The following is a 55625-nucleotide window of genomic DNA, read 5'->3' as shown; positions in this document are numbered from 1 at the left end:
GCTGTTGACCATGCTGCTCGCGGGCTTATTGGGTGCCTTCGGCATGAACGGGCCGGTTGTTCTCGCGGCGTTCGCGGACGGAGTGTGGCATAGCGGACCGGCCGGCTTTGGGCTCTTCAACACCGTCAGCGCTCTGGGAGCTCTTGCAGGGGCCTTGGTGGCAACACGGATTAAGCGCTTTGGGCGGAAGGGGATCGTGGCCAGTGCAGGGCTCTTCGGCCTGACGCAAGCGCTCGCTGCCTTGATGCCCACGCAGGAGTGGTTTGTGGTGATGCTCATAATCGTGGGCTTCATGACCCTGGTGTTCCTCACGAGCGCAGCCACTGCGGTACAGCTCGAGGCCGGGGCAAGCGTGCGCGGCAGGGTCCTGGCGCTGTACTTCCCGCTTCTGCTGGGTGGCCATGCCTTGGGTGGCTTGCTGGCCGGGTGGCTCACGGAGGACTTCGGCGTCCGCACGGGGCTTGTGGTCACGGGAGCGTTGGGCATGCTGTCCGCGGCCGTGATTGGCTTCCTGCTCTGGCGCTTTTCGACCCGCCGCCGCGCCTAGCGGGCCGCCGGTAATTGCCGAACACCGTGCCTTCGCGTTGCGGGGCCCGTTCTGCAGGCTATTCATGGCAAATACCATGCAGGGCGGGCCTCACAACGCGTCAGCGAGCACTCATCTGCCTGAAACCAAGCCCTCGATCTCCGCTACATCCAAGATTCCGTCGCTGATCCACACAGTGTTGGTACGGGTGAGGGAATCCCCTGCCGCCAGTTCCACCGCGGCATCCCATGCCAAGGCAGAACCCACCGCCGGGTAGTCGCTGCACCGGACGAACCACGGGTCCGCCGACTCCGAAGGTGCGCCAAACACCAGAGTGGCAGGGCCGCCGTCGAACTTTCCCGCCCAAGCCAGCCACGGCGCTACGGAACCGTGAACAGAAGGCTCGCCCTCGGCTGTGGAGGAGAAGACGCGCGAGGAAGCATTGACTGGAAGACGCCAGAAGAAGCCGCCGTAACCGCTCCCGGCCGCGCCATGGGAGCCGGGACTGCCCAGGGAAACATCCACGACGGCGGTGAGCCGGGTCTCGATCTCGAGTCGCCATGTGCGCGCATCCAGGAGCTTGCGGCTCAGGGAGCGCCGTTCGTTGAGGACGAGGCTGCCGTCGGATGCGAGCCAGTTGAGGTCAAGCGTGGTGGCGTCTTCTTCCCGGGCGACACTCGCTATCTCGATCCTGCCGTGGTCCTTCAAATCCACGTATTTTCCGGCCGTCCTGCGGTAGCTGCGACCGCCCCAGAAGTTGGTCCCGTTGACGTCCTGCAGTGCGAAGCCCGCACCGAGGTGCCACACATGGTCCGAGGGCAGGTGGTCCGTGACCACGATGCCGGCTGGTGTGGACACCGGGTGCAAGTAAGGCCGCGGGGAGAGGCCGGGCTCGAGGTTGCTTCCAGAGCGGAGGACTGCGGTGGGAAGTGCAGCGGCGTCGGTCGGGGTGGCGTCGGGGGAGAAGAGTGCTTCGGCGCCTGCGGTGGTCGGCCGCGCCCAAGGAAGCCCCAGTTCGGAGAAGGTGGCATGGGATCGGGTGGCGCGTTCCAGGATGTCCTCGATGTTCGGGATCACCGCGTGGGCTTGCTCGCCCGTTCCTACCCATTCGACGTATTCCCCGGGAATCAACGCGGGTGCCTCGGCTGTGCGGATAGCTTCCAAAACCCGCATGAACGCGCCGCTGTGATCGAGGGGGCTTAGCAGCGGCGTGCCCTTGGACAGGTGCTGGAGAAGGTTCTCCGTGAGGTCGTCCCGTCCGAAGGTGTGAGAGGTTTCGCCCGCCTCCGTGTGGACTGTTACGCGGTCTTCTGTGTAGTGGAATACCGCCGAACCTTCCGTTCCGTGGAGTGTGACGTAGGGTTCCACGGATTCGGTGGCGCAGAGGGTGAGGGCGCACGTGATGGGCAAACCGCCAATGGTGCGCAAGCGGATCACGGAGGTGTCATCCGCTTCGATATCGTTCGCGCGGTAAAGGTCCGTTTCCACAGTCGCGAGGTCTTTCGCTTCCCGCGCTCCGGCGATGCGGAGCGCCGTGGCGATTGCGTGGGCCAACGGATTGGTGGCGACGCCATCAACCACATCCACGCCGTCGAGGCTGCGTTTGCCTGCCCATCGGGAGCGCTTGTAGTAGGCACGATCCCGGACCCAACGGCCCGTCGCAGAGATGCCCTTCAGGTTGCCGATGCTTGGCAGCGCTTCCGTGGCTTCACCGCCGGCCAACTTTTCCAAGGCCGCGAGGGCGTGGGATCCGAGGCTTTGGAAACCGATTTGGACACTTCGGCCAGCCTGTCCCGCCGCTTCCTGGAGACGGAGGAAGTCGCCCATGGAGGCAACCGGGGGCTTCTCCAGATACAGATCCGCCTGAGAGGCGAGCACAGATAGGGCTAACGGAGCATGTGTCTGAATGGGGGTTGCCACGATGATGACATCCGGACGATGCTCGCCGGCCAGCAGCTCGTCCAGGTTCGTATGGACGGCTGTTGTCGCTGGCAGATCTCCGGGTGCCGGGGGATTGGGGTCGGCCACGGCAACAAGGTCCACCTTGCCCTGGTCGCTGAGCCGTTCGAGGTTCCGTAAATGGTGCGTACCGAAACCGTGAACTCCCACGAGGGCGATCCTGGCAGGGGCGGTCCCGGTGGCAGCGCGAGTCCCGAACGTTGTTGGACTACTGGCGGACTGGGTGTCCATGGCTCTCCTCGGCTGGCGGCAACGATGGCGCGTGACGCCGTCGCCTAGGTCTTCACAAAAGTGTTGGGGCGGGATTAGGCTACACCTCAGCAAGCGCTTTCCCGCGATTGGCTATGTTCAGTTTAGCTCGATCACCCTCAAAATGTAACGATTCAAGCAGCTACAAATTGTTGGATTCAGATGACGTAGGATGTCCTCTAGTGGACGCAACAGCCCCCAGCCTGAATCTGCCCAGTCAGACCCACCTGAACCGGAATGGACCATGCCCCTCTTTGACATTCCCCTAGATCAGCTCCGCACCTACACCTCCACAGCAACGCCACCAGGCGACTTCGAGGAGTTCTGGGACCGCACCATCGCAGATGCCCGCGCACTCCCGCTTGATGCGGTATTTGAGCCGGTGGACAACTACCTCAGTGTGATCAACACGTTTGATGTCACTTTCTCCGGCTTTGGGGGAGACCGCATCAAGGGCTGGCTACACGTACCCGCGCAGCTCGAGCCAGGGGAGCAGCTTCCCGTGGTTGTGGAGTACATCGGCTACTCCGGTGGCAGGGGCCTGGTCAACCAGAACACCCGGTGGGCGCAGGCAGGCTACGTGCACTTCATCATGGACACGCGCGGACAAGGCTACGGTGGCGTTGCCGGCGACACTCCGGATCCGCACCCGTCCGCCGGTGGCATCAACTACGCCGGACTCATGACCCGGGGTGCCGATCACCAGGACAACTACTACTTCCGTCGGGTCTACGTGGACGCCTTCCGCGCGGTAGAAGCGGCACAGAACCATCCCGCCGTCGACCCTTCCAAGGTGGTGCTGACCGGCGTCAGCCAGGGTGGCGGCATCACTGTTGCTGCTGCCGGGCTGACGGCCGGAAGGCTCGACGGCGTTATCGCCGCGCTGCCCGACGTCCCGTTCCTGCAGGACTTCCCCCGCGCGATCGACATCACTCCCCGTGGCCCGTACCCCGAGATCGCGGGATTTTTGGGGCGGCACCGCGAAAAGTACGAGCCCATGCTGGCCGTGCTGAACTACTTCGACGGCGTCCACCTCGGCCGCGCGGCCACGGTCCCGGCGCTGTTCTCCGCTGCGCAGATGGACGATATCTGCCCTCCGTCAACGGTGTTCGCCAGCTTCAACAGCTACGGCACCGGCTCACGAGGACACGGCGGTGCGCCTGAGAAGGACATTGAGGTCTACCGTTTCAACAACCACGAGGGCGGGCAGGAGCACCACTGGATCAAGCAGTTGCAGTTCCTGCGCAAACTGCTGTCATCTTGATGGGCGCGATTTGCCTGCTGTGAAGAACCGCAGTTATGGTGTGGCTATGACTAAGCGTTGGTATGCGTATTTTTCGTTGGCTCTGGAGGGGCCCGCGTCTAACTGACACGCATCCAACTTTCCTTCAGAGCCAACAGGGCAGAGATTATTCTCTGCCCTTCGCCATATCCGGCGGGTTCTGAAAAGGGGCCCGCTCCGCATCCCGGAACAGGACCCAGAAATGACCAGCATCGCCGCAGAACCCACCGCATCGCTCGACTCCGCTGAATCCGGAGCCGCTGCTCAGCCCGCTACCTCCAATCTGCGGGTTGCCCGATTCGAGCCGCTTCCCGCCCCGCAGGACCTCATCGCCGAGTTGCCGCTCGACGGCCGCTCGGCTGCCGTCGTCGACCGTGGCCGCGACCAGGTCCGCGCCATCATGGACGGCGTGGACGATCGCCTCCTGGTGATCGTTGGCCCGTGCTCCATCCACGATCCCAAGGCTGGTCTCGAATACGCCCGCCGGTTGGTCAGCCAGGCCGAGAAGCACAAAGAAGACCTGCTGATCGTCATGCGGACCTACTTCGAAAAGCCGCGCACCACTGTTGGCTGGAAGGGGCTCATCAACGATCCCCACCTGGACGGCAGCCACGACATCGCCGCGGGCCTGCGCGCAGCCCGCGGATTCCTGAAGCAGGTCACCGCATTGGGTTTGCCCACTGCCACCGAATTCCTGGAGCCCATCAGCCCGCAGTACATGGCTGACCTCGTCTCCTGGGGCGCGATCGGCGCCCGCACCACGGAGAGCCAGATCCATCGCCAGCTCGCATCCGGGCTGTCCATGCCTATCGGCTTCAAGAACGGAACCGACGGCGATCTCCAGGTGGCCATTGACGCTTGCGGTGCCTCCGCCGCTGAGCAGGCCTTCCTGGGAATCGACGACGACGGCCGCGCGGCTCTCGTAGCGACCTCAGGCAACCCTGACACCCACGTGATCCTCCGCGGCGGACGCAAGGGTCCCAACTACTCCGCTGCCGATGTGGCAGCTGCGTCATCCAAGCTTGCAGCGAAGGGGCTGAACCCGCGCTTGATCGTGGATGCCAGCCACGCCAACAGTGGCAAGAGCCATCACCGGCAGGCCGAGGTTGCACTGGAAATCGGGGCGCAGCTCGAAGCGGGGGAAACCTCGCCGATTGCCGGCGTCATGCTGGAGAGCTTCCTGATGGGAGGCGCGCAGAACCTGGATGTGGCCAAGCAGCTCGCGGGGGAGCAGGAGCTTGTTTACGGCCAGAGCGTCACGGATGCCTGCATGGAATGGGATGTCACGGCCTCTGTGTTGGAGCAGCTCGCAGCGTCGGCACGGAAGCGTCGTGCGGTGGTTGCGGCGTAGATCCGGGCGCCGGGTGGAGGTTGTCCCCAAGTTACTGGAAGCTCTTTCACATTGGCACCATCAGCCTCTAGAGTATCTAGCACATGGTTGTTTGATGGCTCAGCATCGGCACACCGTTCCACTGGGGGTGTCCTACTGTCTGAGAGCAAAGGAATATGGGAAATGTCCGCGGAGACTAACTTCTCGAATGCGCGTTTCATGACGGTGGCCGAGGTGGCCGATGTCCTGCGTGTTTCCAAAATGACCGTGTATCGCCTGGTCCACTCAGGGGAAATGCCCGCCGTAAGGTTCGGCCGTTCCTTCCGGGTTCCTGAAGAGGCCGTCGCCCAGTACCTTAAAGGTGCCGTAGTGGACGGGCAATCCGAGACCGCCTGAGGGTTTCATGAGTCCGTCCCGCGGACCGTGGTCATAGGGTGCCCCTTTGAAGCGGTACTCTGTTAAGGAACGTTTTACGTCAATGTAAGAATCTGTCAGTTGTACTTGTCTGCTTCCGCGGATCTGTTCCAACAGACAGGAACTTCTAGTTTGTAAGGAACTTTCGTGGGTTCAGTTATTAAGAAGCGCCGCAAGCGTATGGCCAAGAAGAAGCACCGCAAGCTGCTTCGTAAGACTCGCCACCAGCGCCGCAATAAGAAGTAGAGATACTTCATCAAGCGTGAATGCCCGTTGCCTCTCGAGGTGGCGGGCATTTTTGCATCCCAACGCTCTCTCATGTCCTTTGAACTGGTCCCCGATTGTTGGACTGGCTAATTGGGATTTTAGGCTGCGAGGGTCTGGGTCCGGTATTGGACCGGGCTCTGACCGTCGAGTTTGGTGGAGATCCTTTCGTTGTTGTACCAGTGGATGTACTCGTGCAGTGCTGTTGCCAGGGCGTCGGTGCTGAGGAACCGGACGTGGTGGAAGAGTTCTTCTTTGAGGTGTCCGAAGAAGTTCTCCATGACCGCGTTGTCGTAGCAGTTGCCCTTGCGGGACATTGACTGGGTGGCGCCGGCTTCGCTGAGTAGCTGGCGCCAGAACAGGTGCTGGTATTGGAAGCCTTGGTCCGAGTGCACCAACGGTTTTTGACCCGGTTCCAGGCAGGTGATGGCCTGACGCAGCGAGGCGTTGGCCAGTTCCAGGTTCGGGGAGTTACCGATGGAATAGGAGATGATTTGCCGGTCGAAAAGGTCCATGACGGGTGAAAGGTAGAGCTTCCGGTCCCCGACGCGGAACTCGGTGACGTCAGTGACCCACTTCTGGTTCGGGGCATCTGCGTCGAACTCCCGGTTCAGCAGGTTCGGTGCAATCACACCCTGCTCGCCTTGGTAGGAGTTGTAGCGTTTCCGCCGCCGGACCTTGCAGCGCAGGGCCAGGGCGCGCATCAGTTTCAGCACGGTCTTCTTCGCCACCGTCCATCCTTGCTTCACCAGCTCGGTGTGGATGCGGCGATGTCCGTAACGGCCGTGGTTGGTCGTGAAGATCGTTGTGATGGCAGTCTTGAGAGCTTCCTTCGGGTCCGGGGACAGGAGCCGGGCCTGATGATAGAAGAACGTCGAGCGTGCCAGGCCCGCGACCTGCAGCAGAACCGGGAGCGGGTAATCAGCCTTGAGGGCAACGAGGGCTTGAACCTTCACCGTCGTTCCTGAGCCCTCAAGGCCCGCAATTTTCCCAAGTAGGCCACCTCAGCCCGTAACAGCTCATTCTCCCGACGCAGTTGCTCAAGTTCCGAGCTTTCCTCAGCCCGTAACGTGGCCCTGGACTTCACCGGAGGCGCGGTCTCGGACTTCCCTGGCGGCACAGCCTTGGACCTCACCGAAGGCAAGGCCTCGGACCTCGCGGATGGCGTGGTCCCGGACTTCAGGGAAGGCGCACCCTGCCCTTTAGCCGACCTGCCTTTCGATTTAGACCGCAAACCGTCCTCGCCCTCCAATCGATAAGCCCTGACCCATGTCTGCAACAGTTGACGCGAAGACAGGCCCGCTTCAACGGCCAGCTCAGAGCCGGTTTCGCCCGCAAGGAACCGCTGCACCAACGCCAGTTTGACCTCGAAAGAGTATGACTTCGGTGTCTTTGTCACCAGCGCTCCTCGCCCATGAATCCTCCAAAGCCCATACAACGACCTCACCGGCACAGGGGGCGCATCTAGGTACCGTGCAGTCGTCCGATACCCAAGACCCCTCTCAAAACACGCTACAGCCGACACGCGCTGCACCACAGACAAAGAACTACGCGAACTCAAAAAACTGCTCCCCTCAAATCGGAACTGAAAATCTCAGTCCAACTTCAGGGGAGCAGTTCACTTCGGGTTTGGTGGGGATGCTCTCTCACGTCCCTCGGGTTTGGTGGGGATGCTCTTTCATGTCCCTCGGGTTTGGTGGGGATGCTCTTTCATGTCCCTCGGGTTTGGTGGGGATGCTCTTTCACGTCCCTCGGGAAAAGCCCGCACTGACCGCGGGATCCTGCCATGCTGATCGCAGAGCGCTTTTGATCTTCTGCGTGGCTGCCGAAAAGTTGTCTGCCAAGTCGTTCTTGCCAAATTTGAGGACCGTCCAGCCTGCTGCTTCGAATGCTTTGTCGCGCCGCCGATCGCTGAATATTTGTTCCCGCTCGTGGTGATGACCGCCGTCGTACTGGAGGGCCACTCGCCGAGCACGAAAGCCCAGGTCCGCGGACGGGGAGAACGGATCATTCTGTCGGAGCTGCACCTGCAGTTCCGGTTCGGGAATTCCCGCGTCCAACATCGCCAAGCGGAGCAGCGACTCGGGTGCGGAATCGGCGCCCACCCGCATGAGGTCGAGTGCTTCTCTTGCCCGAACAACGCCCTGCAGATTCTTGTGTCGGCCCACCAAATCGCGAAGAGCTTCAAGCGTGGTGAAAGCAGTCTCGCGTTCTTCGAACTCCGGCCTGGGAGTGCGAATGAGCTGGTCGCCCATGCAGACGAGGTCGGGAAGCGGCAGGCGTCGTGCGAGATCCAACCAGGTCCGCGACCGAGTGCTCATCCAGATGCCTTGTACGTACTCGATCTCATCCGCGGAGGCTACTACCGTATGTCCGATCACTCCCTTACGCCGCACTGAGGGGAGATGCCTGGGCTTACTGAGGTGCAATTCGTTGGAATCTGATAACCAGGGTGGGAGAAATGTGCCATGAATCCGGGCAGCGGTTACATGGGAAATCCATGCCCCGGGAGTTGCAGCTGACAGCGATCTTGCAGCCGCCGACAGCTCGAAATCCCAATCGGAAGGCCGATAAACGCCACGGCTGACCCCGTCGATTTTGGCGCGATTCCATAAGCGCGACCGTTTTAGGCCTGCAGCCTCGGCCTCGTCGAGGGTGAAGGGTGCGGCGGTCAGTCGGGGAGGAAGTGGCGCGGCTTTCTGCATACCGGCATTCTTGCCCAGAAACCCTTGAGCCGTCGGAAGTTATCCACAGGCTGATCGAGGTCCACGCAGGATGTGAGAGAGGGACGGGTTTAAGCGCGAGGGATGTGAGAGAGCGTTGGGTTTATGCGCGAGGGATGTGAGAGAGGGACGGGTTTGAGCGCGAGGGATGTGAGAGAGCGTTAAATGCGGGGACCACGGAACTTTGAGAACCCGCGCCACAGCCCATACACAGCTCCGCCGACGGTCGCGGCTTTGAGGCCGAGCGTGGCCGCGCGGCGTCCGGAGCGGAAATCGTAAACGGGCCAATTATTCTCACGAGCGTGCCGCCGAAGCTTCGCATCGGGGTTGATCACCACGGGGTGACCCACCATGGTGAGCAAAGGAATGTCGTTGGCGGAGTCGCTGTAGGCCCAGCAATGGTCCAGATCCAATCCCTCGCGATCGGCAACGAGTTGGACCGCGATCGCCTTGGCAGGTCCGTGGAGGATGTCCCCCACGAGCTTCCCCGTGTACACACCTTCGTCCACCTCACCCACTGTGCCCAAGGCGCCGGTTAGGCCGAGCCGGGTGGAAATGACAGTGGCCACCTCAATGGGCGTAGCCGTCACGAGCCACACCTTCCGGCCGACCCGAAGGTGCTGTTCTGCCAGCGCCTTGGTTCCCGGCCAGATCCGTGACTCGATCATTTCGTCATAGACCTCTTCGCCCAAGGCCTTGATGTCATCAACAGTGATGCCGGCAGCAAGGGTCAGCGCGGAGTCGCGTACAGAGTGGACGTCTTCCATGTTTTCGCCGCGCATGACGAACTTGAACTGCTTCCAAGCGAATCCGGCGGCCTGGGAAAGTGTGAACGCTTTGCGTTCGTACATTTTGCGCGCCACGTGGAAGAGGCTTGCACCCTTCATCAACGTATTGTCGACGTCGAAGAAGGCGGCTTCGCCAGCGTGCTTCCGCACGTGATCCTGTTTTGCCGCGTCCCTCTGCGCGGTGTTTTGCACCAAGGCATCTGCGACCACGGCGGCGTTCTTCTCCTCGGGCATGCCTTGAGTCTAGTCAATCGCCGGGAACTGCGTTGAGGGCGCACAGGCGGAGTCGCCGAAGGGGTTGGGGTGTGAGCGAGCGTTGGCGGGAAGGGGTTGGGGTGTGAGCGAGCGTTGGCGGGAAGGGGGTGGGGTGTGAGCGAGCGTTGGTGGGAAGGGGGTGGGGTGTGAGCGAGCGTTGGGGCGGTTACCTTTGAGACATGGCTATTCCCGACGTCGTACTTCTGACCAAAGCTGACTGCCACCTCTGCACGGAAGCGCGCGCCGCCGTCGAGCGCGTCACGAAAAGCCTTGGCGTGCAGTGGACCGAGCAGAAGATCGACGGCGACCCCCAACTCCAGGAGCGCTTCGCAGAGGAAATTCCTGTGGTGCTGGTTGACGGCATCCAGCGGGATTTTTGGAAGATCGATGAGGAACGGCTCACCCGCACACTGAAGAAAGTCCTGGAAGGCTGAGGTGGGGTTACCCGCAGGTAATGGCTTTTGTTGAGTCCCGCCGAGGGTCATAGAGTGGAACAACAAAGCGACGCAATGGAGAATACCGTGACTGCGCTGGAACCGTCCCCGGACGCAACAACCGGGGAAAACGAACCTGCCACCAAGCAGATCCCGCCCGCGGCTGTGGCCCGGATGACTCTCTATTTGCGCGCGCTCAACTCTCTCTTGGCCGAAGGTGTGGAACGCGTTTCCTCGGAAGCGTTGGCGGAGGCATCAGGCGTCAGTTCATCCACGCTCCGCAAAGACCTCTCCTACGTCGGCTCGTACGGGACCCGGGGCGTTGGCTATGAAGTCCAGTACTTGAGCCGGCACATAGCCGCCGCACTCGGCCTGACCCACGACTGGAAGGTCGCGATTGTGGGTGCCGGTAACCTCGGCAAAGCCCTTGCGCGGTATGGCGGCTTCGAGTCCCGGGGCTTCGACGTTGTGGCCATCTTTGACGCGGACCCCATGGTGATCGGCAACGAAGTGGGCTGGTTGCGGGTGAGTGATTCGGCCGAGCTGGAGCGCGTCCTGGAACGGACCCATACCAACATGGTGGTGCTGGCGTTGCCTGCGACCGTGGCCCAGGCTGTCTGCGACCGCGTCATTGCTGCCGGAATCCGGAGCATCCTGAGCTTCGCCCCGGTGCTCCTGCAGGTCCCCCCGCACGTCAACCTCCGCAAGGTGGATATGGCAACCGAACTCCAGATCTTGGCCTACCACGCACAACGGGCGCAGACACCGGGCCAGGCTGTTTAGCCTTTTCCGGGTCCGCGCCCGCGTTTAATGCTTGGAAACGTGAGGGTTTAGCGACCGTAGGGGTTCTGGTACGGGTTTCCGAAAGGCTGGGCCTTACGGAAGTACGGAGCCGACGCCGGCAGGTACAGCATGACGATCGCTGCAACGCCCAGCAGGATCACGATGAGCTGCATGATGCCGTAGGTTGCGCCGAACTGGAACAGTCCGGTGAGGCCTAGAACAGAGATGGCAGCGAACACGGTGCCCAGGATCCGGGCCCAGTTCTTGCCCTTCCGGACGGGGAAGGCGACCAGCGCGTAAAGTCCCAATGAGAAGATGGCACCGACAATGGCGCCCACTGCGATAGCACCGCGCATCCCCTCAATTGATTCCGCGGGGAACTCAGTGCCCTGCTGTGCGGCCTGCTGGTTCATCACGTTGATGAAGGAATCGGCTCCGGTGGTGGCCAGGAGCAGTGAGCTGATGGCAGACAGGATGCCGGCCGCAATGATCATCCAGAACGCGTAGTTCACCATTGGAGGGATGGTGGTGGGACCGGGCTGCTGGCTCGGCCAGTTGTTTCCCTGGCCATACTGCGGAGCTCCGGGAGCCTGACCATACGGGGAAGACTGCTGCCCGTACTGGGGTGCGGCGGGGGACTGCTGCCCGTACTGGGGTGCGGCGGGGGACTGCTGCCCGTACTGCGGCGCGGCGGGCTGACCGTACTGGGGTGCCGGAGGCTGCGGCGCGGAAGGCTGGGCGCCGTGCTGCTCGGGCTTGTTGTCGTCGCCCGGATTTGAGGGCGGGTACGGAGGGTTGCTCATGGCATTCCTTTGCTTGTTCGACTGCTGGTGCGGCCGCCGGGATCAGCAAAATGACCCTGCCCCCAGCGTGGTTCTGGTACCACCGTACCTCCAGCGTCCGACACTGCAGATGATCACACGCAGGTATTTCAAGCTCAATGGAAAAATCATCATCTCGGCTTACGCCTTCATGATGAAGGCCGCGGGATCCGAAAGGATCTGACCGCGGCCTTCAGTCTCGCTCTACCGCCGATATCGCACGACGACGGCAGTTGAGTCAGTGCTAAGCGTGGCCCTTCACAGTCTTGAACCAGAGCTGCGCATTGGGCAGCCACATCAAGACAACGGCGACTGCGCTCACCAGGAAACCGAACCAGTTGCCGCCCAGGCCCATCCCGGAGCCGCCACCATTTACCGCTCCGAAAATGGCCAGTAGCAAGGAAACGCCGGCCAGGATGGTCAAGGCGAGGCGTGCCCACTCTTTACCTTCCTTCATCTTCATGGCCAGGATCACTTGGGCGGCGGCGACCGCCAAAGTGAGCAGGAGGAGGATCATGGCGATGGCGGCGAATGCCGGAGCGAACGCGAAGGCAGCGATCACGGCAAAGAAAGCGATGAGGCCAAACAGCAGGCCCAGGAGTCCCGAGATCACCCAAATGAAGTAGGAAACTTTCAGCTCCGTCGGCAGGCCCTGGGTTTTGAACATTCCCGAGAAGCCGCCTTGAGGCATGACGTCGTTGAAGCTACGCGGTCCGTCAGTGGGCATTTCGAAGTGGAAACCGGACTGTCCGGGGGCAGGCTGGCCTGGTCCGGGCTGTGAGTATTGCCCCGGTTGCGACGGCGGCTGGTAGCCCTGCGGGGGTTGGTAACCCTGGGGCGGTTGGTAGCCCTGCGGAGGCTGGTGACCCGCAGGAGGAACATTGCCGGGCTGCGGAGGCTGGGAGCCGGGCTGCTGTGGCTGTGGTGTTTCGTCTGGGGTACTCATGGCATCACTTTAGACCGCAGGTTGAAGGATGCATAGGAAATTCGGAGCTAACGCGCAGCTAAATACAGGCTGTTTGCCGAACAATTGCGGGGTGACTTCCCTTTACGCGAAACGGCGCCCCTCACAGCGTGAACTGTGCAGGGCGCCGTTTGCTGAGGCGTGCGGGCTACGCCGCAGCCGGTGCAATGAAGGCGAGCTCGAGGTTGATGACTACCTTGTCGCTGACCAGGACGCCGCCGGCTTCGAGGACGGCGTTCCACGTGAGGCCGAAGTCCTTGCGGCTGATGGTGGTTTCGCCGGAAACGCCGGCGCGGGTGTTGCCGAACGGATCCACGGCCACACCGTTGAATTCGGTCTCGATGGAAACTTCCTTGGTCACGCCCTTGATTGTGAGATCGCCCACGAGGTCAAAGCTGTTGCCGTTGGCCTTGACGTGGCGGGACACGAAGGTGATTTCCGGGAACTTCTCCACATCGAAGAAGTCTTCGCCCTTGACGTGGCCGTCGCGGTTGACGTCTCCGGAGTCGAAGCTGGCGGTCTGGATGGTGGCGGTGACCTTGGAATCGGTCAGCGTTTCGCCAACTTCCAGGGTGGCAGCAGCATCCTTGAACTGGCCGCGGACCTTGCTGATGCCTGCGTGGCGGACGGTGAAGCCGATCTCGCTGTGGGAGGCGTCGAGGGCCCAGGTGCCGGTGGTGACGGAAGCGGGGAGAGTCATCATGGTGTTGCTCCTATATCGAGTGGTAGGTACTGCTTGCTTGCCTGGTCGAGCTCATTGCTTGAAGCGTCAACCGAGCTTCGTATCCAGTATAAACATGCATATGCATCTTTTATTCCAACTCCGTGGAACATTTCGGGAAAACTTTGAGTTCTACTAGCGGTAGAAGATTTCGGATCGCCCCGCTTCTTTGAGAAACTGGTAAACATGCCCCAAGCAACTGTCCATCTGCTTCGCCATGGCGAGGTCCACAATCCCGACGCCGTCCTCTATGGCCGGCTGCCGGAATTCCACCTCTCCGAACGTGGCCGGGAGATGGCTCGGATGCTGGCGGACCACTTCACGGCCCGCGTCAACCAGGGCGCCAAGATTGTTCATTTGGTAGCCTCGCCGCTCACGCGCGCCCAGGAAACGGCCATGCCCACGGCCGAGGCACTGAACCTGGAGATCACCACCGAGCCGCGCATTATCGAAGCAGAGAACCACTTCGAGGGACTCCACCCCACCAAGAGCGAGTTCCTGAAGCCCAAGCACTGGATCTACTTCCGGAATCCGTTGCGCCCTTCATGGGGTGAGCCCTACAAGGAGCAGGCAGCCCGCGTGCTGGCCGCGGTTGAAGACGCACGTGTGAAGGCCATCGAACTTGGCGGCGACGGCGCCGAAGCCATTCTGGTCAGCCACCAACTTCCCATTTGGTCCACCCGGTTGACTGCCGAGGGCCGCCGCCTGGCGCATGATCCCCGTAAGCGCGAATGCACCCTCACGTCGTTGACGTCCCTAACACTCGACGACGACGGCAAGATCGTGCGCGTTGAGTACACCGAGCCCGCTGCCGTCCTGCTTCCCGGCGCGGCGAGCACCCCGGGAGCGTAGAAGCATGGACAACAATCTTTCGCGCCGCGGAGTGCTGACCGCCGGTGGTGTCCTCCTCGCAGGACTGACCATGGGCCTGTCCGCGTGTGCTCAGGAAGACTCCCTGGCCAAGCAAGCCAAGGCAGGCGACAACAAGAACTACGTGGCAGGTGATGGTTCGGTGACGGAGTTCGCCAAGGCGGACCGTGCCGCACCCGTCGCGCTCAAAGGCACTCTCTTTAACGGACAGACGGTAAAGCCGGAGGATCTGCTGGGCAAAGTCACTGTCCTGAACTTCTGGTTTGCCGCGTGCGCTCCGTGCCGCATCGAAGCCCCCCAGCTTGAAGCCCTGCACTTGGACTTCAAAGATCAGGGCGTACAGTTCTTCGGCGTCAACCTGCGCGACGAACAAGCCACCGCCGAGGCCTTCGACAAGACCTTCAACATCACCTACCCGAGCTTCAATGACAAGGATGGGGCAGTGCTGCTGTCCGTGTCCGGCATTGTGCCTCCGGGTGCAGTTCCCACAACGTTGGTCCTGGACAAGGAGGGCAAGGTTGCCTCACGCGTCCTCGGCGAGATCGAGAAGAGCACCCTGAAAGCCCTCATCACCTCTGCAGTGGCCGAGTAGCACCCATGAACAGTCCTTTTGCCGAGACGATCCTCAACGGATCACTGCTGCTGGCTGTGCCAGTGGCACTGCTGGCCGGGCTGGTCTCGTTCCTTTCGCCATGCGTGTTGCCGCTGGTCCCGGGGTACCTTGGCTACGTCACGGGACTGACCGGCGTCGACCTCCAAAAGCAGCGGCGGGGCCGCATGCTGGCCGGCATCGGGTTGTTCGTCCTGGGCTTTTCGGTGATTTTCGTTCTGCTGGGCGGCGCCTTCGGGCAGCTGGGTACGTTGCTGACCGGTCCCCAAAACGCCTGGATCACGCAGCTGTTGGGCATCCTGGTGATCATCATGGGTGTGGTGTTCATGGGCGGCTTCGGCTGGTTGCAGCGTGATGCCAAGATCCACGCAAAACCTCCGGCGGGCTTGTGGGGCGCGCCCCTGCTGGGACTGACGTTCGGGCTGGGCTGGGCGCCCTGCATTGGTCCGACGTACTCCGCGGTACAGTTGCTGAGCTTGTCCGGCGGTTCATCGGCGGCCAAGGGCGCCCTCCTGGCGTTCGTTTACAGCCTTGGCCTTGGCATTCCGTTTCTCCTTATTGCCTTGGCCGTGCGCCGGGGCATGGGAGTGATGTCCTTCTTCCGCAAGCACCGGCTGGCCATCCAGCGGATCGGCGGAGGCATCCTGATTTTGCTCGGCATCCTGATGGCCACCGGTGTGTGGGGAACCTGGGTGACCGAGTTGCAGTACTGGTTCCAAAACGATGTGAAGTTGCCAATCTGATGAGCGAGTCCGTGAAAGCCAAGAAGAAGTCACCAGCCGCTGAAAACACAGCGGACGGAAAACTCCAGCAGGCCAAGTCCGAGGCAGCCCTGCCCGCGCTGGGTTTCAAGGGCATGCTCCGGTGGTCCTGGACCCAGCTGACCAGCATGCGCACGGCCCTCTTCCTGCTCCTCCTGCTTGCCGTTGGCGCTGTGCCGGGTTCCCTGTTCCCGCAGCGGCCGGCCAATCCTTCAGTGGTCACGCAGTACATCAAGGACAACCCTTCCTACGGCGAGCTTCTCGACGCCCTGCAGCTCTACGACGTCTACTCGTCGGCCTGGTTCTCGGCCATCTACATCCTGCTGTTCATCTCGTTGATCGGCTGCGTCACTCCGCGTGCCATCGCCCATTACAAGGCCATGAAGTCGCAGCCGCCGCGCACCCCCAAACGCCTTTCGCGCCTGCCGGAATACGGCACTCTGGCCTTGCCCGCCGACGCCGGGATCCCGGCGTCGAAAGCCATCAACGATGCCGCCGGGCTGCTGAAGAAACGCGGCTATCGGGTGGAGGTCAGGGATGTCGACGGCGCCCTGCCGTCCTTGGGTGCCGAGCGCGGCTTCCTGAAGGAAGTGGGCAACCTGGTGTTCCACACCTCCTTGATCGGGGTGCTGGTGTCCGTGGCCATTGGTGGCTTGTACGGGTACAGCGGCCAGCGGATCCTGGTGGAAGGCGATACCTTCGTCAACACCCTGGTGGGCTACGACCAATTCACGCCGGGCACCAACTTCCAGAGCAGTTCGCTCCAGCCGTACTCGATGCAACTGGACAAGTTCGAGGCCAGGTTCGACCGCGAATCGCCGGGCAAAGCCGGCCAGCCCATCGACTACACCGCCGAAGTGACCACCAAGGAAACCCCGGACTCTCCGGGCAAGAAGGAAACCCTCAAGGTCAACGACCCCGTTTCCCTCGGGAATACCAGCCTCTACCTGACCGGAAACGGCTATGCACCCCTGATCACGGTCCGGGACGGTGAGGGCAACGTCGCTTTCCAAGGTCCCGTAACTGCCAAGGTCCAGGGCGACAACTACTACTCCTCAGTGGTCATCAAGGTCCCGGACGCCAAGCCGGAACAGCTGGGCTTTGTTGGCTTCTTCCTGCCCACGGCCTTCGTCACCGAGGACGGAATTTCCTTCAGCGGCGCCCCCGAACTCATCAACCCGCAGCTGAGCCTGAACTCGTTCTACGGTGACCTCGGCCTGGACAAGGGTGTGCCCCAAAACGTGTTCGAGCTGGACGTCAAGGACCTCCAGCAGCTCAACGGACGCGACCTCCCTGCCGGCGGTATCACCCTGAGTCCGGGTGCCACAGTCAACCTGCCCGAAGGCAAGGGGAGCATCACGTTCGATGGCGTGAAGAAGTACATCGGGGTGGACATCCACCACAACCCCGGCCAGCTCTATGCGCTGATCTTCGGTTTCCTCGCAGTCGCAGGCCTGGTCATGTCGCTGTACATCAACCGCCGCCGCGTCTGGGTTCGCACCGGAACCCACGCGGACGGCCGCACCATGGTGGAGTACGGCCTGCTGGCGCGCGGTGAAGACCACCGATTGGCCGGCGAAGCCGCAGCACTCCGCGAGATCTTTGCCCGGGAATGGAACATCCCCGAGGCGCCGGACACGGCTACAACAACAGCAGGATCCTCCTCAACCTCGAAGGACCAGTAATGCCCGTCATCAACGAAACCCTGGGCCAGTACAGCGAGCTGTTCATGCTGTTGGCCGCCGGCACGTATACCGTGGCGTTCATCGCCTTTGCCTGGGACCTGGCGAAGAGCAGCAAGATGCTCCGCGCCGTGGACCTGAAGGCCGCGGCCAGCACCGCCGGCGAGAAGGTCACGGTTTCTGCAGGCCGCGTCGCGGCAGGCTTGGGAGGTCCCGACGCCGGTGGGCCGGCTGGACGTGCCGAGCGTCCGACGTCGGGCCTCACCGTTGAGGGCGGCACCGCCGCCGGCGACATGAAGTATGCGGGCGAACGCCGCGCGCCTGCCCGCGTGGCCGTTGCGCTGACGGTGTTGGGTGTGCTGATCCACGGCGCCGGTGTGGTTACCCGTGCATTTGGTGCAGGCCGCGTGCCGTGGGGAAACATGTACGAGTTCCTCACCACGGGTGCTTTCGTTGCCGTAGCTGTCTTCCTGGTAGTTCTCATCCGCAGGGATCTGCGCTTCCTGGGCACGTTCGTGATCGGCCTGGCCATCATCATGCTGGTTGCTGCTTCGGCTGCTTTCTGGACTCCGGTTGGGCACCTGGTTCCGGCGCTGCAAAGCTACTGGTTGATCATTCACGTCTCCATCGCCGTGCTCTCCTCTGCATTGTTCACACTGACGTTCGCCATGTCGGTGCTGCAGTTGCTGCAGTCCTACCGTCAGAAGAACCTTGCTGCCGGCCGCAAAGACAACCTGGGCTTCATGCGCCTGGTTCCCAACGCGCTGAGCCTGGAGAATCTCTCCTACCGCATCAATGCCATCGCCTTCATCGGTTGGACGTTCACCCTCATGTTCGGGGCGATCTGGGCTGAAAAGGCCTGGGGCCGCTTCTGGGGCTGGGATCCCAAGGAAGTCTGGACCTTCGTGATCTGGGTGGTCTATGCGGGCTACCTGCACGCCCGGGCCACCCGTGGTTGGACCGGAACCCGTGCAGCGTGGTTGTCGATCGTTGGCTACGCCTGCGTCATCATCAACTTCACACTCGTGAATACAGTTTTCAACGGCCTGCATTCCTACTCCGGGCTCTAAGCTCCGTAACCCCATGACCGGGACCCCCACCTGAGCAGGGGCTTCGCTCCTGTGTGCGTATAGCGGTCTTGGAATATGACAAATTGGTGTAGCAACCATGACAACTTGGTGTTGCTACGAAGCCTTTTGCCCGTCCGGGGCAGGTGCTAACTTGTTCAGAACCCGCTTGTGATGCAGCCCGCTAGCGTCGCGCCGTGTTCTCTTCGAGGTAACCATGAGCTATGTTCTCGCCATTGACGTCGGGACGAGTTTTACCGCCGCAGCCCTTGTCAAGCCTGGCCAAGGCCCCATTCCAGCCCCGGAGATTCTGTCGTTGGGCTTGCACGGCAGTGCCGTGCCATCCGTCTTGTTCTATGCGGATGATGGCCGTGTCCTGGTAGGTGAAGCGGCCGAACGCCGTGGCTTGGACGACCCCCGGCGCATGGTGCGGGAATTCAAGCGCCGGATAGGTGATTCCGTTCCCTTGGCTGTCGGGGATAGTTGGCTGGCCCCCGAGGACGTGTATGCCCGAATGGCCCGTTGGGTGGTGGACAGGGCCGAAGAACGCGAGGGCAGCGCGCCGTCGTCGATCATCATGACGCACCCCGCAGCGTGGGGGCAGCACCGCACCTCACTGGTCCTTGCAGCGCTCAACGTGGCCGGTCTGCAGGACATCACCCTGATCAGCGAGCCGGAAGCGGCAGCCCTGCACTATGCCTCCCAAACCCGGGTGGAAGACGGCAGCATCGTCGCGGTGTACGACCTCGGCGGCGGCACTTTCGACACCGCCGTGCTCCGCAAAGCCAGCGCCGGTAACTTTGAACTATTGGGCCGTCCCGATGGTATTGAGACCCTTGGCGGCGCCGATTTCGACGCCGCCGTCCTGCGTCATGTGATGGGTCACCTTGGCGAGGGCGCGGCCTTGGATGCGAGCTCTCCTGAGACTTTGGCGGCCCTCTCACGGTTACGGCGCGAATGCCGCGAGGCCAAGGAAGCACTTTCCCTGGACAGCGAAGCCAGCGTGGCCGTATCCCTACCCGGCACCCAGCTGTCCGTGCGGCTGGTCCGTTCGGAATTCGAGGCAATGATCGAGGCCCCTGTCCGGGATACGGTGGACGCCCTCCAACGCAGCCTGCGGAGCATCAACCTTGAAGCGCAGGACTTGAGCGCAGTGCTGCTCATCGGCGGATCGTCCCGGATTCCACTCGTGGCAGAGCTGATTTCCGTGGAACTGGACCGTCCGATCGCCGTCGACGCCGATCCCAAGTCATCCATCTGCCTTGGCGCCGCCGTGGCTGGCCTGCGCCCCAGCGGTTCAAGTGCAGTGGATGCCGCGTCAACCGCTTCAGCTCTGGCCTCCGCGGCTGAGGAATCAAGTGCCGCGGATAAAAGTGCGGCCGCTGCATTGGGGAGGCCGCACGTCCCGGACAGGGCTCCGGCTTTCAACCACCTCAAAGCTGCGTCGGCCAAGCCAGGCCGCCACGCCCTGCGGCCCCGCGTTCGCATGGCCGCAGCAGCCGCTGCCGCCGCAACGGTGCTGACCATCGCGACTGCCACCGCGGCACAGAGCCCCGAAGGCACCGGACTGCTGGCGACCGTATTCGGTAACCAGGCGGCCGACGTCATGCGCGACGGCGGTGCGCAGGCGGCCGGCGCGGCCCAAGCATCCGGCGCTGGCGCTGGCTCGACCCCCGTCATCGGGGGACCCGCGGCTGGACTCGAAGCCAGCGCCAAGACCGGCGTCACGAGGGCCGGGTCCAACGGACGGGCTCCGGCCCGGCAGAATGCAACGAACCCGGGTACGGCTAACGCGGGGACAGGCGCCGCGGCCAATGGTTCGGGCAACACGGCCGGGTCGGGTGCCGTCGGCACCTCCTCCGGTACAGCAGCCGGCGGGACGGGAGGCACCACCACGCCTGCTGCCCCCGGAACGGGAACTTCCACTCCGGGTACTCAGGCTCCGGGCACTCAGACTCCGCCTCCGGCTATTACGCCGCCAACCACCCCTGAACCTGATCCCACAGGGGGTGCCGCGAGCGGACCAACGCCTCCTCCCGCAACAACAACACCACCACCGGTAACCACGGACCCAACAACTCCGCCGGTAGTGGAACCAACAACGCCGCCCGTCACTCCTACGGACCCGGGCACCCCACCGCCGCCACCGCCGTCGCCGGAACCAACGGTGCCGCAGCCCGAGCCCACGGTGGTCCAGGACCCACCGGCGTCGCCGGACCCGGTACTGCCCCAAGAGACCACCCCGCCGGCCGTCCCTGACCCCCTACCAACCGACACCAGCCCTACTCCGGATCCAGCGCTGCTATCGGCGGTCTGACCCATGACGGGACACGACCATAAGCCCGGGCACTTCCGCCCCGGCGCAGAGGATCACCCCATCAACCAAGCTATCGACACCCCGGGCGCAGATGACACCATGCGCGCAGATCTGGCGCCCATGCTGACGGGCGGGACTGCCCCTGTCCGCGAGCTGCTTCTGGCCCTGTCCGTGGGGTTCTCCCTTCCATCGCCCCTTCCTGACAGCCTGGGTGGCGCTGACAGCCTGGGTGGCGCTGACGGCCTGGGCCACCCCGGCGGCTTGGACTCGATCATTGCCGCTGCCAAGGACACCGGCTTGCTTTTGCCGGATGGGACTGTGGTGGGTACTGCACGGTACGCCCTGCTGAAAGGAACTCCCACTGCCCGCATCAGGGCGATGCAAAGGGAACTGGTGGACAAGACTCTCCACGAGGGCCGGGCCTTAGGGGATTTGGCCCGTGAGCTGGCGAGGAGTGGCTTTCAGGACCCCCATGTGGTGGCTGAGCTCGAACGGTCTGCTGACGAGGCCTTGGAATCTGACCCACGTTTGGCCGCCGAGCTGTACGCGGAAGCCCTCATGGCCGGGGGAGACGAGGTTGCCAAGGCCGCGAGACGTGCAAAGGCTACAGCGGCAACCGGTGACCTGGACACCGCCGGCAGGATCGTGGACCGCCTCCTGGCAGTGCCTGAAGCGCCCGACCTTCGGCTGGGAGTGGACGTGGCCGCGGCCGTCTGGGCCCAGCGTGGAATGCTTGCCCGGAGCGCAGATACGTACAACTGGCTGGGGTCGGACAGGATCGATGCCTCGGCCCCGCTCGCTGCGGTGGCCATGATCGGTTCGGGAAACCCGTTGGGTGCCGAGGAGCTTCTGGCAGCTGCTCCGCCGAGCGGTTCGCCCACGCTCCTGGCTGTGGCGTTGTCACTGACCCAGCAAGGGCTCCGACAAACCTTGGGACCTGCACCGGAACTGGCGCTGGCCGAGCTCATCAGGGCTTCCGACATGATGAACGCGGCGGGAACATCCATCCCGTTGCCGGAAACGCCCGGTGCCCTGGCCGCCTTATGCGCCCTCCACAGCGGGGAGCCGGCGGTGGCGGACACTGTGCTCAAGGCAGCGCTGGCTGCGGGCCAAGGCGGCGACGCAGCCCGTCCACGGCTGTTTCTGTTGCGTGCCTGGTCCTCGATGCAGCAGGACAACGCAGATGACGCACGCCTGGCCATCAACGAGGCCGTCAAAGCCAATCACTGGTCCCTCGCGCCACGGGACGAGTTCTTGTTGTCGGCCTTGGAAGTAGGCCTTGCCCGGCGGGGCAGCGACGCACACGAGCTTGTGCTGGCCTGGGACAGGGCCCGCGAAACCATGATGCACGTATCGGTGGATCTCTACAGCCTTCTGCCATGGGGCGAACTGATGATCACGGCTGCGCGACTGCGGGAATCAAGGAGGGTTTCGCACTATCTGGAAGGCGCTTGGGATTTGCTGGCGAAGCTGGGCAATCCGTCGTTATGGTCGGTGCCGTTGCACTGGGCGGCGGTGCAGGCGGCCTTGCTGAGCGAAGATCCCGCAGGGCTTGCACCGCACGCGGCAGCACTGGTGCGGGCATCGGAGCGCAGCCATCTGGCGTCAGTGCTCGCCGCTGGCGGTAAGGCCTGGGTCTCGGTCCTGGCCAGCCGCTTTGAGGCGTCCGACGTTGAAACAGCGGCCCGCGGGTTGGCCGCCGTCGGCATGCCATGGGAGGGCGCCCGCCTGGCCGGCCATGCCGCTGCGCATGCGGATGAACGACGTGACATGGTGAAACTGCTGGCGTGCGCCAGGGACATCCACCCGCAGGGTGCGGCGCCGTCGGCCGGGGTTTCAGAGCGGCAGGTGGATGCTCGCACTGCCGTTCCTGCTCATCCCGTCATGGACAACGGGGGTGGCCCCGGAGCTCCTGACTCCTCCGGGCTCAGCGCCAGGGAGCGTGAAGTGGGTCGACTCATTCTGGAGGGCAAGACCTACCGGGAAATCGGCGAAGCCATCTACATTTCACCCCGCACGGCGGAGCACCACGTGGCACGCATGCGACGACGCCTGGGGGCCGAAAACCGTTCCGAACTCCTGGTCCGCCTGCGGTTGGCATTGGGGGAGGGGCACCCGCCTCCATAAGCGGTAACCCCCTCCATCCCCTAACGGAAAACCACACCATCCCCTAACGGTGCGGGAAGCGGTAGGGGGACCACACCCGATGCCCGGTGGCCAGCCCCGGCAATACGTTGAATGCAAGCCCGGCAAAGGCGCCGGGCGAATCCTTTTCCATCACAGAATTTGAGGGAGCACTCCAATGCCAACACTCGCACAACAGCTCGTGCAGTTCCTGATGAGCCTGTTCAACGATCCTGATGCCGCTGAAGAATTCGTCCGGGATCCCGAAGCAGCCCTCGCCGCAGCGGGTCTGCGCGACGTTTCTTCGGCCGACGTCGACGCCGTCCGCCCGGTGGTGCTCGACTACGCACCCATCAACGCCCGTTCGTCGTTCGACCGCGAATACAGCACCGGCGGCAACAACGCTTCCACTGGCGGGGGCGGCAGCTGGGGTGGACACGACGACGATGATCACGGCGGCGGCGGACACGGTGGCGGCGACCACGACGGTGGCGGGCACGGTGGGGGCGGCGGTGGCTGGGATGGCCATGACGGCGATGACCACGGCGGCGGCGGACACGGTGGGGGCGGCGGTGGCTGGGATGGCCATGACGACGATGACCACGGCGGCGGCGGACACGGTGGCGGCGGCGGTGGCTGGGATGGCCATGACGACGATGACCACGATGGCGGCGGACACGGTGGCGGCGGACACGGTGGCGGCGACTGGGATGACCACGCACATGCCGTTCAGCAGCTGGTCCATGTGGTGAACAACTACTCGTACACCACCACCATCGACGACCGCGACACGATCACCGACCAGTCGGTCAACCAGAACATCTGGGCAGACGGCGATGTTACGCAGCTCTTCAACCAGGACGCTGTGGTTGCCTCGGGCGACGGTGCGATTGCTGCCGGCGACGATGTGAAGGATTCCGGTAACACCAGCACAACGACCACCAACACTGATGACCATTCAACGGACAACTCGGTGAATATCAGTGAATCGGGTCCCGGTGACGTTGAGGTTGGCAACACGGACATCGAGGTCAAGGATTCGTTCAACGACGATCACTCGGTGACCAAGGACTCCTACAACACCGATGTAGACGTGGACGTTGACATTGAGGATTCCTTCAATGACGACCACTCCACAAACACGGACAATTCGCATACCAACATCCACAACACGGATTCCTTCAACAAGGACTCCTACAACAACGAGACCGAGCTGGAAGTCGGCGACGTGGACGTGGAGTACACGAACATCGAGAACTCCACGATCATCAAGGACAACGAGGTGGAACTGGAGTACACCAACGATCACTCCACCAACGTGGAACTGGAAGATGTCCAGGTCAACTACGACTCCACTGTCATCCAGGACAACGAGCTGGAGATCGACAACTCCAAGGAGATCGACGTCGAAGATGTCCAGGTCAATTACGATTCCACGGTTATCCAGGACAACGAGGTGGATGTCGAATACACCAACGTGGAGGACAACACGGTCATCGCCGACAACGAGCTCGATGTGGACGTCGAATACAACGACATCGACGACTCGATCGTCGTGGCCAAGAACGATGTGGAAATCGACTAGCACCAAAAAAATCCAGACGTCGTAACGATCCAAGACACGACGTTTACGAACACCCCAGCAGTGCCCGGCAGGCGCCAAGCGTCTGCCGGGCACTTCGTGGCCTCAACGGCGAGGCGGCAGAGCAAAGGACAAATGGTGGCGGAAACAGGACACATGACCACGTTGGTTGAGCAGGGCATGGCGCTGGTGGGGGACCGGAACGACCTTCGGCGCCGACTGGAAAATACCCTCAACCGCTTGCGGGATCCCAGCGTTCGCGTGATGGTGGTGGGTGAGTTCAAACAGGGTAAGAGCCAGCTCATCAACGCTTTGGTTAACGCACCTGTGTGCCCGGTTGATGACGACATTGCCACCTCCGTCCCAACGGTCGTACGTCAGGGGGACCCGGCGTCGGCCGTTGTCCTTGTCCCCGGCGAGCATGGTACGGACCCGGAACGGGACGCAAGCGGGCCGGAAAGCGGACTGGAACGGCAACCGGTGCAGCTGGAGCACCTTGCGGAATACGTCTCCGAAAAGGGCAACCCGGGCAACATGAAGAACATCGTTGCGGCCGAAGTTTGCCTTCCACGAAAGCTTCTGGCGGGCGGACTGACAATCGTGGACTCTCCAGGCGTTGGAGGTCTGGGCTCAACACACACTTTGACCACGCTGACTGCCCTGCCATCGGCGCACGCCATGGTGTTTGTGACCGATGCTTCCCAGGAATTCACCGAGCCCGAGATGCGGTTCCTTCGCCAGGCGATGCGCATCAACCCCAACGTCCTGTGCGTGCTGTCCAAGACCGACCTTTATCCGAGCTGGCGCCAGATTGCTGACTTGGATAGGAGACACTTGGCCGATGTCGGGCCTGATATTCCCCTGTTTCCGGTGTCCTCGGAGCTGCGACTCCACGCAGCGCGGCTGCAGGACCCCGAACTGAACACCGAATCAGGGTTTCCGGCGTTGATCGCCCACCTGCGGAACAACATTGTGGGCGGGGCGGCAAGGATTCAACGCAAATCCGTAGGCAACGACCTGTTGACCGTCAGTGAAAACCTCAGGCTGGCGCTGCAGTCGGAGCTGGAAGCCCTTGAGAATCCGGCGGGAACTCCGCAGATGATCGCTGGCCTGAACGCGGCCAAGGAAGACGCCGACGCGCTGCGCAAACGCTCCGCGCGTTGGCAGATAACCCTGAACGATGGCATCGGCGACCTCATCGCCGACCTGGAATATGACCTAAGGGACAGGCTGCGCAGGATCCAGCGCGAGGCCGAAATTGCCATAGATCAAGGAGATCCCGGGCCAGCGTGGGAGCAGTTCACACAGTGGCTGGAACAGAGCACGGCCGCAGCGGTTTCGGATACTTTCGTGTGGACCAGCGAACGTGCCCAATGGTTGGCCACGCATGTGGCGGAACACTTCTCCGAAGATGAGGTGGCCCTCCCCGCGTTGAAGGTAGCCGACACCGGCGGCGTGCTGGACCCCGTGGCTGACATCCAGGACATGGAAGACGGGCGCCTCGGGCCTCTGCAGAAGGTGCTGATCGGGATGCGCGGGTCCTACGGTGGCGTGCTGATGTTTGGCCTGCTAACCGGCATTTTCGGGATGGCCCTCATTAATCCGCTATCCGTAGGAGCCGGCCTGATGCTGGGCCGGAAAGCCTACCGGGAAGACAAAGAAGCCAGGCTCAAGCAACGGCAATCAGAAGCCAAGGTCCTGGTCCGCAAGCATGTTGACGATGTTGTGTTCCAAGTGGGCAAGCAGCTCAAGGACAGGCTGCGGCTGGTCCAACGGGCCACACGGGACCACTTCACGGAGATCGCCGAAGAACACCACCGTACTCTGACGGAATCAGTGGCGGCCGCGCAGAAAGCGGCTGCTACCTACGCCGTGGAGCGGGACACGAGAATCAAAGAAATACGGAACCAGCTCAAGGTAGTGGATGCCCTGGCCAAAGCTTCTCAGCAGCTGCAGGAAGAGCCGTCCGTCCCGCAGACCGGCCCCACGCCCCAGGCCAAACCCGCCACCCAGGCCAAAACAGCACCGTCCTCGGTGCCGGCAGGATGATCGAGTCGGGGATCGCCGGAGTCGCGGATCTGCTCCGGCAAGCACGGGAGGCCTTCCACGACGACGCAGCGGCGCTCGCAGTGGTGGATGAGCTCCAGGGCAGGCTGGAAGGGCCTTTGCGAATAGCAGTGGCAGGCATGGTTAAGGCTGGCAAGTCCACTCTCCTCAACGCGATCATCGGGGAGGAAATCGCACCCACCGACGCCGGGGAATGCACCCGGATCGTCACGTGGTACCGCTACGGGCACACGCCAAGGATCACGCTCCATCCGATCGTCGGGGAGCCATTAGCGCTCCCTGTCACCCGCGAAGACGGCCGGCTGGTCTTCAACATGGGGGATATCCGGGCCGAGGACGTGGAGCGGCTGGTGGTGGACTGGCCATCTGCCAGCCTGCGGGAGCTTACCCTGATTGATACCCCGGGCATCGCCTCGTTGTCCCAGGATGTGTCAGGCCGCTCCACGGAGTTCCTCCTCCCCGAAGATGCCCCCATGGCCGCCGATGCCGTCATCTATCTCCTGCGGCATCTCCACTCCTCCGATGTCCGGTTCCTGGAGTCCTTCAAGGACACCTCCGCGGGTCAATCAGGGACTGTCAACGCCTTGGCGGTCCTGTCCCGGGCTGACGAGATCGGCGCGGGAAGAATTGATTCCCTTATTTCCGCAGCAGTGATCGCCGATAGATACAGCCGGGACCAGAACCTCAAGCCCCTTGCCCTGGGTGTTGTCCCGGTTGCCGGTTTGCTGGCGCAAAGTTCGAGGACCATGCGCCAGACCGATTTCGAAGCCATGAAACTGTTGGCACAAATGGACAGAAACCAGAGGGAGAGGCTGATGCTCTCAGCGGACCTCTTTGTCCGGTCCGCCGAGCCCGAAGGTTTGAGCCGGGCAGCAAAAGCAGTCCTCGTGCAAAGATTCGGCCTGTTCGGGATCCGCCTTGGTGTTGCCCTGATCCGGGGTGGCATCAGCAATGCCACCGAACTGGCCCATGAGCTGGCACGGCGCAGCGGCCTTGGCCAGTTGCTCGACAACGTAGCCTTTCTGTTCCAAACCCGGGCGGAGGCACTCAAGGCGCGTGCCGCCGTCGTGGGTTTGGAAGCACTGCTGCGCACTTCGCGCAGAGATGTCGCGCTGCTCCTGGACGCCAACTTGGAAAGACTTCGAACGGGAGCCCACGAGTTCCGGGAAGTGAAACTTCTGGCAACGCTCCGGACCGATGGCCTAAGCCTGACCCCGGAGCAATCAGCAGAAGCTGAGCGGCTGGTGGGCGGCCGTGGCAGCACGCCACCGCTGAGGTTGGGCCTGGATGCGGAGGCAAGCCCGGATCAGATCACTGAGGCAGCGCGAAACAGCCTGAACCGTTGGCGGTTGATCGCGGAGAACCCGCTCACTGAGCCGGCCGCGCTTGAAGCGTGCCGTGTAGTCCTTCGCAGTTGCGAGGGGATGCTGGCCGCTATTCCCGCCGTTCATTAAGAAACCCGTTCGCTAAGCAGCCCGTTCGCTGAGCAGCCAGGTGGTGGTGGAGGGGAGAAACAGCAGGATCAGGGCGGCTGCGGCCAGGATGAATTGGGCCGCCAACAGCACGATCGTCAGGACACCGTCCGCGCCGGGAGCCACCACGAAGTCGGCGGTAATGACAGTGACCACCGCATGGAGAAGGACCAACGGGGCAAGAGCCCAGCGAGCCCAGATACGGCGTTTGAAGAGGACCGCCAGCAGGACAGCTTCCATGGCTACTACCAGCGCGAGCATGGTGAGGCTTCCCAGGAACACGACGGCGGTGGCTCCCTCCACTGCGTCGGCGTCGCCGTCGGGGACCATTCCTCCGATGACGCCTTTCAGGCGTTCGAAGTGGGCATCACGGCCGAGAAAGCCTGTTACAACGACGGCGATTCCGGCCACGAAGCTGGCCACCCAGAGAGTGCGGGACAAGCGTGCAGGTCCGGGAGGACGAACAACCGCCGCTATGGGCGGCGGCGTGGACAGGGAAATACCTGGGCGTGGGGGCGGTGCGGAGGGTGATGCGGGCCCGCTGACTGATGGTGTGGAGGAGGGTGACTGCCGTGATCCATCAGCTTGCTGGGCCATGTTTGCCTACTTCAGCTCGTCCGTGTCATGGGGATCCGGCTCGCTGCGCTTGGCGTCGCCGGGTTTGAAGCCGTTGTTTTTGGCGTCGCCGCTGCCATCGTTTGGCTTGTCGCCCGTATCGCTGTCCTTGGCGTCATGGTCTGCCTTGAGCTTCTTCAGGCGATCCTCTGCAGCCTGGTTACGGCGTCGGGTTTCCAGATTGCGCAGGAATTCGGGGTCGTCGTCCGGGGCTGTGGGCTGGCGGCGTACGGGCTTGGCAGTGGGCTTGCCGTAGGGCCGGCCGAAAATGAACCAGAGGATTGCTCCCAGCAGCGGCAGGAGGATCATCACAATGATCCAGGCGGGCTTGGATATCCCGCGTGTTTGGTTGCCGTCCGTGCGGATGACGTCCACCAGGGCATAGACGAAGATGACTAGAACAATAACGACGCCTACAACCCGGAGCATGCACCAAGTCTAGTCGCCTGAAGCCGATCACTGGACGCCCTGTTCCGGCTGTGATCAGAGTGCAACCATCCGGGCGGCTAAACTTGGATGGTGGCTTTCCTGAAGTATTCCCTCATCCGTCTGGCGCTGTTCGTGCCGTTGTTCGTGCTGTTCGCCTTTTTGGGGGTGGGCTGGATCCTCGCTGTGGTCTTCGCCGGGCTGATTGCCTTCGCTATCAGTTACCTGTTCTTCCAGAAACAGCGCGACGCCGCCACGGCAGCCATGCGCGAGCGGTTCTCCGGGCGGGCCAAGCCCATCCGTACTGCCGGTGAGGTTGAAGACGCTGCCGTCGAGGACGGCTTGGTGGAGAAGAACCCGGACATCGCCGTGAACAACGACAAACGCCCTGGCACTGCCTAGAACTTTTGTTTACAGCTAACGCCCCTAAGAAAGCTTCTTAGGGGCGTCATTTGTACAAAGACTCAGAAGCCGCGGCTCAGGATCAGTCCCAGCGAGAACAACAGGCTGTAGCCGAGGTTGATCATGCCGGTCTGCTTGAGAACGGGGATCAGGCTCTTGCGCTTCTTGCCGTTCACCATGAGCCAGGCCGGCATCAGGCAGGCCGGAATCAGCAGCAGCACGATCAGCATCCACGGCTTGGTGGGTGCCAGGACGATCACGAGCAGGATGGCCACGGCCAGCATCAGGACGTAGCTTTCGCGGGCGTGCCGGTCACCCAGCCTGACGGCCAAGGTCCGCTTACCTGCGGCCGCATCAGTCGGGATGTCCCTGACGTTGTTGGCCATCAGCAGTGCACAGGCAATGAGTCCGGTGCCGATCGCACCGATGACCGCGGCGAGGCTGACCTGCCCGGCCTGGGTGTAGGTGGTTCCCAGGGTGGCCACGAGTCCGAAGAACACGAAGACAAAGACGTCGCCCAGGCCCAGGTAGCCGTAGGGGTTCTTGCCGCCGGTGTAGCCCCAAGCCGCCATGATGCAGCCGATACCCACCAGGATCAGCCACCATGCCTGGGTAATGATCACCAGGATGAGGCCGCAAATCATCGCCGCCCCGAAGAGGGCAAAGGCAGCCCACTTCACCTGCTCCGGCTTTGCGGCGCCTGAACCGACCAAACGGAGCGGGCCCACGCGGTCCTCATCCGTTCCGCGGATGCCATCGGAGTAGTCGTTGGCGTAGTTCACGCCAATTTGAAGCAGGAGAGCCACAAGTGCTGCCAGGATCGCGTTCGGCAGCCGGAAAGCGTGGAGCTCGTACGCCGCTGCCGAACCGATGAGGACCGGTGCGATGGCCGCGGGCAGTGTGCGGAGCCGGGCTCCTTGAATCCATTGTGCAGCTGTCGCCACGTGTAGTACCTCGTGTATTTCGCGGTTGATCTTAGTCAGGGGGCGGGGGGGAAGAACTTGTCTATTGTCCCTGATGCAGCTCGGAAAGCCGGTCAATCATGGACATACGGTCCGGCTTTCCGTTGGGAAGCATCGGCAAAGCCTTGTCAGCGAACACGGTTTTGGGCGCCAGGACACCCAGTGATTCCTCCCGGCGGGCCGTGAATCCCTTGAGGCCCGCAGGCGACGGATCAGTGACGGCAACGTACGCCGCCACAGCTTGGCCCCATTCCCGTGACGGGACGCCGGTTACGAAAGCCGCGGTGACGCCGTCGAGCTCTTCCAGCTTGCCCTGGATGTAAGCGGCGGAGGCTTTGACGCCGCCGGTGATGATCACGTCATCGGCGCGGCCCAGCACTGTGAGCTTGCCGTCGTCGGACAGCTCGCCAAGGTCGCCGGTGATGTACCAGCGGACGCCGTCTTCCTCGAAGAATGCTGCTCTTGAGGCGCGGGCGGCGTCCAGGTAGCCCGCCGCCACGGTGTCGCCACCCAGCAGGATGCGGCCTTCCAGTTCGCCTTCACCGATGCGGACCTCGACGCCGTCCAACGGCTCGCCGTCGTAAACGCACCCACCGCACGTCTCGGCTGAGCCGTAGGTGGTCACCACCTTCAGCCCCTCGGCGTGGGCGGCGGCAAGGAGCTCAGCAGAGGCCGGCGCACCACCCAGCAGGATCGCGTTGAAGCGGCGCAGCACGGCCAGGGTTTCCGGCGCGGGGGAGTCGAGGAGCCGCCGCAGCTGCGTGGGCACCAGGGAGGTAAAGCGGATCTTGTCAGTCAGTTCCTCGGCGGCGGCCGTGAAGGCTTCGGGCGTGAAGCCGTCCGACTGATCCATGACCCACGGACGCGTGCCTGCGTAGAGCGAGCGGACCAGCACCTGCACACCCGCAACATACTGCAGCGGGAGTGCCAGCAACCACTGTCCTTCGCCACGCAGGGCCACGGCGGTGGAAACAGAGGAAGCCGCGAGGGCATCGATGGTCAGTACGGTTGCCTTGGGCGTCCCCGTGGAACCGGAGGTGCGGACCAGCACAGCTGCCTCTTCGACGCCGGTCTCCACGGGAACAGCCTGCGGCTCGCCGTTTTCATCCATCACGATTTCGACGGCGGGTCCCTCGCCATGGAGGGCGGCCATCAGGGCTTTCAAAATGGGATCGATGTTCACGGTGGTCCTAGAAGTAGTAGGGGAAGTTGGACCAGTCGGGGTCGCGCTTCTGGAGGAACGCTTCTTTGCCCTCGACGGCTTCGTCAGTCATGTACGCGAGACGGGTGGCTTCACCGGCGAAGACCTGCTGGCCGGCCAGGCCGTCGTCGGCCAGGTTGAAAGCGAATTTGAGCATACGGATGGCCTGCGGGGACTGGCGGGCGATGTCCGCTGCGTACTCCAGAGCAACTTCTTCGAGGCGGGAGTGGTCAACTGCCTCGTTCACGGCGCCCATCCTGACCATGTCCTCCGCGGAATATTCGCGGGCCAGGAAGAAGATTTCCCGCGCGGCTTTCTGCCCGATCTGGCGGGCCAGCAGCGCAGAGCCGTATCCGGCGTCGAAACTTCCTACGGTTGCGTCCGTCTGCTTGAATTTGCCGTGCTCCCGCGAGGCGATGGTGAGGTCGCTGACAACGTGCAGCGAGTGGCCGCCGCCGGCAGCCCAACCATTGACCACCGCGATAACCACCTTGGGCATGGTCCGCATGAGCCGCTGGACTTCCAGGATATGGAGGCGGCCGGCGCGGGCGGGGTCGATGGTTTCCTGTGTATCCCCCTCGGCGTAGCGGTAGCCGTCCCTGCCACGAATCCGCTGGTCGCCGCCGGAGCAGAACGAGTGTCCGCCGTCCTTCTCAGAAGGTCCGTTACCTGTGAGGAGGACCGTGGCGACGTCAGGAGTCATACGTGCGTGATCCATTGCCCGGTAGAGCTCGTCCACGGTACCCGGGCGGAACGCGTTGCGGACCTCGGGCCGGTTGAAGGCGATGCGGACCGTGGGGAGGTCCTTGACTGTGCCGTCCGTTGAACGCTCAACCTGCCGGTGGTAGGTCATGTCCTTGAAGTCGTCGAAGCCGGAAACTGTGCGCCAGCGTGAGGGGTCAAAGACGTCGGAAACCTTGGCAGGGAGTTGGTTGTTCACAGTCCGAGTCTAGTAATGGCCTTAGCTGATGCAGAACTCGTTGCCCTCGGGGTCGGCCATGGTGTGCCATTCGTGGGGTCCCTGATTGGCGGTCCACAGGTGCTTGGCGCCGCGCGCTTCGAGCTGTTTCCGCACGTCATCCTTGTCCCGGCCGTCTAACCGGACGTCCCAGTGCACCCTGTTCTTTACCGATTTTTCGTTGCGATCAGTCTGGAACAGGATCCGCCGGCCGGTCTTGGGGTCCGTGTCTTCGGCGGGTACGATCGCACAGCCCTCCGCCCACACCAGCTTGCCGTTGTGCGTGATGGTCTGGTCCTCGGTGGCGTAGCCCTGCTCGATCATGGAACGGATGAACGCCTCGTCCTGCGGCTCGACGTTCCACTCGAGTGTCTCAGCCCACCAGTCGGCGAGGTCGTGCGGCTTCTTGCAATCGACTACTACCTGGATGTTGAGTGTCATGCTCTACAAGCTATTCCGACGGCGGGTGGCTGGGTAGGGGGTTGCGGTCACCTTCCGTCCGGGTTCCCAACTAGGTCGCATTTAAGCGCGTTTTGGGCGCTCAAAACGCGCTTAAGTGCGACCTAGTTGGGGAGGAGTTCGGGCGGCACCGCGTAGATCAGGACGACGGCCATGAGGTTCTTGGCGGCGTGGACAAAGTAGGAGAACATCAGGTTCTTGCCCGTCCAAACGTAGACAGCCACCAGCACCACGGCCATTCCCAGGTACGGAGCCAGCGCAGACAAAGCGAGTCCTTCGCGACCCACTACATGGATGGACGAGAAGACCACCACGGAGATCACGCAGCAAACCCAGATGTTCAGGTATCGCGACAACTTGCCGATCAGGAGGTGCCGAAAGAGATATTCCTCCACGAACGGACCAAGGATGACCAGTAATGGCACCATCAGCCACGCCGGCACGTGTTGCAGCATGCCTTGGATGCCCAGTTGGTTCTCGGAGCTTTGGGCGGTCCCGAAGGCCGCCACCAGAAGGGCTGTGAGAATCAGCATGACCACCAAGGTCAAGGGGACCATGCCCAGCGTGAACCACGGCCGGGTCCCCAGGATCCGGAGGTCACGGCCCACCACCCGCCAGGCAGACGCCACCGCAAATATTCCGACGCCGGCATAAAAGATCGCGTTGACGGCATAGGACGCTGTTGCCGGGTCAGTAAACAGCTCGAGCATCAGCCGGTTGAGCGTCTGCCCAGCCAGCAGGAAGTAGGCGGTGAAGCCCACATATGCTGCCACGGCGATGGCATCCAGGGCAGTGAATTTGTACAAAGGAGCCTTGGTGGAAAGAGTGCCCATGTGACCAGCCTAGCTTTGCTGCGTGGGCCATGCGTGGCTACACTTTTCGGTATGCCTAACTTTCCGTTTCGGCGCGCCAAAGATGTCCGCCGTTTCGCTGCTGTCCTGACCGCGATCGCCCTTGCCCTGGGAGTCTCCGCCTGTGGTGGGAACTCCTCTGCGGGAGAAGATGACAAGCCCGTGGTCCTCACTACTTTCACCGTTCTGGCAGACATCGCCAAGAATGTTGCCGGAGATAAGCTCCGGGTCGAATCCATCACCAAAGCCGGAGCTGAGATCCACGGCTATGAGCCAACCCCGGGTGACATCCGGAAGGCTGCCCAAGCCGATCTCATCCTGGACAATGGCCTCAATCTGGAAGCGTGGTTTTCCCAGTTCGTGGAGGACCTCGATGTACCGCACGCAGTAGTGAGCGACGGCGTGGACGTCATGCCCATCGCCGAGGACTCCTACCAAGGCAAGCCGAACCCGCACGCCTGGATGTCGCCCAAGAACGTCCAGATTTACGCAAGCAACATGGCCAAGGCCTTCGCCAAGCTGGACCCTTCGCACGCTTCCGAATTCGAAGCAAACGCCGAGGCCTACAACGCCCAACTCCAGACCGTGCAGGACGAGATGGTGTCCAAGCTGTCCGTACTGTCGGAGAAGCAGAGGGCGCTGGTCACCTGCGAAGGAGCGTTCTCCTACCTGGCCCGCGACGCCGGCCTCAAAGAGGTCTACATCTGGGCCGTCAACGCGGAGCAACAGGCAACGCCACAGCAGATCACCCGGGCAATCGAATTCGTTAGAGACAATCAGGTTCCGGCGGTGTTCTGTGAATCCACGGTGTCAGACGCCCCGATGCAACAGGTAGTTGGTGCCACCGACGCCAAGTTTGGCGGGACTCTCTACGTCGATTCCCTCTCCGAAGCGGACGGACCCGTTCCCACCTACCTTGACCTCATACGTCACGACGCCAAAGTCATCACCACTGCACTCACCGGAGGAACGCCATGAGCACTCCCGCGATCGCTGTTGAGAACGTCACCGTCCATTACGGCGAGGTCCTGGCCTTGGACTCTGCGTCCCTGAGCCTCGAACATTCGCGGATCTGCGGGCTGGTGGGCATGAACGGCTCCGGCAAGTCCACCCTGTTTAAAGTCATCATGGGCATGGTGAAGCCCGATTCCGGCAAGGTGCTCATCAACGGCCAACCCCCGGTAAAGATGCGCAAGGACGCCGGCATCGGTTACGTTCCCCAAAGCGAAGACGTTGATTGGGCCTTCCCCCTGTCGGTCCGGGATGTGGTGATGATGGGCCGCTACGGGCATTTGGGATTCACGCGCCGGCCCCGCAAAGCGGACCGGGACGCCGTCGACCATGCCTTGGAACGCGTGGAGCTGAGCGAGTACGCGGATCGGCAAATCGGGCAGCTGTCCGGAGGGCAAAAGAAGCGGGCCTTCGTGGCCCGGGGTATCGCCCAAGGTGCCACCATGATGCTGCTGGACGAGCCGTTCGCGGGCGTGGACAAACGCTCTGAAGCCACCATCACCAGGCTCCTCCGCGAGCTGGCCGACAACGGCGCCACCATCCTCATCTCCACCCACGACCTCCATGCTCTGCCCCAACTATGCGACGAAGCTGTGTTGTTGATGCGCAAAGTGCTCATGCATGGAAGCCCGGACACAGTGCTCCAACCGGAAAACCTGGCCATGGCTTTCGGCCTCGACGTCATGAACAGGGATTAGTCATGGAATTCCTACTGGAACCCCTCAGCTACGACTTCATGGTCCGTGCCCTGGCAACAACAGCCATCGCTGCCGTGGTCTGTGCTGTCCTGAGCTGCTGGCTCGTCCTCATCGGCTGGTCCCTCATGGGCGACGCCGTCTCGCATGCGGTGCTTCCCGGCGTCGTGCTCGCCTACATCGTGGGGGCGCCGTTCGCGCTCGGCGCGTTGGTCTTCGCCCTGATCGCGGTGACGTTGATTGGGGTAGTTCGCAATACAAGCCGTGTGAAAGAAGACGCAGCGATCGGGATCGTGTTCACGTCGCTCTTCGCGTTGGGCTTGGTGCTGATCTCCGTGACCCCGAGCCAGACCGACCTTAACCACATCATCTTCGGAAACCTGCTGGGGGTCAGTCTCCCTGACCTTATCCAGGTGGTGGTCCTGGGTGTCGTGGCCTTTGCGATCCTGATCCTCAAACGCCGTGACCTCACGCTCTATGCCTTTGACCCTACGCATGCCCACGCGATCGGACTGTCACCCAAACGGCTCGGGGCCCTGCTCCTGGGGCTGCTGGCACTGACGTCGGTGGTGGCCCTGCAGACTGTGGGCGTGGTGCTGGTGGTGGCCATGCTGATCATTCCAGGCGCCACGGCCTACCTGCTGACCGACCGTTTTTCCCGGATGCTGGTCATTGCCCCGGTGATCTCCGTGGTGTGCTCCGTGGCCGGGATCTATCTCAGCTACTACCTGGACACGGCGTCGGGAGCCATGGTGGTCCTCACCCAGGGCGTGGTGTTCGGCGCGGTATATCTATTCAGTCCGCGGCAGGGGTTGATCGGTACGCGACTCGCCAAGGCCCGCCGGAAGCGGGCCGTCGCCACGGTGTAGCCATGCCTACCGGGCGCTGACGGGTGATCGGGTCACTGCGATGTCGCCATAGGCGTTGCGGGCGCGGATCTCCACCTTGTCGGTGGTGTCGCCCGGCCCGTTGGTGGCTTGAAGGGCATTGCGAACGCGCCCGTATTTGGTGTTGAGGTCCAGCCACGCGGCCGTGCCGTCACGCACGCCCACGGCCAGAGTGCCGGCAGCGGTCTGAACAGTAAGGCTGCCGGCGGCCACTTCGCCCACCGTGATGTCACCGCTGGAGGTTTTGACGGTAGTGGAAAGCCCGGCCCGCTCCAGCGAAATGTCGCCATTGGCTGCGCTGACGCTGAGTTCGCCGGAAGCGTGCGCGATGTACGTGCTGCCGTTGCCGTTTTTTACGGTGGCAACTCCGTCGATATGACGGATGCGGATTTTGCCTGAGCCGGTCTTTATCCTGGACCTCCCCGAGGCGCGCTCCACCGTGATGTCGCCCATGTCGGTGTGCGCCCGCAGCTCGCCGCAGTGATCGATGCTTATGTGGCCCAAGTCGGTCCTTAGGTCAGCAGCGCCGAATTCGCCGTCACAGCGGAGGTCTCCCATGGCGGACTTCAGCTCCAGGCTGCTGCCTACGGGAACCTCCAGGGTGATCTCCACCGCGCCGCCGTCGCTGAACCAGCTGTGGCGGAAGCCGGGGTGAAGCCTGACCTGCAAGCGGCCGTCCGAATAGTCCACAGTGGTTTGCTCGGCCATCCTGACGTCCAGGCTTCGCTTTTCCTTACGGGGCCGGACGTTGACCACGGTGTCTTTGCCTTCACGCGCAACTGTCCAAATGTCGGCACGTACGGAAACGTCAACGACGACGGCGATCGGCTGCGGTGTCTGGAAGGTTGCCATTAGCGTGCCCATCCTGTGAAGTTCTGCTCGCCGGGTTCGCCCCGCGTAGCGCGTTTGCTTGGGGAGCGTCCGTTGAGGGCGTCGGCGACGGCCCGGACCAGCCAGGAGTTCACGGACAGGCCGTCATGGCTTGCTGCTGCTTCGACCTGCTGCTTGAGCTGGTCCGGAAGGCGTAGCGTGGTCCGTGAAGTACTGGCGCCGTCGAAGTCTTCCGACGCTATGGTGCCCCGTATGGACTGTTCGATCATTGCCTCGAAGTCGTTGTCGCCGGGCGGGTTGCTGACCACGAATTCGGGGTCACGGCCTCGGAGCCTGACCTCCACGGAGCCGGGCGCCAGCTCCAGGGTGATTTCGTTGGCGGCGTCTGAAAGGGCCTCGAGGAGGACCAGTCGCACGGTGGATTCGAGCGCCGCGGTGAGCCGCTCACTGAGGTCCCGCGCTTCCGGGCCGCCGGCCTCGGCCGCGGTTTCCAGCTGGTGCTTGAGAGTGGCGACGTACTGGTTTAACTGCATGACACCATTTTGACGCCACTATGGTGTCAGGTCAATGGAATGCGGAACCTTATTGGTGTCATCCGTGGTGTCGTAGCTTGACGGAACTCCTGATGCCGGGCAGTCTGGAGCGATGAAGTCTTGAGCGCAGCCCTTCTTCCCGGCTGCATCCCCAGTACACACCCGGCCTTCTGCCACCCACTGCGGACCTGCGAGGACTCCTCTTGACTGACCACCTTCACCTTTCCGGCGTTTCCCACGGCTACGGGGACCGCGAACTTTTCCACGCCGTTGACCTCGCCATCCACCACGGCGAACACGTGGCGATCGTCGGCGAAAACGGTGCCGGCAAATCCACCCTGCTCCGGCTCATGGCCGGCGTTGAAACGCCCGACGACGGCACGGCAGGTTTATCAGGCAACCCGGGCTACCGCGTGGGATACCTCGCGCAAACGCACGGTTTCTCCGAGTCTCTGACCGTGGGAGACGCCATAGACACTTCCTTGGCTTCCCTGCGTTCCTTGGAGGCGCGCATCCTGGAACTGGAATCCGGCCTTGCCGACGCCGACTCCGAAGAACTCGAGCTCTACGGAAGCCTTCAAACCGAATACCAACTCCGTGAGGGCTACGCTGCCGAGTCCCGGGTGGAAGCAGCGCTGGACAAGCTGGGGCTGGGAGGCCTGGACCGCCGTCGAACGCTTGGATCTTTGTCCGGAGGCGAGCAGGAGCGGGTAGCGCTCGCCTGCCTGCTGGCCGATCCAGCCGAAGCGTTGCTCCTGGATGAGCCCACCAACCATCTGGACGCGAGCGGCACAGCCTGGCTCGAGTCGCGGTTGGCCGCACATCGCGGGACGGTGGTGGTGGTATCGCACGACCGTGTCCTGCTGCGGAAGGTCGCCACCACCATCATCGAGGTGGACGCTGACCGTCGGTCCGTGAACCGCTACGGCAACGGTTACGAAGGCTACCTGCGGGAGAAGGCCGCCGAACGGTCTCGGTGGATCCAAGAGTACGAGCAATGGCTTGATGCCATGGCCGCCGAACGACTCCAAGCCGCCACCGTTGCAGACGGTATGGGTTACGGCCGCAAACGCGACAACGACAAAATGGGTTTCGACTTCAAAGCGGGAACGTGGCAGCGGGCTGCGGCCAGCAAGGTTCGCAATGCCCAGGAGAGGCTCCGCAGGCTCGAGGACAATCCGGTGGACCGGCCGCCCGTGCCGCTGAAACTGGCAGCACCGCTGGGAGTCACAGCTTTGGCGGCGTCCGAACCCGCGCTGGAAGCTCACGGCATCAGCGCATCCGGCCGGCTCCAGCCCACCCACCTCAGGGTGGAAGCCGGACAAAAAGTGCTCATCACCGGTCCTAACGGTGCGGGCAAATCCACGCTGTTGTCCATCCTTGCCGGGACGCTGGAGCCAGCCACCGGGTCTGTCACGGTGAACGGCAGGGTGGGTTACCTGCAGCAGGAACTTGAGGTGCCCTCCCGGCCGGGGCTGCGCCTGCTTCCTGCGTTCGCTGCGGGGCTGGGTGGGAACATTGACGAACACGCTGAGGGTTTGCTGCGGCTGGGGCTGTTCCGGCCCGCTGAGTTCCACGTTCCCGTCGGAGGTCTTTCAGCCGGGCAGCAGCGTAGGCTCGCCCTTGCCCGACTCCTTCTGGGCGGCTACGACACCATGATCGTGGACGAGCCCACCAACCACTTGGCGCCGGTGCTGGTGGAGCAGCTGGAGGCAGCGCTCGCTTCCTTCGAGGGAACCTTGGTGATTGTGAGCCACGACCGTGCCCTGGGCGAGTGGTTTGACCGCTGCGCACGTGCCGATGTCGCCGTCGAACACCGCAGTGGTCCCGTCGGCACGGGCGGACACTGGGTGCGGTACGGGATGCAGGGCGGCGAATTGCTGTAGCTCGTGAGGCGCCCGCAAAGGGATCGTTACTCCCAATGCTGCAGGCCGAAACACAGCGGCGAGCGTCTTGAAACACGGGCGGAGCACCATGGAAGGAAGCCGGCCGAAAGGAACTTCCGTGATCTCCAAGAACCTCTTCCTCCAGGGCATCTACGCGTTCGAAGGCATCGGCATGGAAAAGCCGGTCCCGTTGCACAGCGAGCTGGCGCACTTTGTCCCGGACGGCGTCGTGAACCAGACTCTGTACTTCCGCGGCGGCAACTCCAGTCCCGAGCTCATCACCGTGGTCCTCATGCGCGACGGCGTGCCCATGCGCTACTTCCCCATCGGAGCCAAAAGCGACGTCCACGTTCCGCTGAGGGTAGTGGAGGACATTGAAGGGGGTTCCATGATTGAGCTGTATATCGTGGCACCTGCCGGCGTCAGGGGTTCCGTTGTGGTCGACCTCGGAATGGTGGAGCACTGATGCGCCGGCGGCTCGTGGTCATCGGCAACGGAATGGCTGGCGCCCGGGCCGTGGAGGAAATCCTCGCCAGGGGTGGCGCGGAGCTCTTCGACATCACCATGTTTGGCGACGAACCCTATGGGAATTACAACAGGATCATGCTCAGCCATGTCCTGTCCGGCGAGGAGAGCGATGCGGACATCTTCCTCAACGCTCTTACCTGGTACCAGCAGAACAACATCACCCTGCATGCGGGTGTCCGGGTTGACCGCATCGACAAGTTCAGCAAACACGTCTTTGCCGCGGACGGCCGCGTGGAACCCTACGACGACCTGATCATCGCGACCGGCAGCCGCTCGCACTTGCCGCCCATGGAGGGTGCCTATGCCCCCAGTGGCGCTGTCAGGCACGGTGTCTTCACGTTCAGGACCTTGGACGATACCCGGAAGATGATTCAGTTCGCCAACAACGAGCACCATAGCCGGGCAGTGGTGATCGGCGGCGGCTTGCTGGGGCTGGAAGCAGCCCACGGCCTGCAGGCCTACGGTTTGGATGTCGCGGTGGTCCACTCGGGCGGGCATCTCATGAATGCCCAAATGGGGCCCGACGGCGGTGCAATACTGCGGCGGAGCGTCGAGGCGCTGGGCATCGAAGTGCACACGGGAAGCCGGACCACGGCGATCCTCGGTAAGGAGCGAATCAGCGGAGTGAGCCTGCGCGATCAACGCGAGCTTGACTGCGACATGGTGGTGGTCACCGCAGGCATCAGACCCAACGTGGATGTCGCCGTCGTGAGTGGCCTGGCCGTGGAGCGGGGCATTGTGGTGGACGACCATCTGCGCGTCATGGATGAAGAGGACATCTACGCAGTAGGGGAGTGCGTTCAGCATCGCGGCGAGGTGTACGGACTGGTGGCGCCACTGTGGGAGCAGGCCGCCGTGCTGGCCGATCAGGTCACGGGGGTGGATCGTTCATCGGTGTACTTGGGCTCCCGGACCGCCACCAAACTGAAGGTCGCCGGCGTCGATGTTGCCTCCATGGGGCTTGCCGGCCCGGAACGGGAGGGGGATGAACACATCGTGTTTTCGGAGCCCGGCCGGGGCGTGTTCAAATCGATCGTCATTCGCGACAACAAGATGGTGGGCGCCACGTTGTTGGGGGATAGCCGGAAGGCGGCCTACCTGACCCAGGCTTTTGATCAGGGCTTGCCCCTCCCGGAGGAGCGGCTCTCGCTGATGTTCGATCTCGGCGCACCGGGTGAAGAGGAGGCCGTGGCCGAACTGGCGGACAGCGCGCAGGTCTGCAACTGCAACGGGGTTTCCAAGGGGGCGCTGGTAGCTGCGGTGAAGGGTGGCTGCACCTCGGTGTCCGCGGCCATGGACGCTACCCGGGCCGGTAAAGGCTGCGGCTCCTGCAAGCTCATGATCAGCCAGGTGGTGGAATGGGCCGCGGGTGGGGCTGTGGAGGAGGATCGGGCAGCGAGCTACTACGTTCCAGGGATTCCGCTGGACAAGCCCGCCTTGATGGCTGAGATCCGGGCCAGGGGGCTGCGGTCCGTTTCCCAGGTGTTTGCCGCTCTCGCCCCGGGACGGCTTGAGGACGCTAAATCGAAGATGGCCCTTGCGTCGCTCATGAAAATGATGCTCGCCGATCAGTACGTTGACGAACGCGACGCCCGGTTCATCAACGACCGCGTGCACGCCAACATCCAGCGCGACGGCACGTTCTCCGTGGTCCCGCAGATGAAGGGCGGGGTGACGTCGGTGCAGCAACTCCGGAGGATTGCCGACGTCGCTGAGAAACACAGCATTCCCATGATCAAGCTGACCGGCGGACAGCGGATCGACCTGCTGGGGGTGCCCAAAGAGGACTTGCCTCAGGTTTGGGCTGATCTGGACATGCCGTCCGGATACGCCTACGGCAAGAGCTTTAGGACCGTCAAGACCTGTGTCGGCAAGGACTATTGCCGGTTTGGAACTGGTGACTCAACCGGCTTGGGCATTGGGCTGGAATCCCGTTTCCAGGGAATTGAGGCACCGGCCAAGCTGAAACTTGCGGTCTCCGGCTGTCCCCGCAATTGTGCGGAGTCGCTGGTCAAGGACGTCGGCGTAGTGGCGGTGGAAGGTGGCCGGTGGGAGATCTATGTGGGCGGAGCAGCAGGCGCCCACATACGTAAAGGAGACTTGCTGGTCACCGTGGATACACCCGAAGAGGTCACCCTCCTGGCAGGCCGGTTCATGCAGTACTACAGGGAGAACGCCAGCTGGCTCGAACGGACGTACGCCTTTGTGCCCCGAGTAGGCATCGAGCATCTTCGCAGCGTCATCCTGGAGGACTCCGAGGGCATCGCCAGTCGTTTGGACGCCGCCATGCAGGCCTCGGTGGATGCCTATGCCGATCCATGGAGCGAACGCGATGATCCGCTCACGCCAGGCCAGTTCCGGACTTCTTTGCCGCTGACCGTGCTGCCGCAGGTGCCGGTCCGATGAGCGCCCAGCCCGTGCCCGCCGTCGAACCGAACGTTCAACGCGTCTTAGGGCCTGTTGACCAAATTCCGTTCGGCGAGGGAAGAGCCTTCGGAGTGGACGGCGAGCAGGTCGCGGTGTTCAGGTTACGGGACGGATCGCTGCGGGGAGTGTCCGGCGTCTGCCCGCACAAAGGCGGCCCGATAGCCGACGGCACAATCGACCACAACGTGGTCATCTGTCCCCTGCACCAGCACGCCTTCGAGCTGGCAACCGGGTGTTCCACCACGGGCACCAAGCCGTTGCGCTCTTACAGAGTCTTCGCAGATGAGGCCGGGAACATCGTGCTGAAGTGGACCTGAGAGGCGCTTTTCCACAGCCCCTTGTTGCCTGCGTCACGGGCATTGGGGTTAATCCCGTAAGATAGACGGGTTGCGCGAAGCTTCGGCGTTCTGCGTTCTTTGTCACACTTCGGGCCCTCTAACGGGGAAAAGCTCGAATTATGTGTGCCAAAGACGCCCATGTTCCGGCATGGGTGTAACACCTACAGCAACACCCCAACCCACAAGGAACAGCTGTGCCGCAAAGTACTCCCACAGATCTCCAGAGCTCCAAGGCCTCATCCGCAGCCTCGGACTCCAACCTCAGCGCCGAGGGATATCAGAAGACCCTGAGCCGCCGCCACGTCACCATGATCGCCATGGGTGGCGCTATCGGCGTCGGCCTGTTCATGGGTGCCGGTGGCCGTCTGGCCTCCACCGGCCCGGCCCTGATCTTCTCCTACGCCATTGCCGGCGTCATCGCTTACCTGCTGATGCGCGCCCTCGGCGAACTCATCATGTACCGCCAGACCTCCGGCTCCTTCGTGAGCTACGCCGGTGAAATGTTCGGCAAGAAGGGCGCCTTCCTTTCCGGGTGGATGTACTTCATTAACTGGGCCATGACAGGCATTGCTGAGCTCATCGCGATCGGCCTGTACTTCCAGTTCTTCTTCCCCAACGTTCCCATCGAACTGTCCGCCATCGCAGCGCTGGTGCTGCTGGTGGCCGTGAACCTGTTCAGCGTCAAGGCGTTCGGCGAGTTCGAATTCTGGGCCTCCTGCCTCAAGGTCGCGGCCATCGTGATCTTCCTGGCCGTTGGCACGTTCATGGTTGTCACCAACGCCAAGGTCGGCGACGGCAACGCGTCCGTGGCCAACCTCTTCCACGAAGACGGCGGCATGTTCCCCAAGGGTGGCCTGGTGATGATCCTGGTCCTCAACGCCGTGATCTTCGCCTACAACGCCATTGAGCTTGTCGGTATTACAGCCGGCGAGATGGAAAACCCGGAACGCGAAGTTCCCAAGGCGATCCGCGCCGTCGTGGTCCGTATTGTGGTCTTCTACGTTGGTTCGGTGACGCTGCTCGCGATGCTGCTGCCGTCCGACCAGTACGTGGCCGGAACCTCGCCCTTCGTGACTGTGTTCGGCCAGATGGGCCTCGGCTGGATGGGCGACGTCATGAACATGATCGTCATCACCGCCGCGTTGTCCTCCTGCAACTCAGGCCTGTACTCGATCGGCCGAATCTTCCGCACCATGGCCAACAACGGCCACGCCCCGCAGTGGCTCACCAAGATGTCCACCCGCCACGTGCCGTACGCGGCCATCCTGGCTATCGGTGGCGTCTACCTCGTAGGTATCCTGCTCAACATTTGGCTGGGTGGCTCGCACGCATTCGACCTCGCGCTGAACACGGCATCCATCGGCGTGATCTTCACGTGGGGCTCGATCTTCGCGAGCCAGATCGCACTGCGGAAGAAGCGCGGCAACGTCTCGAGCCTGCCGATGCCCGGTTCGCCGTGGACCAGCTGGGTGGGCCTCATTGCCCTGCTGGCCATCACAGTGCTGATCGGCTTCGATTCCATGACGGACAAGGAAACCGGTGAGGTCTTCCTGCTTGGCCTGTGGACCCTGGCGACCATTCCGTTCTTCGCCCTGGTGCTGTGGCTCGGATGGCAGAAGGTCAAGAACAACGAACCCAAGAGCGAGCTGTTCAGCTAAGGCTCAAGTTCTAAACGCTTCAAACGCTTCAAGCGCTTCAAACGCCCGACGGCGCGTGCCTCCCTTTGGGGGCGCGCGCCGTTCGCGTTGTGGGGCCTGCTTTGCGCCTTATGGGAGGGGTGAGTCGTGCAGAGTGGGCCTCGCAACGAGCACCCCTGGCGTTGTGGGGCCTGCTTTGCGCCTTATGGGAGGGGTGAGTCGTGCAGAGTGGGCCTCGCAACGAGCACCCCTGGCGTTGTGGGGCCTGCTTTGCGCCTTATTCAAGGGGTGAGTCGTGCAGTGTGGGCCTCGCAACGAACACCCCGGTTGGGAGTGTCGGGGGTCGGGTCTAGGCTCGATGTATGGAACACACCACCACCCTGACGCAGCACGTCAACGCAAGCCCGGAGAAGGTTTGGGCCGTCATCTCGGACATTCCCGGCTCGGCCGGCACGCTCTCCGGCATCGACTCAATCCAGATGCTCAGCGAGGGCCCCTATGGTGAGGGCACCCGCTGGAAAGAGACCCGGACCATGATGGGTAGGCAGGAGACTGTCGAGATGTGGGTTTCCGAGACCGACCCTCCGCGCAGCACCACGATCAAGGCGCTCCAAGGCGGCGCGGATTACACCAGCCGATTCACCTTGAACGAGCGCGACGGCGGCACGGATCTGGCGCTGACTTTCGGCGCAGAGATGATAAATCCCAGCCTTCTCAGCAAGGTGGGCATGGCCCTGTTCGGGAAAATCGGGATGAACATGACCCGCAAGGCCCTCAGCAAAGACCTCGCTGAGATCGCAGCCAAAGCGGAATCGCTCTGATGGCGGCAGCGAAGGTTGCGGCACCTAAGATTTCGCCTGTGCGGTTGGAAGAATTGCGTGACGACGACGCCCCGGACTTCCAGCGTGGCGAACGGTACGACGGCGTCCGGCTCACCCGGGTTTCTGCCGACGGAGAGGAACTGAGCGGCGCCGATTTCATTGAGTGCGAGCTAAACGGTGTCTCCTTCAACGAAGCGCAGCTGCGGGGCGCAACCTTCCGCGAGTGCATCTTTTCCGAGCCGTATGCTCCGGTCTTCATGGCGGCCCGCACTTCCTGGCATGACGTGGAGATCACCAATCCACGGTGGGGGTCTGCCGAACTGTATGAGGGGAACTGGCGCTCCGTCCGTATTGACGGCGGCAAGCTGGACTATGTAAACCTGCGCGGCTCCAAGCTCATGGATATCCAGATCTCCGACTGCATCATCAATGAGCTCGACCTCGGGGGCTGCACGGGAACGCGATTGGCACTGAAGAACTGCACTATCGGCACGCTGGATGTCACGGGCGCCAAGCTGAAGGACGTGGATCTGCGCACCTCGGAGTTCCGGGGAATCAACGGACTGGCAGGGCTTGCAGGAGTGGTGATCGATGACTATCAGCTGAGCCTTATGGCGCCGCTGCTGGCTGGTCACTTGGGAATCCGGGTGGTCTGATCCGGGTTGGGGCCGGTCTCCGCTGGTCCGTAACTGAGGACTCAGCTGTTGACCGGCCCGCTGGGCCGTGTAATCTTTATAGAACGAACGGTCGGTATATTATTCCGAGCCGGTCCCTTTCACTTCGCGAAGGATGTTCTCATGGTCGAGGCTTTTCTTGTTGGCGGCGCGCGCACGCCTGTAGGTCGCTACGGTGGGGCACTGTCCTCCGTCCGCCCGGACGATCTCGCAGCATTGGTGGTCCGGGAAGCAGTGGCGCGTGCCGGCGTCGACCCTGACTCCATAGATGAGGTAATCCTCGGCAATGCCAACGGCGCGGGCGAGGAAAACCGGAACGTGGCCCGCATGGCCACCCTTCTGGCCGGACTTCCCCTCCACATCCCCGGCATCACGGTGAACCGCCTGTGCGCCTCAGGCCTCAGCGCGATCATCATGGCCAGCCAGATGATCAAGTCCGGAGCTGCGGACATCGTGGTGGCGGGTGGCGTTGAATCCATGAGCCGGGCGCCTTGGGTGCAGGAGAAGCCGACCACGGCGTTCGCCAAGCCCGGACAAATCTTCGATACGTCCATCGGCTGGCGCTTCGCCAATCCGCTCTTCACCAAGGGCGAGCTTTCCCGCGACGGCAAAATGACCTACTCCATGCCTGAAACGGCGGAGGAAGTGGGCCGCCTGGACAATATCTCCCGCGAGGATGCTGACGCCTTTGCTGTCCGCTCCCACGAGCTTGCGCTGGCCGCCATCGCCGGTGGCCGGTTCAAGGACGAAATTGTCCCCGTCACGGTGAAGACCCGAAAGTCGGAGACCGTGGTGGACACTGATGAAGGCCCTCGCGAAGGCACCACCATGGACGTTTTGGCCGGGTTGCGTTCCGTCGTTCCTGGAGGTTCCGTGGTCACCGCCGGCAACTCATCCACGCTCAACGACGGCGCCTCGGCCATCATCGTCGCTTCTGAGGCCGCCATCAAAAAGTTCGGCCTGACGCCCCGCGCCCGTATCATCGACGGCGCCTCGGCAGGATGCGAACCGGAAATCATGGGCATCGGCCCGGTCCCCGCCACCCAAAAAGTCCTGGCACGGTCCGGCCTCACGGTGGATCAGTTGGGCGCCGTGGAACTCAATGAGGCTTTCGCTACGCAATCGCTGGCGAGCATGCGTCGCCTTGGGCTGAACCCGGACATCGTGAACAACGACGGCGGTGCCATCAGTTTGGGGCACCCGCTGGGTTCCAGCGGCTCGCGTATAGCTATTACGCTGCTGGGCCGCATGGAACGCGAGCTCGCTTCATCTTCCGGACCTAAGCTCGGGTTGGCCACCATGTGCATCGGTGTCGGACAGGGCACCGCGATGCTGCTGGAAGGCGTGTAATGGCACTGGATGCGAAAGACTTCACGACACTTCTCATCGAGGAACGCGAAGACCGGCTCACTGTTCTGCTGAATCGTCCAGAGGTCCGTAACGCGATCGACCAGACAATGGTGGACGAACTCCACCTTGTCTGCGCCGAACTTGAGCGGAATCCCAAAGTGCTGATTATTGCCGGGACCGAGGGCGTTTTTGCCTCCGGTGCGGACATCGGACAGCTCCGCGAACGTCGGCGCGACGATGCCTTGCAGGGGATCAACTCCACGATCTTTGTCCGCATCGCCAAATTGCCCATGCCCGTTATCGCGGCCTTGGACGGGTACTGCCTTGGCGGGGGAGCCGAGCTCGCCTACGCCGCCGATTTCCGCATCGGCACTCCGAGCGTCCGCATCGGCAATCCGGAGACCGGGCTTGGGATCCTGGCTGCAGCTGGAGCCAGCTGGCGGCTCAAGGAGTTGGTGGGGGAGCCCAAGGCCAAGGAGATCCTCCTGGCCGGTGCCGTGCTCCGTGCGGAAGAAGCCCTACGGATCAGCCTGATCACGGAGATCCATGAAGCTCCTGAGCTGATGGATGCAGCCCACAAACTGGCCGACAGGATTGGACGCCAGGACCCTCTGGCGGTGCGAATTACCAAGTCGGTGTTCCACGCCCCGGCTGAAGCCCACCCGCTGATCGACACACTCGCCCAGGGGATCCTTTTCGAGTCCCAGGCCAAGTTTGATCGCATGCAGGCGTTCTTGGACAAGAAATCGGCGAAGGCTCCGCAAGACACAGCCGCGAGCGATGCTGCCGCACCCGACGCCGAGATGCCCGACGCCGAGGTGCCCGCCACTGCCGCTCCGACGCAAGACAGGACACAGAAATGACCGAAGTTCCCGCCATCCCGCACGTCGTTGGAGTCCTCGGCGGTGGCCGTATGGGTGCTGGTATTGCACATGCGTTCCTTACTAAGGGCGCCACCGTCATCGTGGTGGAACGCGATCACGAGGCAGCGGCCGGAGCGCAGGGCCGCGTTGCTGATGCCATAGCCAAGTCCGCCGCCCGCGGCACCTTAAGCGAAACGCCCGAAGAAGCGATGTCCCGCTTCAGCACCTCCACGGACTACGAGTCCTTCATCCACTGCGGCCTCGTTGTGGAGGCCGTGCCTGAGGACTACGACCTCAAGGTGACAGCCCTGAAGGCTGTGGAGGACCACTTGTCCGCGGATGCTTACCTGGCCTCGAACACGTCCTCGCTCTCGGTCACGGGGCTCGCCAACGAACTTCGCCGTCCAGCCAACTTCGTCGGCCTGCACTTCTTCAACCCGGTACCCGCGTCCACCCTGATTGAGGTGGTGCTGGCCAAGGAAACGTCTCCCGAACTGGCTGAGGCCGCGAAAAGCTGGACTGAGGCACTCGGCAAGACCGCCGTCGTCGTCAATGACGCTCCGGGCTTTGCGTCCTCAAGGCTCGGCGTCGCCATTGCCCTTGAAGCGATGCGCATGGTGGAAGAGGGAGTGGCGTCGGCGGAAGACATCGATGCTGCCATGGTCCTCGGATACAAGCACCCCACAGGCCCGCTAAAGACCACTGACATTGTTGGCTTGGATGTCAGGTTGGGCATTGCCGAGTACCTTCACTCCACCCTGGGCGACCGTTTCGCTCCGCCGCAGATCCTCCGCGACAAAGTGGCGCGCGGCGAGCTGGGACGTAAGACGGGCAAGGGCTTCTTCGACTGGAACGACTGAAACCCCGGGCCGGTTAGGCTAACCGGGTGACTTCTATCGAACCCATCACCCTGACCGGAAAATTCGTGACGCTGGAACCGTTGAGCCAGGAACACCATGACGGCTTGGCAGATGCAGCCCGGGACGGCGATCTCTGGAAGCTTTGGTACACCTCCGTCCCGACGCCGGAGGGCATGGCCGCGGAAATAGATCGCCGCCTGGACCTACAGGCAAAAGGGTCCATGGTGCCTTTTGCCACGCGCTCCAACGCGACGGGCAAGCTGATCGGTATGACAACGTACATGAACATCGACGCCGAGACGCCTCGCTTGGAGATCGGATCCACGTGGAACGCCGCGTCGGCGCACGGCACGGGGACCAACCCCGATTCGAAGTTGCTGCTCCTGCGGCACGCTTTCGAAACGCTGGGCTGCCCGGCCGTGGAGTTCCGCACACACTGGATGAATCAGCAGTCCCGTGAAGCCATTGCCCGGCTTGGCGCCAAACAGGACGGCGTGCTTCGAAGCCACTCCCGCAGCAAGGACGGCGCCCTCCGCGACACCGTGGTGTTCTCCATCCTCGACCACGAATGGCCCGCGGTCCGGAACGGGCTGGAGTTCCGGCTGGCGAAGTACGGCGCATAGCTGGTCTTACCAAAAGTAGGGTAGCCAGACGTCTGTACCGCGTTGCCTGCCAGGCGTAACCTTGCCAACACATTGCCCCGTACGCGGCCGACGGGTGGGCGAGCCGCGAAGTGACCCTTTTGATGGATCACCGGAGCCCCAAAGAGCAGCATGAAGGGGAAGCATCATGGCAACTCATCGAGCACGACGCCGGAACTTGGCTTTTGCAGGCGGACTCGCCGCCCTGGCACTAACGTTAGGATTCACGGCCAGTCCGGCGACCGCCGCACCGCCGCCACCTGTCACGTATGTGGCACTCGGTGATTCGTACACGGCGGGGACTGGTGCGGGGGATCTGAGCCGGCCCCCTGTTGCTTGTTGGCAAAGCCCCGGTGGTTACGTCGACCTTGTGGATGCCTCACCAAAAGTCACCCTGGTGGCTAATTTGGCGTGCCACGGTTCTGTGCTGAGCCAAAACAGCCCGTTCTACGACTTTGTGACGCCAACTGTCGGCGAACAGATCTTCGCGGGCCAGCAGGCCTTGGCAGGTGCTGACCTGGTCAGCATCACAGCTGGTGCCGTGGATGCCGGAAGCGGGCTCGCGTTGCAGGCGTGTGCTACTCCGGACACGCAGCGTTGTACGGACACAGTGACCGCGATTATTCAAAACCTACAGTCGGGAACTCTCCAGACGGCCCTGGCGACCACATACCAAGCCATCCAGTCGAGCGCACCGGACGCTGTCATCGCTGTTTTGGGTTATCCACGCCTGTTTGATCCGTCCCAAGGCGACATCGTGATCAATGGGATCACGATTGTTCCCGTCCAGAACCAAATACTTGTCAATCAAGCCATTGATGCCCTTAATGCAACCATTGCAGCAGCGGTTGAAAGCAGCGGGACCAACGCTGTGTTTATCGATGTGACCAAACGGTTCCTCGGGCACGCGGTGAACTCGGATAATCCGTGGATCGTGCTCGATCTGACCCAGCCGCTTCTGGATGCGAACTTCCATCCAAACGACGCCGGACATCAGGCCTACGCATCGGCCCTGCTGTCTTCTGTGAAGCTGACCCAGCTAGCCAAGAAGTAGCCCGTTCGCCGAGGGGCGGGCTTTCGGGACAAAAGGCCCGCGATAACCCCGAGAGCTAACCCCTCGGCGAGCTCACAAAGACGTGCCCGTCACAACGCCACGCTCTCGCCCGCAAGCGCACTCCGCACTGAGGTCCAGGACTTCAGCACCTCCAGCACAGCGGGATCGCGTTCGGCCAGGATGGCTTGTTGGTACGAGTCCTCAAGCAGGGAATCCACGGAAACGCGGGCGCCGGTGGAAGCGCTGAGGATCGCGGCCTCCACCATGGCCAAGCTCATGATGTTCTGGTGAACCCGTCCCATCGGTGTGCTTCCCGTGCGCACAGCGGCCACGAAGTCCCGCAAGGACCCGGCGATTTCCTGGCCGGGATCTTCAGAACTGGCAGCATCGCCGGAAACGGGAACGGAGGAGACCGGTTCATTGTCGCCGTCCCACAGGACGGTGCCATGCTCACCGCTGATCCGCCATGAGGCGTTCCATGAGGTCTCCTGGCCAGGGCTGCACCAGCTGCCGGTGAACACAAAGCGCTCGCCGCCGGTCATCTCGAAGATGGCCGTGGAACCTGCATCTCCGCGATACCAGCTCCAGGAGGGGTTGTACTCCTCGCAGAATACGGAGACGGGATCGGCGTCGAGCAGGAAGCGGGCCATGTCGAACTGGTGGATGGCCATATCCAGCAGGAGCGGGTGATCCATGGCGTCCCGGAAACCGCCGAAGTGGGGTGCCTTGAAGAACTCGGCTGACACGATTCCAACGGATCCCAGGGCGGAAGACAGGCGTTTGGCCGAAAATAGCTGGCGGTTGTAGCGCCGGGACTGGCTGACCATGAACAGCTGGCCGTGAAGCTCTGCGGCGGCGGCCAGCGAGAGTCCTTGCGCCACAGTGGAAGCCACTGGTTTCTCACCGAGGACCGGCAAGCCCGCGGCAAGTGCTTCGGTGGTCACCGGATGATGCGCGGCAGGGACGGTGACGTTGATGACCGCCTGAGCGCCGACGTCGGACGCCAACTGAGCGGTACCCGCACCAATGGGAAGGTCGGGGCGACCCAAGGACGCTGCCGCCTCAGAGGCAGCCGTAAGGTCAAGATCAACGATGCCCGCCAGCTCAACCAACGGCGACTCTTCCACGGTCCGGAGCCATGCGCGTCCCATGCCTCCCGCACCGACTACGACGACGCGGAGGGGAGTTCCGTCGTCGGGAATGGTAGCGAAGGGCGTGCTCACGCGTTGGCTCCCTGGTAGCTCTTGCCGTTGAAGAAGTCATTGGTCTCGTAGCGAAGCAGCTCCGGAACAGCGCGTTCGGGGCGGTCGGTAACGGCCCACTCCACGGCGTTGGCGATCACGCGACGGACGTCCTTGTGGTGGTAGACGGGGTAATCCTGGTCGCCGGGGCTGAAGAAGAAGATCTTGCCGTGACCGCGCCGGAACGTGCAGCCCGAACGGAAGACTTCGCCGCCGCTGAACGAGCTGATGAACACCAGTTCCTCGGGCGTGGGGATGTCGAAGAACTCGCCGTACATTTCCTGCTGCGGGATCTCGATGGGGTGGGAAACGCCCTTGGCGATGGGGTGCGTGGGGTCCACGGTCCACACAAGTTCGCGGTCCTGCTCGGAACGCCAACGTAGCGTGCACGAGGTTCCCATGAGCTTGGTGAAGATCTTGGACCAGTGCCCGGAGTGCAGCACGATCAGGCCCATTCCGGCCAAGACGTGGCGGTGGACGCGTTCCACGATCTCGTCCTCAACGTCTGCATGGGACATGTGTCCCCACCACGTAAGCACGTCGGTGTTGGCGAGGACTTCCTCGGTGAGGCCGTGTTCCGGTTCGTCCAGGGTTGCGGTCCGGACTTCGACGGCGGTACCCAGGTTCTCCTCGATGCCCGCCTTGACGGCGCCGTGCATACCGTCCGGGTAGAGGCGGGCTACCAGTTCGTCGCGCTTCTCGTGGCGATTCTCGGACCAAACGGTCACGCGGATGGGCTTGCTCTCAGTCATGATTTCTCCTCTGAAGGTGTGGGAGCGGTCTACTTGACCGCACCGCCGGTGGTGCCGGCGGCGATGTATTTTTGGGCCGCGACCAAAAGGACGATGGCCGGGATGGAGGCGAGTACCGCCGTCGCCATGACGGAACTCCAGTCGTTCACGTAGGCGCCGATGTACTGAAAGATGCCCAGGGTGACGGGTCGGACGGCCTCGGTTGTGGTCAGGGTCAGCGCGAACAGGAAGTCGCTCCACGCGAACAGGAACGTGAACAGCCCCGCGGTGATCAGGGAGTTCCGGCTCAGCGGAAGCACGATCGACCAGAACGCCCGGAGGTGTCCCGCCCCGTCAACCCGTGCGGCCTCGATCACCGAGGCCGGCATGCCGTTCATGAAGGCCCGGATGATCAGGATGGCGAACGGGATGCCGTGCGCCGAATCAGCCAGGATCAGTCCGGGGATGGAGTTGAGCAGACCGAGATCGTTGTAAGCGGTGTACAGGGCATTGGCCACCACAATTCCCGGGATCATCTGGCTGATGAGGATTGCGAACAAGACCACTCCTGCGCCGCGGACCTTGAAGTAGGCCAAGGCATAGGCGGCCGGGGCTGCAATGGCAAGGCTCAGCGCTACGCTGCCCAGCGAAATGATGAGGCTGGTTCCCAGGTTGCCTGCTTGCTCGTTGATGGCTGTGGCGTAACCCGTGAAGTCCGGCTTCACGGGGAACCACGAGGTTTCCAAGGTGGTGCCGTTGGGTTGCAGGGAGGCGTTGACCATCCAATAGACCGGGAACAGCATGATGGCCAGGAAGAAGATGGCAAGTGCCGTGTAGCCCCAGTTCTTGCGTCCCGTTGGTTTTGGGACGGTACGCCGGAGTGTGGGGGCTTTCAGTACGGTTGTCATGCTGTCCTCACTCGTCCACTGCGCGTCGGCTGGCCCGCAAGTACAGGACTGCGAAGACCAGAGAGATGATCACCAGCACGTTGCCCAGGGCCGCACCTTCACCGAACTTGAATTCGTGGAAGGAGAGGTTGTAGGACTGCGTCGCGATGGTCTGGGTGGAATTGGCGGGCCCGCCGTTGGTGAGGCCCAGGATGATGTCCAGCACCTTGAGCGTGTAGACGACGCCGAGCACCAGGACCACGCTCACCACTGGCCGCAGCATGGGCCAGGTGATGTGCCGGAAGGCCTTCCAACCGGTGGCACCGTCCAGTGATCCGGCCTCGTACAGTTCGTCCGGGATTTCCTGCAGACCGCCGTAGAGGATGGTCAGGTTGAACGGGATGCCGATCCAAATGTTCACGCCCACCACGGCAATGAGGGCCAGCGAGGTGCTGGTGAGCCACGGAATACCGGTATCGATGATGCCGAGGTCACCCAGGAAACGGTTCAGCGCGCCACTGTCCTTATCCAGGATCCAGCGCCACACAGCGCTCGAGACGATCAGGGGAAGGAGCCAGGGAAGCAGGAGCAGGGACCGGAGGATTCCGTTGAGCGGGAACTTGCGCTGGAAGAAGATGGCCAGCGCCAGCCCGATCACGAACTGGCCGATAATGGAGCCGATGGTGAACAGGACGGTGTTCAGCAGCGAGGTTGAGAACAACGACGACGACAATACAGTCACGTAGTTGGTGAACCCTACCCAGGGGGCTTCTCCGGTGAAGAACGTGGAGGTGGTGTATTCCTGGAAACTCATGACCACGTTCTTGACCACCGGATAGCCGAAGAACAACGTCATGTAGACCACTGCGGGGACCAGGAAGAGCCACTGGAAGATGCGCTCGCGGCGTTGTCGGTTGCGGCGCCTGGGTGCCGGCTTTTCGGTCGCGGAGCCGTGGCTTTTCACGGCTGTGCCGGCGGCCTGCCCTTCTGAATGAGGTAGATCGGTAGCTAATGACATGGCAGGCTGCCTACTGACCCTGGGCTTGCTTGAGGGCGTCGGCTGGGGAGGCGTTGCCCGTCAGTGAGGTCTGGATGGCTGTGTAGATCTTGGTGGCCTGTGCCGGCCATTCCTCGCCGAGCTGGCCGGTGCGTGCGCGGGCTGTTTTGATCAGCTCGGTGAACGTGGCGAGCTTGGGGTTGTCGCTGGCGAACTTGTCCGAGAGCGTGGTCTTGGAGGGAATGGTGTTGCGGGCGGTAGCCATGGCGAGCTGGTTCTCGTCGCTGTTCAAGCAGGCAACCATCTCTGCTGCCTTGGCTTGCCGGGCCTTGTTCCCGGTCTGCGGGACAGTCCATACCTCGCCGCCGAGCGGAGCCACGGACGTCTGTCCGGTTTCACGCACAGGAATTTTCACTACGCCGTACTGAAGCGTGGGCTGCTTGTCCAACGCCGGGATCTGCCACGGTCCGTTGACCATCATGGCGGCCTTGCCTGCCAGGAACTGGTCTTTGACATCAGCCTGGGTCCAGTTGAGGGCAGAGGAGGAGACTGAACCGCTCTTGACCAGGTCGGTCCATAGCTGCAGGGCCTGCTCGGTCTCCTTGGTGTCGATCTTCTTCTCATCGCCACCGTTGGACCACATGACAGGAAGGAACTGCCATGTGCCCTCGTAGGTGGGGTTGGCGTTGAACGCCAGTCCGTACTGGTCACCAGCTGTGAGCTTTGCGGAGGCTGCCTTGAGCTCATCCCACGTTGTGGGCGGAGTGACGCCGGCCTTGGCCAGGATGTCCTTG

The 55625-nt window shown here is 62.7% G+C and carries 56 protein-coding genes (2 of these 56 only partly in view); 34 read left to right on the top strand and 22 right to left on the bottom strand.

Annotated features, from left to right (window positions below; genetic code table 11):
• On the top strand, window positions 1-547 hold the end of the coding sequence (locus tag ACNAOT_RS18615) for an MFS transporter (protein WP_420178926.1). The gene continues 728 nt to the left of window position 1, outside the view; the window shows 547 of its 1275 coding nt (coding positions 729-1275); its start codon lies off the left edge, out of view; the stop codon is at window positions 545-547.
• Between the two features lie 111 nt (window positions 548-658).
• Here the strand turns inward: ACNAOT_RS18615 and ACNAOT_RS18610 are convergent, their stop codons facing one another.
• Window positions 659-2716, bottom strand: a complete 2058-nt coding sequence (locus ACNAOT_RS18610; protein WP_420178925.1) for a DUF6807 family protein — start codon at window positions 2714-2716, stop codon at window positions 659-661.
• Window positions 2717-2978: 262 nt separating this feature from the next.
• Here ACNAOT_RS18610 and ACNAOT_RS18605 point away from each other — a divergent pair, with 262 nt between their 5' ends.
• The 4 genes from ACNAOT_RS18605 to ACNAOT_RS18590 all read left to right on the top strand — a co-directional run bounded on the left by ACNAOT_RS18605 (window position 2979) and on the right by ACNAOT_RS18590 (window position 6006).
• A complete protein-coding gene (locus ACNAOT_RS18605) occupies window positions 2979-3998 on the top strand; it encodes an acetylxylan esterase (protein ID WP_420178924.1) in 1020 nt (339 codons plus the stop codon).
• Window positions 3999-4218: 220 nt separating this feature from the next.
• Window positions 4219-5367 (top strand): 3-deoxy-7-phosphoheptulonate synthase, encoded by a 1149-nt coding sequence (locus ACNAOT_RS18600; protein WP_420178923.1) that lies wholly within the window; start codon window positions 4219-4221, stop codon window positions 5365-5367.
• A gap of 162 nt (window positions 5368-5529) precedes the next feature.
• The gene (locus ACNAOT_RS18595; RefSeq protein WP_017199160.1) at window positions 5530-5742 is read left to right on the top strand and encodes a helix-turn-helix domain-containing protein; all 213 of its coding nucleotides are present in this window, start codon (window positions 5530-5532) and stop codon (window positions 5740-5742) included.
• A 165-nt stretch (window positions 5743-5907) separates the two neighbouring features.
• Window positions 5908-6006, top strand: coding sequence for a 30S ribosomal protein bS22 (locus ACNAOT_RS18590; RefSeq protein WP_003792170.1), 99 nt, complete (start codon window positions 5908-5910; stop codon window positions 6004-6006).
• A gap of 119 nt (window positions 6007-6125) precedes the next feature.
• Here ACNAOT_RS18590 and ACNAOT_RS18585 read toward each other — a convergent pair whose 3' ends face one another.
• The 4 genes from ACNAOT_RS18585 to ACNAOT_RS18570 all read right to left on the bottom strand — a co-directional run bounded on the left by ACNAOT_RS18585 (window position 6126) and on the right by ACNAOT_RS18570 (window position 9769).
• Window positions 6126-6980 carry an IS3 family transposase gene (locus ACNAOT_RS18585; protein ID WP_281453350.1) on the bottom strand — a complete coding sequence of 285 codons (855 nt, stop codon included), beginning with the start codon at window positions 6978-6980 and terminating at the stop codon, window positions 6126-6128.
• Entirely contained in the window at window positions 6977-7423 is a 447-nt protein-coding gene (locus ACNAOT_RS18580) for a helix-turn-helix domain-containing protein (protein WP_420178922.1), read from the bottom strand. Before ACNAOT_RS18580 ends, ACNAOT_RS18585 begins: the two co-directional genes overlap by 4 nt.
• A 343-nt stretch (window positions 7424-7766) precedes the next feature.
• Window positions 7767-8345: an endonuclease domain-containing protein gene (locus ACNAOT_RS18575; RefSeq protein WP_420178921.1), complete on the bottom strand. Its 579-nt coding sequence runs from the start codon at window positions 8343-8345 to the stop codon at window positions 7767-7769.
• Between the two features lie 563 nt (window positions 8346-8908).
• On the bottom strand, window positions 8909-9769 hold the full coding sequence (locus tag ACNAOT_RS18570) for an HAD family hydrolase (RefSeq protein ID WP_420178920.1): 861 nt from the start codon (window positions 9767-9769) through the stop codon (window positions 8909-8911).
• A 200-nt stretch (window positions 9770-9969) separates the two neighbouring features.
• Here ACNAOT_RS18570 and ACNAOT_RS18565 point away from each other — a divergent pair, with 200 nt between their 5' ends.
• A complete protein-coding gene (locus ACNAOT_RS18565; RefSeq protein ID WP_017199157.1) occupies window positions 9970-10224 on the top strand; it encodes a glutaredoxin family protein in 255 nt (84 codons plus the stop codon).
• A 75-nt stretch (window positions 10225-10299) separates the two neighbouring features.
• The gene (locus tag ACNAOT_RS18560) at window positions 10300-11007 is read left to right on the top strand and encodes a redox-sensing transcriptional repressor Rex (RefSeq protein WP_091470485.1); all 708 of its coding nucleotides are present in this window, start codon (window positions 10300-10302) and stop codon (window positions 11005-11007) included.
• Window positions 11008-11054: 47 nt separating this feature from the next.
• On the opposite strand, the gene ACNAOT_RS18555 is transcribed toward ACNAOT_RS18560, so the two are convergent.
• Entirely contained in the window at window positions 11055-11810 is a 756-nt protein-coding gene (locus ACNAOT_RS18555; RefSeq protein ID WP_420178919.1) for a hypothetical protein, read from the bottom strand.
• On the opposite strand from ACNAOT_RS18555, the gene ACNAOT_RS18550 reads away from it, so the two are divergent.
• Complete coding sequence (locus ACNAOT_RS18550) at window positions 11809-12012, top strand: hypothetical protein (RefSeq protein ID WP_420178918.1); 204 nt, start codon at window positions 11809-11811, stop codon at window positions 12010-12012. The two genes, ACNAOT_RS18555 and ACNAOT_RS18550, sit on opposite strands and share 2 nt — an antisense overlap.
• Window positions 12013-12072: 60 nt before the next feature.
• Here ACNAOT_RS18550 and ACNAOT_RS18545 read toward each other — a convergent pair whose 3' ends face one another.
• Together ACNAOT_RS18545 and ACNAOT_RS18540 are read right to left on the bottom strand one after the other, a co-directional pair.
• Complete coding sequence (locus ACNAOT_RS18545; protein ID WP_166660331.1) at window positions 12073-12774, bottom strand: hypothetical protein; 702 nt, start codon at window positions 12772-12774, stop codon at window positions 12073-12075.
• A 166-nt stretch (window positions 12775-12940) separates the two neighbouring features.
• On the bottom strand, window positions 12941-13492 hold the full coding sequence (locus ACNAOT_RS18540) for a YceI family protein (protein ID WP_054809213.1): 552 nt from the start codon (window positions 13490-13492) through the stop codon (window positions 12941-12943).
• Window positions 13493-13699: 207 nt separating this feature from the next.
• Between ACNAOT_RS18540 and ACNAOT_RS18535 the strand changes: the two genes are divergently transcribed.
• From ACNAOT_RS18535 to ACNAOT_RS18490, 10 genes are all read left to right on the top strand, one after another.
• Window positions 13700-14365 carry a histidine phosphatase family protein gene (locus ACNAOT_RS18535; protein WP_178995153.1) on the top strand — a complete coding sequence of 222 codons (666 nt, stop codon included), beginning with the start codon at window positions 13700-13702 and terminating at the stop codon, window positions 14363-14365.
• 4 nt (window positions 14366-14369) lie between these two features.
• Window positions 14370-14975: a TlpA family protein disulfide reductase gene (locus tag ACNAOT_RS18530; RefSeq protein ID WP_091470491.1), complete on the top strand. Its 606-nt coding sequence runs from the start codon at window positions 14370-14372 to the stop codon at window positions 14973-14975.
• A gap of 5 nt (window positions 14976-14980) precedes the next feature.
• Window positions 14981-15736: a cytochrome c biogenesis CcdA family protein gene (locus ACNAOT_RS18525; protein WP_014922639.1), complete on the top strand. Its 756-nt coding sequence runs from the start codon at window positions 14981-14983 to the stop codon at window positions 15734-15736.
• A complete protein-coding gene (gene resB / locus ACNAOT_RS18520) occupies window positions 15736-17439 on the top strand; it encodes a cytochrome c biogenesis protein ResB (protein WP_420178917.1) in 1704 nt (567 codons plus the stop codon). Before ACNAOT_RS18525 ends, resB begins: the two co-directional genes overlap by 1 nt.
• Window positions 17439-18506, top strand: a complete 1068-nt coding sequence (gene ccsB / locus ACNAOT_RS18515) for a c-type cytochrome biogenesis protein CcsB (RefSeq protein WP_178995149.1) — start codon at window positions 17439-17441, stop codon at window positions 18504-18506. Before resB ends, ccsB begins: the two co-directional genes overlap by 1 nt.
• Before the next feature lie 214 nt (window positions 18507-18720).
• Window positions 18721-20820, top strand: a complete 2100-nt coding sequence (locus ACNAOT_RS18510; RefSeq protein WP_420178916.1) for an Hsp70 family protein — start codon at window positions 18721-18723, stop codon at window positions 20818-20820.
• A 3-nt stretch (window positions 20821-20823) separates the two neighbouring features.
• Window positions 20824-22947 (top strand): LuxR C-terminal-related transcriptional regulator, encoded by a 2124-nt coding sequence (locus tag ACNAOT_RS18505; protein ID WP_420178915.1) that lies wholly within the window; start codon window positions 20824-20826, stop codon window positions 22945-22947.
• A gap of 175 nt (window positions 22948-23122) precedes the next feature.
• Window positions 23123-24529: an IniB N-terminal domain-containing protein gene (locus ACNAOT_RS18500; protein ID WP_420178914.1), complete on the top strand. Its 1407-nt coding sequence runs from the start codon at window positions 23123-23125 to the stop codon at window positions 24527-24529.
• A gap of 153 nt (window positions 24530-24682) precedes the next feature.
• The gene (locus tag ACNAOT_RS18495) at window positions 24683-26575 is read left to right on the top strand and encodes a dynamin family protein (protein ID WP_420178913.1); all 1893 of its coding nucleotides are present in this window, start codon (window positions 24683-24685) and stop codon (window positions 26573-26575) included.
• A complete protein-coding gene (locus tag ACNAOT_RS18490) occupies window positions 26572-28047 on the top strand; it encodes a dynamin family protein (RefSeq protein WP_420178912.1) in 1476 nt (491 codons plus the stop codon). The genes ACNAOT_RS18495 and ACNAOT_RS18490 overlap by 4 nt, the downstream gene beginning before the upstream one ends.
• Before the next feature lie 12 nt (window positions 28048-28059).
• Here the strand turns inward: ACNAOT_RS18490 and ACNAOT_RS18485 are convergent, their stop codons facing one another.
• Entirely contained in the window at window positions 28060-28662 is a 603-nt protein-coding gene (locus ACNAOT_RS18485; protein ID WP_420178911.1) for a hypothetical protein, read from the bottom strand.
• A gap of 6 nt (window positions 28663-28668) precedes the next feature.
• Entirely contained in the window at window positions 28669-29109 is a 441-nt protein-coding gene (locus ACNAOT_RS18480; RefSeq protein WP_091470504.1) for a PLD nuclease N-terminal domain-containing protein, read from the bottom strand.
• Between the two features lie 87 nt (window positions 29110-29196).
• On the opposite strand from ACNAOT_RS18480, the gene ACNAOT_RS18475 reads away from it, so the two are divergent.
• The gene (locus ACNAOT_RS18475) at window positions 29197-29508 is read left to right on the top strand and encodes a DUF4229 domain-containing protein (RefSeq protein ID WP_091470505.1); all 312 of its coding nucleotides are present in this window, start codon (window positions 29197-29199) and stop codon (window positions 29506-29508) included.
• Window positions 29509-29570: 62 nt separating this feature from the next.
• On the opposite strand, the gene ACNAOT_RS18470 is transcribed toward ACNAOT_RS18475, so the two are convergent.
• The 5 genes from ACNAOT_RS18470 to ACNAOT_RS18450 form a co-directional block, all read right to left on the bottom strand.
• The gene (locus tag ACNAOT_RS18470) at window positions 29571-30452 is read right to left on the bottom strand and encodes a 1,4-dihydroxy-2-naphthoate polyprenyltransferase (protein WP_091470506.1); all 882 of its coding nucleotides are present in this window, start codon (window positions 30450-30452) and stop codon (window positions 29571-29573) included.
• A gap of 61 nt (window positions 30453-30513) precedes the next feature.
• Window positions 30514-31653 (bottom strand): AMP-binding protein, encoded by a 1140-nt coding sequence (locus tag ACNAOT_RS18465; RefSeq protein WP_420178910.1) that lies wholly within the window; start codon window positions 31651-31653, stop codon window positions 30514-30516.
• 7 nt (window positions 31654-31660) lie between these two features.
• Window positions 31661-32611, bottom strand: coding sequence for a 1,4-dihydroxy-2-naphthoyl-CoA synthase (locus tag ACNAOT_RS18460; protein WP_420178909.1), 951 nt, complete (start codon window positions 32609-32611; stop codon window positions 31661-31663).
• A gap of 21 nt (window positions 32612-32632) precedes the next feature.
• Window positions 32633-33070, bottom strand: a complete 438-nt coding sequence (locus ACNAOT_RS18455) for a VOC family protein (RefSeq protein WP_420178908.1) — start codon at window positions 33068-33070, stop codon at window positions 32633-32635.
• A 122-nt stretch (window positions 33071-33192) separates the two neighbouring features.
• The gene (locus tag ACNAOT_RS18450; RefSeq protein ID WP_420178907.1) at window positions 33193-33921 is read right to left on the bottom strand and encodes a CPBP family intramembrane glutamic endopeptidase; all 729 of its coding nucleotides are present in this window, start codon (window positions 33919-33921) and stop codon (window positions 33193-33195) included.
• A gap of 51 nt (window positions 33922-33972) precedes the next feature.
• Between ACNAOT_RS18450 and ACNAOT_RS18445 the strand changes: the two genes are divergently transcribed.
• Genes ACNAOT_RS18445 through ACNAOT_RS18435 form a run of 3 tightly spaced genes read left to right on the top strand, consistent with a single transcriptional unit; the run spans window position 33973 to window position 36514 of the window.
• Complete coding sequence (locus tag ACNAOT_RS18445) at window positions 33973-34917, top strand: metal ABC transporter substrate-binding protein (protein ID WP_420178906.1); 945 nt, start codon at window positions 33973-33975, stop codon at window positions 34915-34917.
• The gene (locus tag ACNAOT_RS18440; RefSeq protein ID WP_420178905.1) at window positions 34914-35648 is read left to right on the top strand and encodes a metal ABC transporter ATP-binding protein; all 735 of its coding nucleotides are present in this window, start codon (window positions 34914-34916) and stop codon (window positions 35646-35648) included. Before ACNAOT_RS18445 ends, ACNAOT_RS18440 begins: the two co-directional genes overlap by 4 nt.
• A 2-nt stretch (window positions 35649-35650) precedes the next feature.
• On the top strand, window positions 35651-36514 hold the full coding sequence (locus tag ACNAOT_RS18435) for a metal ABC transporter permease (protein ID WP_420178904.1): 864 nt from the start codon (window positions 35651-35653) through the stop codon (window positions 36512-36514).
• A 6-nt stretch (window positions 36515-36520) separates the two neighbouring features.
• Here the strand turns inward: ACNAOT_RS18435 and ACNAOT_RS18430 are convergent, their stop codons facing one another.
• Both ACNAOT_RS18430 and ACNAOT_RS18425 read right to left on the bottom strand, forming a co-directional pair.
• On the bottom strand, window positions 36521-37384 hold the full coding sequence (locus ACNAOT_RS18430) for a DUF4097 family beta strand repeat-containing protein (RefSeq protein WP_420178903.1): 864 nt from the start codon (window positions 37382-37384) through the stop codon (window positions 36521-36523).
• Window positions 37384-37896: a histidine kinase gene (locus ACNAOT_RS18425; protein WP_420178902.1), complete on the bottom strand. Its 513-nt coding sequence runs from the start codon at window positions 37894-37896 to the stop codon at window positions 37384-37386. Before ACNAOT_RS18425 ends, ACNAOT_RS18430 begins: the two co-directional genes overlap by 1 nt.
• Window positions 37897-38099: 203 nt before the next feature.
• Between ACNAOT_RS18425 and ACNAOT_RS18420 the strand changes: the two genes are divergently transcribed.
• From ACNAOT_RS18420 to ACNAOT_RS18365, 12 genes are all read left to right on the top strand, one after another.
• A complete protein-coding gene (locus tag ACNAOT_RS18420; protein WP_420178901.1) occupies window positions 38100-39782 on the top strand; it encodes an ABC-F family ATP-binding cassette domain-containing protein in 1683 nt (560 codons plus the stop codon).
• A 118-nt stretch (window positions 39783-39900) separates the two neighbouring features.
• Window positions 39901-40248, top strand: a complete 348-nt coding sequence (locus tag ACNAOT_RS18415; RefSeq protein ID WP_091471083.1) for a molybdopterin oxidoreductase — start codon at window positions 39901-39903, stop codon at window positions 40246-40248.
• Entirely contained in the window at window positions 40248-42716 is a 2469-nt protein-coding gene (gene nirB / locus ACNAOT_RS18410; protein WP_420178900.1) for a nitrite reductase large subunit NirB, read from the top strand. The genes ACNAOT_RS18415 and nirB overlap by 1 nt, the downstream gene beginning before the upstream one ends.
• Window positions 42713-43054 carry a Rieske (2Fe-2S) protein gene (locus ACNAOT_RS18405; protein ID WP_420178899.1) on the top strand — a complete coding sequence of 114 codons (342 nt, stop codon included), beginning with the start codon at window positions 42713-42715 and terminating at the stop codon, window positions 43052-43054. Before nirB ends, ACNAOT_RS18405 begins: the two co-directional genes overlap by 4 nt.
• A 215-nt stretch (window positions 43055-43269) precedes the next feature.
• A complete protein-coding gene (locus tag ACNAOT_RS18400; RefSeq protein ID WP_089596046.1) occupies window positions 43270-44733 on the top strand; it encodes an amino acid permease in 1464 nt (487 codons plus the stop codon).
• 341 nt (window positions 44734-45074) lie between these two features.
• Complete coding sequence (locus tag ACNAOT_RS18395) at window positions 45075-45533, top strand: SRPBCC family protein (protein WP_178995114.1); 459 nt, start codon at window positions 45075-45077, stop codon at window positions 45531-45533.
• Window positions 45533-46189 (top strand): pentapeptide repeat-containing protein, encoded by a 657-nt coding sequence (locus ACNAOT_RS18390; protein ID WP_420178898.1) that lies wholly within the window; start codon window positions 45533-45535, stop codon window positions 46187-46189. Before ACNAOT_RS18395 ends, ACNAOT_RS18390 begins: the two co-directional genes overlap by 1 nt.
• Before the next feature lie 141 nt (window positions 46190-46330).
• Window positions 46331-47557: a thiolase family protein gene (locus tag ACNAOT_RS18385; protein WP_420178897.1), complete on the top strand. Its 1227-nt coding sequence runs from the start codon at window positions 46331-46333 to the stop codon at window positions 47555-47557.
• Window positions 47557-48420, top strand: coding sequence for an enoyl-CoA hydratase/isomerase family protein (locus ACNAOT_RS18380; RefSeq protein WP_420178896.1), 864 nt, complete (start codon window positions 47557-47559; stop codon window positions 48418-48420). Before ACNAOT_RS18385 ends, ACNAOT_RS18380 begins: the two co-directional genes overlap by 1 nt.
• The gene (locus tag ACNAOT_RS18375) at window positions 48417-49280 is read left to right on the top strand and encodes a 3-hydroxyacyl-CoA dehydrogenase family protein (protein WP_420178895.1); all 864 of its coding nucleotides are present in this window, start codon (window positions 48417-48419) and stop codon (window positions 49278-49280) included. The genes ACNAOT_RS18380 and ACNAOT_RS18375 overlap by 4 nt, the downstream gene beginning before the upstream one ends.
• Before the next feature lie 26 nt (window positions 49281-49306).
• Window positions 49307-49903, top strand: coding sequence for a GNAT family N-acetyltransferase (locus tag ACNAOT_RS18370; RefSeq protein WP_420178894.1), 597 nt, complete (start codon window positions 49307-49309; stop codon window positions 49901-49903).
• Window positions 49904-50069: 166 nt separating this feature from the next.
• The gene (locus ACNAOT_RS18365) at window positions 50070-50975 is read left to right on the top strand and encodes an SGNH/GDSL hydrolase family protein (protein WP_420178893.1); all 906 of its coding nucleotides are present in this window, start codon (window positions 50070-50072) and stop codon (window positions 50973-50975) included.
• A gap of 89 nt (window positions 50976-51064) precedes the next feature.
• Here the strand turns inward: ACNAOT_RS18365 and ACNAOT_RS18360 are convergent, their stop codons facing one another.
• The 5 genes in view from ACNAOT_RS18360 to ACNAOT_RS18340 are tightly spaced (at most 29 nt apart) and all read right to left on the bottom strand, a layout consistent with a single transcriptional unit that may run on beyond the window.
• The gene (locus ACNAOT_RS18360) at window positions 51065-52198 is read right to left on the bottom strand and encodes a Gfo/Idh/MocA family protein (RefSeq protein WP_420178892.1); all 1134 of its coding nucleotides are present in this window, start codon (window positions 52196-52198) and stop codon (window positions 51065-51067) included.
• Window positions 52195-52968 carry a ThuA domain-containing protein gene (locus ACNAOT_RS18355; RefSeq protein ID WP_420178891.1) on the bottom strand — a complete coding sequence of 258 codons (774 nt, stop codon included), beginning with the start codon at window positions 52966-52968 and terminating at the stop codon, window positions 52195-52197. Before ACNAOT_RS18355 ends, ACNAOT_RS18360 begins: the two co-directional genes overlap by 4 nt.
• 29 nt (window positions 52969-52997) lie before the next feature.
• On the bottom strand, window positions 52998-53855 hold the full coding sequence (locus ACNAOT_RS18350; RefSeq protein WP_091470542.1) for a carbohydrate ABC transporter permease: 858 nt from the start codon (window positions 53853-53855) through the stop codon (window positions 52998-53000).
• 7 nt (window positions 53856-53862) lie between these two features.
• Window positions 53863-54852, bottom strand: a complete 990-nt coding sequence (locus tag ACNAOT_RS18345) for a carbohydrate ABC transporter permease (protein WP_420178890.1) — start codon at window positions 54850-54852, stop codon at window positions 53863-53865.
• Window positions 54853-54862: 10 nt separating this feature from the next.
• Window positions 54863-55625, bottom strand: the 3' portion of a protein-coding gene (locus ACNAOT_RS18340) for a sugar ABC transporter substrate-binding protein (protein WP_091470545.1). 473 nt of this gene lie beyond the right edge of the window; the window shows 763 of its 1236 coding nt (coding positions 474-1236); its start codon lies beyond the right edge, outside the window; its stop codon occupies window positions 54863-54865.

The organism is Paenarthrobacter sp. TA1.8, from assembly GCF_048595705.1.
GTDB classification, from domain to species: domain Bacteria; phylum Actinomycetota; class Actinomycetes; order Actinomycetales; family Micrococcaceae; genus Arthrobacter; species Arthrobacter nitroguajacolicus.
This window is presented reverse-complemented; position numbering and strand designations above follow the sequence as displayed.

Bases quoted from the DNA above. Each gene is read 5' to 3' on its own strand.
- ACNAOT_RS18610 (WP_420178925.1), bottom strand. From the start codon at position 2,716: ATGGACACCCAGTCCGCCAGTAGTCCAACAACGTTCGGGACTCGCGCT.
- ACNAOT_RS18605 (WP_420178924.1), top strand. From the start codon at position 2,979: ATGCCCCTCTTTGACATTCCCCTAGATCAGCTCCGCACCTACACCTCC.
- ACNAOT_RS18600 (WP_420178923.1), top strand. From the start codon at position 4,219: ATGACCAGCATCGCCGCAGAACCCACCGCATCGCTCGACTCCGCTGAA.
- ACNAOT_RS18595 (WP_017199160.1), top strand. From the start codon at position 5,530: ATGTCCGCGGAGACTAACTTCTCGAATGCGCGTTTCATGACGGTGGCC.
- ACNAOT_RS18575 (WP_420178921.1), bottom strand. From the start codon at position 8,345: ATGAGCACTCGGTCGCGGACCTGGTTGGATCTCGCACGACGCCTGCCG.
- ACNAOT_RS18570 (WP_420178920.1), bottom strand. From the start codon at position 9,769: ATGCCCGAGGAGAAGAACGCCGCCGTGGTCGCAGATGCCTTGGTGCAA.
- ACNAOT_RS18565 (WP_017199157.1), top strand. From the start codon at position 9,970: ATGGCTATTCCCGACGTCGTACTTCTGACCAAAGCTGACTGCCACCTC.
- ACNAOT_RS18560 (WP_091470485.1), top strand. From the start codon at position 10,300: ATGGAGAATACCGTGACTGCGCTGGAACCGTCCCCGGACGCAACAACC.
- ACNAOT_RS18550 (WP_420178918.1), top strand. From the start codon at position 11,809: ATGGCATTCCTTTGCTTGTTCGACTGCTGGTGCGGCCGCCGGGATCAG.
- ACNAOT_RS18555 (WP_420178919.1), bottom strand. From the start codon at position 11,810: ATGAGCAACCCTCCGTACCCGCCCTCAAATCCGGGCGACGACAACAAG.
- ACNAOT_RS18545 (WP_166660331.1), bottom strand. From the start codon at position 12,774: ATGAGTACCCCAGACGAAACACCACAGCCACAGCAGCCCGGCTCCCAG.
- ACNAOT_RS18540 (WP_054809213.1), bottom strand. From the start codon at position 13,492: ATGACTCTCCCCGCTTCCGTCACCACCGGCACCTGGGCCCTCGACGCC.
- ACNAOT_RS18535 (WP_178995153.1), top strand. From the start codon at position 13,700: ATGCCCCAAGCAACTGTCCATCTGCTTCGCCATGGCGAGGTCCACAAT.
- ACNAOT_RS18530 (WP_091470491.1), top strand. From the start codon at position 14,370: ATGGACAACAATCTTTCGCGCCGCGGAGTGCTGACCGCCGGTGGTGTC.
- ACNAOT_RS18525 (WP_014922639.1), top strand. From the start codon at position 14,981: ATGAACAGTCCTTTTGCCGAGACGATCCTCAACGGATCACTGCTGCTG.
- resB (WP_420178917.1), top strand. From the start codon at position 15,736: ATGAGCGAGTCCGTGAAAGCCAAGAAGAAGTCACCAGCCGCTGAAAAC.
- ccsB (WP_178995149.1), top strand. From the start codon at position 17,439: ATGCCCGTCATCAACGAAACCCTGGGCCAGTACAGCGAGCTGTTCATG.
- ACNAOT_RS18510 (WP_420178916.1), top strand. From the start codon at position 18,721: ATGAGCTATGTTCTCGCCATTGACGTCGGGACGAGTTTTACCGCCGCA.
- ACNAOT_RS18505 (WP_420178915.1), top strand. From the start codon at position 20,824: ATGACGGGACACGACCATAAGCCCGGGCACTTCCGCCCCGGCGCAGAG.
- ACNAOT_RS18500 (WP_420178914.1), top strand. From the start codon at position 23,123: ATGCCAACACTCGCACAACAGCTCGTGCAGTTCCTGATGAGCCTGTTC.
- ACNAOT_RS18495 (WP_420178913.1), top strand. From the start codon at position 24,683: ATGACCACGTTGGTTGAGCAGGGCATGGCGCTGGTGGGGGACCGGAAC.
- ACNAOT_RS18490 (WP_420178912.1), top strand. From the start codon at position 26,572: ATGATCGAGTCGGGGATCGCCGGAGTCGCGGATCTGCTCCGGCAAGCA.
- ACNAOT_RS18485 (WP_420178911.1), bottom strand. From the start codon at position 28,662: ATGGCCCAGCAAGCTGATGGATCACGGCAGTCACCCTCCTCCACACCA.
- ACNAOT_RS18480 (WP_091470504.1), bottom strand. From the start codon at position 29,109: ATGCTCCGGGTTGTAGGCGTCGTTATTGTTCTAGTCATCTTCGTCTAT.
- ACNAOT_RS18475 (WP_091470505.1), top strand. From the start codon at position 29,197: ATGGTGGCTTTCCTGAAGTATTCCCTCATCCGTCTGGCGCTGTTCGTG.
- ACNAOT_RS18455 (WP_420178908.1), bottom strand. From the start codon at position 33,070: ATGACACTCAACATCCAGGTAGTAGTCGATTGCAAGAAGCCGCACGAC.
- ACNAOT_RS18450 (WP_420178907.1), bottom strand. From the start codon at position 33,921: ATGGGCACTCTTTCCACCAAGGCTCCTTTGTACAAATTCACTGCCCTG.
- ACNAOT_RS18445 (WP_420178906.1), top strand. From the start codon at position 33,973: ATGCCTAACTTTCCGTTTCGGCGCGCCAAAGATGTCCGCCGTTTCGCT.
- ACNAOT_RS18440 (WP_420178905.1), top strand. From the start codon at position 34,914: ATGAGCACTCCCGCGATCGCTGTTGAGAACGTCACCGTCCATTACGGC.
- ACNAOT_RS18435 (WP_420178904.1), top strand. From the start codon at position 35,651: ATGGAATTCCTACTGGAACCCCTCAGCTACGACTTCATGGTCCGTGCC.
- ACNAOT_RS18430 (WP_420178903.1), bottom strand. From the start codon at position 37,384: ATGGCAACCTTCCAGACACCGCAGCCGATCGCCGTCGTCGTTGACGTT.
- ACNAOT_RS18425 (WP_420178902.1), bottom strand. From the start codon at position 37,896: ATGCAGTTAAACCAGTACGTCGCCACTCTCAAGCACCAGCTGGAAACC.
- nirB (WP_420178900.1), top strand. From the start codon at position 40,248: ATGCGCCGGCGGCTCGTGGTCATCGGCAACGGAATGGCTGGCGCCCGG.
- ACNAOT_RS18405 (WP_420178899.1), top strand. From the start codon at position 42,713: ATGAGCGCCCAGCCCGTGCCCGCCGTCGAACCGAACGTTCAACGCGTC.
- ACNAOT_RS18395 (WP_178995114.1), top strand. From the start codon at position 45,075: ATGGAACACACCACCACCCTGACGCAGCACGTCAACGCAAGCCCGGAG.
- ACNAOT_RS18390 (WP_420178898.1), top strand. From the start codon at position 45,533: ATGGCGGCAGCGAAGGTTGCGGCACCTAAGATTTCGCCTGTGCGGTTG.
- ACNAOT_RS18385 (WP_420178897.1), top strand. From the start codon at position 46,331: ATGGTCGAGGCTTTTCTTGTTGGCGGCGCGCGCACGCCTGTAGGTCGC.
- ACNAOT_RS18380 (WP_420178896.1), top strand. From the start codon at position 47,557: ATGGCACTGGATGCGAAAGACTTCACGACACTTCTCATCGAGGAACGC.
- ACNAOT_RS18375 (WP_420178895.1), top strand. From the start codon at position 48,417: ATGACCGAAGTTCCCGCCATCCCGCACGTCGTTGGAGTCCTCGGCGGT.
- ACNAOT_RS18365 (WP_420178893.1), top strand. From the start codon at position 50,070: ATGGCAACTCATCGAGCACGACGCCGGAACTTGGCTTTTGCAGGCGGA.
- ACNAOT_RS18355 (WP_420178891.1), bottom strand. From the start codon at position 52,968: ATGACTGAGAGCAAGCCCATCCGCGTGACCGTTTGGTCCGAGAATCGC.
- ACNAOT_RS18350 (WP_091470542.1), bottom strand. From the start codon at position 53,855: ATGACAACCGTACTGAAAGCCCCCACACTCCGGCGTACCGTCCCAAAA.
- ACNAOT_RS18345 (WP_420178890.1), bottom strand. From the start codon at position 54,852: ATGTCATTAGCTACCGATCTACCTCATTCAGAAGGGCAGGCCGCCGGC.